This window comes from Neorhizobium sp. LMR1-1-1.1, from assembly GCF_040675795.1.
GTDB lineage: Bacteria > Pseudomonadota > Alphaproteobacteria > Rhizobiales > Rhizobiaceae > Neorhizobium > Neorhizobium cellulosilyticum.
In genome coordinates, this window is the sequence record NZ_JBEGHE010000025.1 from 393,366 (window position 1) to 449,513 (window position 56,148).

At 59.7% G+C, this 56,148-nt stretch carries 52 protein-coding genes, 2 tRNA genes and 1 riboswitch (1 of these 55 cut by a window edge); of the genes, 28 read left to right on the forward strand and 26 right to left on the reverse strand.

The features are described 5' to 3' along the window. Positions 1-19 precede the first annotated feature (19 nt). Positions 20-973: a D-2-hydroxyacid dehydrogenase gene (locus tag MRBLMR1_RS15095; RefSeq protein ID WP_148148325.1), complete on the reverse strand. Its 954-nt coding sequence runs from the start codon at positions 971-973 to the stop codon at positions 20-22. Positions 974-1,205: 232 nt separating this feature from the next. Here MRBLMR1_RS15095 and MRBLMR1_RS15100 point away from each other — a divergent pair, with 232 nt between their 5' ends. The 3 genes from MRBLMR1_RS15100 (at position 1,206) to MRBLMR1_RS15110 (ending at position 5,548) form a co-directional block, all read left to right on the forward strand. After that, positions 1,206-2,321 (forward strand): NAD(P)/FAD-dependent oxidoreductase, encoded by a 1,116-nt coding sequence (locus MRBLMR1_RS15100; RefSeq protein ID WP_148148324.1) that lies wholly within the window; start codon positions 1,206-1,208, stop codon positions 2,319-2,321. A gap of 157 nt (positions 2,322-2,478) precedes the next feature. Further along, positions 2,479-3,630: a ceramide glucosyltransferase gene (locus tag MRBLMR1_RS15105; RefSeq protein WP_148148323.1), complete on the forward strand. Its 1,152-nt coding sequence runs from the start codon at positions 2,479-2,481 to the stop codon at positions 3,628-3,630. Between the two features lie 97 nt (positions 3,631-3,727). Then, complete coding sequence (locus tag MRBLMR1_RS15110; protein ID WP_148148322.1) at positions 3,728-5,548, forward strand: capsular polysaccharide export protein, LipB/KpsS family; 1,821 nt, start codon at positions 3,728-3,730, stop codon at positions 5,546-5,548. Between the two features lie 77 nt (positions 5,549-5,625). Here MRBLMR1_RS15110 and MRBLMR1_RS15115 read toward each other — a convergent pair. Next, positions 5,626-5,701 (reverse strand) — tRNA-Thr (locus MRBLMR1_RS15115). Positions 5,702-5,816: 115 nt separating this feature from the next. Next, positions 5,817-6,773 carry an NAD(P)H-dependent flavin oxidoreductase gene (locus MRBLMR1_RS15120; protein WP_148148321.1) on the reverse strand — a complete coding sequence of 319 codons (957 nt, stop codon included), beginning with the start codon at positions 6,771-6,773 and terminating at the stop codon, positions 5,817-5,819. 247 nt (positions 6,774-7,020) lie between these two features. On the opposite strand from MRBLMR1_RS15120, the gene MRBLMR1_RS15125 reads away from it, so the two are divergent. Next, positions 7,021-8,256, forward strand: coding sequence for a hypothetical protein (locus tag MRBLMR1_RS15125; RefSeq protein ID WP_148148320.1), 1,236 nt, complete (start codon positions 7,021-7,023; stop codon positions 8,254-8,256). Positions 8,257-8,283: 27 nt separating this feature from the next. Here MRBLMR1_RS15125 and ppk2 read toward each other — a convergent pair whose 3' ends face one another. After that, complete coding sequence (gene ppk2 / locus MRBLMR1_RS15130) at positions 8,284-9,162, reverse strand: polyphosphate kinase 2 (protein ID WP_148148319.1); 879 nt, start codon at positions 9,160-9,162, stop codon at positions 8,284-8,286. Between the two features lie 229 nt (positions 9,163-9,391). Between ppk2 and phoR the strand changes: the two genes are divergently transcribed. The 7 genes from phoR to phoB all read left to right on the forward strand — a co-directional run bounded on the left by phoR (position 9,392) and on the right by phoB (position 17,100). Continuing rightward, the gene (phoR, locus tag MRBLMR1_RS15135) at positions 9,392-10,609 is read left to right on the forward strand and encodes a phosphate regulon sensor histidine kinase PhoR (protein ID WP_148148356.1); all 1,218 of its coding nucleotides are present in this window, start codon (positions 9,392-9,394) and stop codon (positions 10,607-10,609) included. 192 nt (positions 10,610-10,801) lie between these two features. Then, positions 10,802-11,836 (forward strand): substrate-binding domain-containing protein, encoded by a 1,035-nt coding sequence (locus tag MRBLMR1_RS15140; RefSeq protein WP_148148318.1) that lies wholly within the window; start codon positions 10,802-10,804, stop codon positions 11,834-11,836. Between the two features lie 164 nt (positions 11,837-12,000). Next, positions 12,001-13,485, forward strand: coding sequence for a phosphate ABC transporter permease subunit PstC (pstC, locus tag MRBLMR1_RS15145; protein ID WP_148148317.1), 1,485 nt, complete (start codon positions 12,001-12,003; stop codon positions 13,483-13,485). After that, entirely contained in the window at positions 13,482-14,798 is a 1,317-nt protein-coding gene (pstA, locus tag MRBLMR1_RS15150) for a phosphate ABC transporter permease PstA (protein ID WP_148148316.1), read from the forward strand. Before pstC ends, pstA begins: the two co-directional genes overlap by 4 nt. A 12-nt stretch (positions 14,799-14,810) precedes the next feature. Next, the gene (gene pstB, locus MRBLMR1_RS15155) at positions 14,811-15,626 is read left to right on the forward strand and encodes a phosphate ABC transporter ATP-binding protein PstB (RefSeq protein ID WP_148148315.1); all 816 of its coding nucleotides are present in this window, start codon (positions 14,811-14,813) and stop codon (positions 15,624-15,626) included. 47 nt (positions 15,627-15,673) lie between these two features. Further along, positions 15,674-16,387 carry a phosphate signaling complex protein PhoU gene (gene phoU / locus MRBLMR1_RS15160; RefSeq protein ID WP_148148314.1) on the forward strand — a complete coding sequence of 238 codons (714 nt, stop codon included), beginning with the start codon at positions 15,674-15,676 and terminating at the stop codon, positions 16,385-16,387. A 29-nt stretch (positions 16,388-16,416) separates the two neighbouring features. Beyond that, on the forward strand, positions 16,417-17,100 hold the full coding sequence (phoB, locus tag MRBLMR1_RS15165) for a phosphate regulon transcriptional regulator PhoB (protein ID WP_112458346.1): 684 nt from the start codon (positions 16,417-16,419) through the stop codon (positions 17,098-17,100). A gap of 71 nt (positions 17,101-17,171) precedes the next feature. On the opposite strand, the gene MRBLMR1_RS15170 is transcribed toward phoB, so the two are convergent. Continuing rightward, positions 17,172-17,606, reverse strand: a complete 435-nt coding sequence (locus MRBLMR1_RS15170) for a PACE efflux transporter (protein WP_148148313.1) — start codon at positions 17,604-17,606, stop codon at positions 17,172-17,174. A 199-nt stretch (positions 17,607-17,805) separates the two neighbouring features. Then, entirely contained in the window at positions 17,806-18,345 is a 540-nt protein-coding gene (locus tag MRBLMR1_RS15175; protein ID WP_148148312.1) for a GcrA family cell cycle regulator, read from the reverse strand. A 404-nt stretch (positions 18,346-18,749) separates the two neighbouring features. Here MRBLMR1_RS15175 and MRBLMR1_RS15180 point away from each other — a divergent pair, with 404 nt between their 5' ends. The 3 genes from MRBLMR1_RS15180 (at position 18,750) to MRBLMR1_RS15190 (ending at position 22,092) form a co-directional block, all read left to right on the forward strand. Then, positions 18,750-19,946, forward strand: a complete 1,197-nt coding sequence (locus tag MRBLMR1_RS15180; protein ID WP_148148311.1) for an aspartate aminotransferase family protein — start codon at positions 18,750-18,752, stop codon at positions 19,944-19,946. 50 nt (positions 19,947-19,996) lie between these two features. After that, positions 19,997-20,914, forward strand: coding sequence for an ornithine carbamoyltransferase (gene argF / locus MRBLMR1_RS15185; RefSeq protein WP_148148310.1), 918 nt, complete (start codon positions 19,997-19,999; stop codon positions 20,912-20,914). Between the two features lie 191 nt (positions 20,915-21,105). Next, a complete protein-coding gene (locus MRBLMR1_RS15190) occupies positions 21,106-22,092 on the forward strand; it encodes an Hsp33 family molecular chaperone (protein ID WP_148148309.1) in 987 nt (328 codons plus the stop codon). 10 nt (positions 22,093-22,102) lie between these two features. Here the strand turns inward: MRBLMR1_RS15190 and apaG are convergent, their stop codons facing one another. Together apaG and MRBLMR1_RS15200 are read right to left on the reverse strand one after the other, a co-directional pair. Then, on the reverse strand, positions 22,103-22,495 hold the full coding sequence (gene apaG, locus MRBLMR1_RS15195; protein ID WP_112458352.1) for a Co2+/Mg2+ efflux facilitator ApaG/CorD: 393 nt from the start codon (positions 22,493-22,495) through the stop codon (positions 22,103-22,105). A gap of 219 nt (positions 22,496-22,714) precedes the next feature. Beyond that, positions 22,715-23,893 carry an O-succinylhomoserine sulfhydrylase gene (locus MRBLMR1_RS15200; RefSeq protein ID WP_148148308.1) on the reverse strand — a complete coding sequence of 393 codons (1,179 nt, stop codon included), beginning with the start codon at positions 23,891-23,893 and terminating at the stop codon, positions 22,715-22,717. Positions 23,894-23,940: 47 nt separating this feature from the next. Continuing rightward, positions 23,941-24,018, reverse strand: a riboswitch (SAM riboswitch). A gap of 77 nt (positions 24,019-24,095) precedes the next feature. Between MRBLMR1_RS15200 and MRBLMR1_RS15205 the strand changes: the two genes are divergently transcribed. Together MRBLMR1_RS15205 and MRBLMR1_RS15210 are read left to right on the forward strand one after the other, a co-directional pair. Beyond that, a complete protein-coding gene (locus MRBLMR1_RS15205; RefSeq protein WP_148148307.1) occupies positions 24,096-25,187 on the forward strand; it encodes a 2'-deoxycytidine 5'-triphosphate deaminase in 1,092 nt (363 codons plus the stop codon). A 119-nt stretch (positions 25,188-25,306) separates the two neighbouring features. Then, positions 25,307-25,380 (forward strand) — tRNA-Gly (locus tag MRBLMR1_RS15210). A gap of 126 nt (positions 25,381-25,506) precedes the next feature. Here the strand turns inward: MRBLMR1_RS15210 and MRBLMR1_RS15215 are convergent. Continuing rightward, complete coding sequence (locus MRBLMR1_RS15215; RefSeq protein WP_183684937.1) at positions 25,507-25,659, reverse strand: hypothetical protein; 153 nt, start codon at positions 25,657-25,659, stop codon at positions 25,507-25,509. A 171-nt stretch (positions 25,660-25,830) separates the two neighbouring features. On the opposite strand from MRBLMR1_RS15215, the gene MRBLMR1_RS15220 reads away from it, so the two are divergent. After that, entirely contained in the window at positions 25,831-26,562 is a 732-nt protein-coding gene (locus MRBLMR1_RS15220; RefSeq protein ID WP_148148306.1) for a Crp/Fnr family transcriptional regulator, read from the forward strand. A gap of 83 nt (positions 26,563-26,645) precedes the next feature. Here MRBLMR1_RS15220 and MRBLMR1_RS15225 read toward each other — a convergent pair whose 3' ends face one another. Then, complete coding sequence (locus MRBLMR1_RS15225; protein ID WP_148148305.1) at positions 26,646-26,897, reverse strand: KTSC domain-containing protein; 252 nt, start codon at positions 26,895-26,897, stop codon at positions 26,646-26,648. Positions 26,898-27,200: 303 nt separating this feature from the next. Here MRBLMR1_RS15225 and MRBLMR1_RS15230 point away from each other — a divergent pair, with 303 nt between their 5' ends. Then, on the forward strand, positions 27,201-28,253 hold the full coding sequence (locus tag MRBLMR1_RS15230; protein ID WP_183684939.1) for a glycoside hydrolase family 5 protein: 1,053 nt from the start codon (positions 27,201-27,203) through the stop codon (positions 28,251-28,253). A gap of 50 nt (positions 28,254-28,303) precedes the next feature. Here the strand turns inward: MRBLMR1_RS15230 and MRBLMR1_RS15235 are convergent, their stop codons facing one another. Further along, complete coding sequence (locus MRBLMR1_RS15235) at positions 28,304-30,253, reverse strand: glycosyltransferase family 2 protein (protein WP_148148303.1); 1,950 nt, start codon at positions 30,251-30,253, stop codon at positions 28,304-28,306. Between the two features lie 68 nt (positions 30,254-30,321). On the opposite strand from MRBLMR1_RS15235, the gene MRBLMR1_RS15240 reads away from it, so the two are divergent. Continuing rightward, positions 30,322-31,209, forward strand: a complete 888-nt coding sequence (locus MRBLMR1_RS15240) for a transporter substrate-binding domain-containing protein (protein WP_394353664.1) — start codon at positions 30,322-30,324, stop codon at positions 31,207-31,209. A 45-nt stretch (positions 31,210-31,254) separates the two neighbouring features. On the opposite strand, the gene MRBLMR1_RS15245 is transcribed toward MRBLMR1_RS15240, so the two are convergent. From MRBLMR1_RS15245 to MRBLMR1_RS15255, 3 genes are all read right to left on the reverse strand, one after another. Next, the gene (locus MRBLMR1_RS15245) at positions 31,255-31,917 is read right to left on the reverse strand and encodes a S24 family peptidase (RefSeq protein ID WP_148148301.1); all 663 of its coding nucleotides are present in this window, start codon (positions 31,915-31,917) and stop codon (positions 31,255-31,257) included. A gap of 200 nt (positions 31,918-32,117) precedes the next feature. Further along, a complete protein-coding gene (locus tag MRBLMR1_RS15250) occupies positions 32,118-32,765 on the reverse strand; it encodes a response regulator transcription factor (protein ID WP_148148300.1) in 648 nt (215 codons plus the stop codon). Positions 32,766-32,949: 184 nt separating this feature from the next. Continuing rightward, on the reverse strand, positions 32,950-33,360 hold the full coding sequence (locus MRBLMR1_RS15255; RefSeq protein ID WP_148148299.1) for a hypothetical protein: 411 nt from the start codon (positions 33,358-33,360) through the stop codon (positions 32,950-32,952). Between the two features lie 131 nt (positions 33,361-33,491). Between MRBLMR1_RS15255 and MRBLMR1_RS15260 the strand changes: the two genes are divergently transcribed. Further along, the gene (locus MRBLMR1_RS15260; RefSeq protein WP_148148298.1) at positions 33,492-33,839 is read left to right on the forward strand and encodes a DUF952 domain-containing protein; all 348 of its coding nucleotides are present in this window, start codon (positions 33,492-33,494) and stop codon (positions 33,837-33,839) included. Beyond that, complete coding sequence (locus tag MRBLMR1_RS15265) at positions 33,836-34,927, forward strand: quinone-dependent dihydroorotate dehydrogenase (protein WP_148148297.1); 1,092 nt, start codon at positions 33,836-33,838, stop codon at positions 34,925-34,927. Before MRBLMR1_RS15260 ends, MRBLMR1_RS15265 begins: the two co-directional genes overlap by 4 nt. Here the strand turns inward: MRBLMR1_RS15265 and MRBLMR1_RS15270 are convergent, their stop codons facing one another. Together MRBLMR1_RS15270 and MRBLMR1_RS15275 are read right to left on the reverse strand one after the other, a co-directional pair. Further along, complete coding sequence (locus tag MRBLMR1_RS15270; protein ID WP_148148296.1) at positions 34,928-35,428, reverse strand: CAP domain-containing protein; 501 nt, start codon at positions 35,426-35,428, stop codon at positions 34,928-34,930. Between the two features lies 1 nt (position 35,429). Beyond that, positions 35,430-35,696: a DUF6460 domain-containing protein gene (locus MRBLMR1_RS15275; RefSeq protein WP_148148295.1), complete on the reverse strand. Its 267-nt coding sequence runs from the start codon at positions 35,694-35,696 to the stop codon at positions 35,430-35,432. Positions 35,697-35,837: 141 nt separating this feature from the next. On the opposite strand from MRBLMR1_RS15275, the gene MRBLMR1_RS15280 reads away from it, so the two are divergent. From MRBLMR1_RS15280 to MRBLMR1_RS15290, 3 genes are all read left to right on the forward strand, one after another. Beyond that, complete coding sequence (locus MRBLMR1_RS15280; RefSeq protein ID WP_148148355.1) at positions 35,838-36,767, forward strand: methyltransferase; 930 nt, start codon at positions 35,838-35,840, stop codon at positions 36,765-36,767. Positions 36,768-36,894: 127 nt separating this feature from the next. Next, on the forward strand, positions 36,895-37,545 hold the full coding sequence (locus tag MRBLMR1_RS15285; protein ID WP_500065194.1) for a YitT family protein: 651 nt from the start codon (positions 36,895-36,897) through the stop codon (positions 37,543-37,545). Between the two features lies 1 nt (position 37,546). Further along, on the forward strand, positions 37,547-38,191 hold the full coding sequence (locus MRBLMR1_RS15290; RefSeq protein WP_148148294.1) for a YitT family protein: 645 nt from the start codon (positions 37,547-37,549) through the stop codon (positions 38,189-38,191). Positions 38,192-38,201: 10 nt separating this feature from the next. On the opposite strand, the gene MRBLMR1_RS15295 is transcribed toward MRBLMR1_RS15290, so the two are convergent. Together MRBLMR1_RS15295 and MRBLMR1_RS15300 are read right to left on the reverse strand one after the other, a co-directional pair. Next, the gene (locus MRBLMR1_RS15295) at positions 38,202-38,663 is read right to left on the reverse strand and encodes a carboxymuconolactone decarboxylase family protein (protein WP_148148293.1); all 462 of its coding nucleotides are present in this window, start codon (positions 38,661-38,663) and stop codon (positions 38,202-38,204) included. A gap of 36 nt (positions 38,664-38,699) precedes the next feature. After that, positions 38,700-39,203, reverse strand: a complete 504-nt coding sequence (locus MRBLMR1_RS15300; protein ID WP_148148292.1) for an RrF2 family transcriptional regulator — start codon at positions 39,201-39,203, stop codon at positions 38,700-38,702. Positions 39,204-39,291: 88 nt separating this feature from the next. Between MRBLMR1_RS15300 and MRBLMR1_RS15305 the strand changes: the two genes are divergently transcribed. Both MRBLMR1_RS15305 and pdeM read left to right on the forward strand, forming a co-directional pair. Continuing rightward, a complete protein-coding gene (locus MRBLMR1_RS15305; protein WP_210297749.1) occupies positions 39,292-41,853 on the forward strand; it encodes a ligase-associated DNA damage response DEXH box helicase in 2,562 nt (853 codons plus the stop codon). Positions 41,854-42,017: 164 nt separating this feature from the next. Continuing rightward, a complete protein-coding gene (gene pdeM, locus MRBLMR1_RS15310) occupies positions 42,018-42,749 on the forward strand; it encodes a ligase-associated DNA damage response endonuclease PdeM (protein ID WP_500065198.1) in 732 nt (243 codons plus the stop codon). Between the two features lie 375 nt (positions 42,750-43,124). Here pdeM and MRBLMR1_RS15315 read toward each other — a convergent pair whose 3' ends face one another. From MRBLMR1_RS15315 to MRBLMR1_RS15330, 4 genes are all read right to left on the reverse strand, one after another. Further along, positions 43,125-43,562 (reverse strand): universal stress protein, encoded by a 438-nt coding sequence (locus MRBLMR1_RS15315; protein WP_148148291.1) that lies wholly within the window; start codon positions 43,560-43,562, stop codon positions 43,125-43,127. 75 nt (positions 43,563-43,637) lie between these two features. Continuing rightward, positions 43,638-44,555: an alpha/beta fold hydrolase gene (locus MRBLMR1_RS15320; protein WP_148148351.1), complete on the reverse strand. Its 918-nt coding sequence runs from the start codon at positions 44,553-44,555 to the stop codon at positions 43,638-43,640. 102 nt (positions 44,556-44,657) lie between these two features. Then, the gene (locus MRBLMR1_RS15325; RefSeq protein ID WP_148148290.1) at positions 44,658-45,383 is read right to left on the reverse strand and encodes an anti-sigma factor domain-containing protein; all 726 of its coding nucleotides are present in this window, start codon (positions 45,381-45,383) and stop codon (positions 44,658-44,660) included. After that, positions 45,380-45,931 carry a sigma-70 family RNA polymerase sigma factor gene (locus MRBLMR1_RS15330; protein WP_500065509.1) on the reverse strand — a complete coding sequence of 184 codons (552 nt, stop codon included), beginning with the start codon at positions 45,929-45,931 and terminating at the stop codon, positions 45,380-45,382. The genes MRBLMR1_RS15325 and MRBLMR1_RS15330 overlap by 4 nt, the downstream gene beginning before the upstream one ends. A gap of 287 nt (positions 45,932-46,218) precedes the next feature. Between MRBLMR1_RS15330 and MRBLMR1_RS15335 the strand changes: the two genes are divergently transcribed. Continuing rightward, positions 46,219-47,007 carry a DUF4394 domain-containing protein gene (locus tag MRBLMR1_RS15335; RefSeq protein WP_148148289.1) on the forward strand — a complete coding sequence of 263 codons (789 nt, stop codon included), beginning with the start codon at positions 46,219-46,221 and terminating at the stop codon, positions 47,005-47,007. Positions 47,008-47,055: 48 nt separating this feature from the next. Here the strand turns inward: MRBLMR1_RS15335 and MRBLMR1_RS15340 are convergent, their stop codons facing one another. The 4 genes from MRBLMR1_RS15340 to MRBLMR1_RS15355 all read right to left on the reverse strand — a co-directional run bounded on the left by MRBLMR1_RS15340 (position 47,056) and on the right by MRBLMR1_RS15355 (position 54,886). Then, a complete protein-coding gene (locus MRBLMR1_RS15340) occupies positions 47,056-48,858 on the reverse strand; it encodes a chloride channel protein (protein WP_148148288.1) in 1,803 nt (600 codons plus the stop codon). Between the two features lie 85 nt (positions 48,859-48,943). Further along, entirely contained in the window at positions 48,944-49,744 is an 801-nt protein-coding gene (locus tag MRBLMR1_RS15345) for a TIGR02186 family protein (protein ID WP_148148287.1), read from the reverse strand. After that, entirely contained in the window at positions 49,744-50,670 is a 927-nt protein-coding gene (locus tag MRBLMR1_RS15350; protein ID WP_148148286.1) for a TSUP family transporter, read from the reverse strand. The genes MRBLMR1_RS15345 and MRBLMR1_RS15350 overlap by 1 nt, the downstream gene beginning before the upstream one ends. 331 nt (positions 50,671-51,001) lie before the next feature. Beyond that, the gene (locus MRBLMR1_RS15355) at positions 51,002-54,886 is read right to left on the reverse strand and encodes a peptidoglycan-binding protein (protein ID WP_148148285.1); all 3,885 of its coding nucleotides are present in this window, start codon (positions 54,884-54,886) and stop codon (positions 51,002-51,004) included. A 460-nt stretch (positions 54,887-55,346) separates the two neighbouring features. Between MRBLMR1_RS15355 and MRBLMR1_RS15360 the strand changes: the two genes are divergently transcribed. Further along, a protein-coding gene (locus MRBLMR1_RS15360; RefSeq protein ID WP_148148284.1) for an acyl-CoA dehydrogenase C-terminal domain-containing protein crosses the window boundary here: on the forward strand, positions 55,347-56,148 show its beginning. The gene runs 992 nt beyond the window's last position; only the first 802 of its 1,794 coding nucleotides appear in the window; its start codon is at positions 55,347-55,349; its stop codon lies off the right edge, out of view.

Sequence of the window (56,148 nt, forward strand, 5' to 3'; positions counted from 1 at the left end):
AAATGTTCAGGTGGATAGTCTAAAGAACGTTGGACGGCGTGCCCTTTTCGAAATTCTCGACATGCCCGATCACCTGTGCCCAGAGCGCTTGCATCGCCTCATCGCTCGCCCAGGCGACATGAGGGGTGAGGATTACATTCGGCCGGTCAAGAACGGTCAGAAGCGGATTGTCGGCTGCCGGCGGTTCTTTGGTCAGCACATCGAAGCCGGCGCCGGCAATCAGCCCTTTATTCAACGCCGTCACAAGGTCTGCCTCGTTCACCAGCCCGCCCCGTGCGGTATTGATGATCAGCGGATGTTTTTTCATTTTGCGGAACTCTTCGATCCCGATCAGGTCACGCGTCTCCGGCTTGAGCGGCATATGCAGCGTGATGATGTCGGCCTCCTCAAGCACCGTTTCGAACGGCGTATAGCCCTCCGCCACCTTGGCTGCGCCCTTGCGGCCGGCAAACATCACCTTCATGCCCAGCGCCTCGGCGATCCGTGCCACCGATTGGCCCAGCGTGCCGCCACCGAAAATGCCGATCGTGGAATTGGCCAGATCGCGAATCGGATGGTTGAAGAAGCAGAACTGGTTGGCGCGCTGCCACTCGCCCGAGATCACGTCCTCGCGAAAACCGACGATCGAGCGACGCAGCGCAAAGATCAGCGCAAACGTATGCTCCGGCACGGTATTGACCGCATAACCGCGCACATTCGAAACCACGATGCCGCGCTCCTTGGCGAAGGCGAGATCGATTACGTCGTAGCCGGTCGCCGCGACCGTGATCATTTTCAGCTTCGGCGCAGCCTTGATCGACGCTTCGCGCACCGGTGCCTTGTTTGTGATGACGATATCCGCCTCGCGGATTCGTCCCGCCACCTCTGTCTCCGGCGTCTTGCCGTATTCGACCCATTCATGGGGAAAGCTCGGCCGGGTAATCGTCACCGCAGGACCAATCGTGTCGCGATCGAGGAAAACAATCTTCGTCATTGGAGCCTCCCAAAAAAGTAAAGCATGTCGCGCAAAAGTGTGCAGCGGTTTTGCGCTGAAGACATGCGACAAATCAAGAATCTAAAGCGTGTGAGCGAATCCGAAGGATCGCGACACGCTTTAGTTCCGGCTTGCATTCGGCGCGCGCCTGTTTGAGGAATGTAGTCCTACAACATTCGGCCTTTCGTGAAAGCCCGAAGAACGGCCAAGTTGACCTGTATGGGGGAGTTGCATGGGGGAAGTTCTCGACCTCGATTGCGTGGTCGTCGGTGGTGGTGTCGTCGGTCTGGCTATTGCCCGCCGGCTGGCGATGGCGGGGCGTGAGGTCGTCGTTCTCGAAAGCGAGCCGTTGACTGGCAGCATCACCTCCTCGCGCAACAGCGAGGTCATCCATGCCGGGCTCTATTATGCAAGCGGCAGCCGCAAGGCGGAACTCTGCGTCAAGGGCAGGGATGCGCTTTATGCCTATTGCCGCGCGCGCCATGTCCCGCACCGCCAATGCGGCAAGCTTGTCGTCGCTTCCGATCCCGATGAGGTCGCCTATCTGGAAAAGCTGCTGAAACAGGCTGCAGCCAACGGCGTCGACGATTGCTACCTCATCGATGCCGCGGAACTGCATGCACTCGAGCCGCAGATTACCGGCCATGCGGCGCTCGTTTCGCCGTCGACCGGCATCATCGACAGCCACGGCCTGATGGATGCCTATATTACCGATATCGAGGCTCATGGCGGCACGATTGTCGTAAACTCTCCGCTTCTCTCCGGCGAATTGACAGCCAATGGGCTAAATCTCTCCGTTGGCGGCAATGACCCTTTCACCGCGAACGCACGGCTGGTTGTTAATTCGGCGGGGCTTGAGGCATGGTCGGTCTCTGAAAACTTGGCAGGGCTTGATCCTGCAACAATTCCGCATCGCTCCTACGCCAAGGGCAATTATTTCGCTCTGTCCGGCAAGGCACCGGCCAGTCGGCTGATCTATCCGGTACCGGAACCGGGTGGCCTCGGCACGCATCTGACACTCGATCTCGCCGGACAGGCGCGGTTCGGGCCTGATGTCGAATGGGTGGAAGCCCCAAACTACGATGTCGATCCGGCCCGCTCGGAAAAATTCTATGCCGCGATCCGTAAATACTGGCCGCATCTGAAGGATGCCTCGCTGCAGCCGGCCTATGCCGGCGTGCGGCCAAAGACGGTAGGCCCCGAAGGCGGTGGCGGCGGCGACTTCATCATCCAGGGACCGCAGGTTGCGGGACATCAGGGTTACGTGGCGTTATACGGTATCGAATCTCCTGGCCTCACCTCGTCGCTTGCCATTGCCGATGAGGTCTGGAGGCTGATTTCCGAATAAAAGTCGTGGGTATGGACCGGTCAGCCTCGGCATCCGCCCTCGTGTCATGTCCCTGACATCCGTCCGTGCTTGGCTCCTTCGCCAAGCCCGATGAGCCGCGCCCCATGAAGGCAGAACCCGACGCTGATATATCGAGGCCCAACGGAGATCGCTTGTGATGTCGCTTATTCTAGGCCTTGTTTCCGGTGCACTGATCGCTGCCAACGGCATCAGTATCGGCATTGCGATGGGTCGCCTGTCGCGCAGAGGCAGCCCGGCAACTGCGCTCACCGAAAAGCCGCCTGTCTCCGTCGTCATCCCTGCCTGCGGCATCGAGAATTTCACCCCCCTGACGCTAGAGCGCGCCTTCGATCTGGATTGGCCGGACTACGAGCTGATCTTCTGTGTTGCCGATGCGCGTGACACGGTCATTCCGGCGGTCAAGGAGGTCATGGCAAGACATCCCGAAATCAAGGCAAGCCTGCTGATTGGCGACGACCGCGTCAGCGCCAATCCGAAGCTCAACAATTGCGTCAAGGGTTGGCGTGCTGCGGTGAACGACTGGGTTGTTCTGGCCGATTCCAACGTTCTAATGCCGCGCGATTATATTGGCCATCTCATGGCGGCGCGTCGACCGAACACCGGTCTTGTTTGCTCCACTCCGCTCGGCTCTCGCCCGGAAGGTTTCTGGGCAGAAATCGAATGCGCTTTCCTGAACTCCCAGCAGGCACGCTGGCAATATGCCGGCGAAGCAGTTGGCCTCGGATTTGCCCAGGGCAAGAGCATGTTGTGGTTCAAGCCGATGCTCGATGCGGAAGGCGGCATCGCCGCACTCGGTGCCGAAATTGCTGAGGACGCTGCCGCGACCAAGCTGGTGCGTCGTCTCGGCCGCAAGGTCCATCTTGTCGCCTCGCCATTCGAACAGCCGCTCGGCAGGCGCGAACTCACTCAGATATGGTCCCGACAAGCCCGTTGGGCGCGCCTGCGCCGGGTCACCTTTCCGGCCTTCTTCGTGCCGGAAATCCTGCTCGGTTGCCTGCCGCCGCTTCTACTGGCGCTTGCTGCGGCAGCCTTGTCGACAGGCTCCCCCTCATTCTCGATGATCACCCTTGCCGTCCTCACCGCCGTCTATCTTCCCGAGCTCGCTCTGATTGTGGCAAAGAACTGGCACCTCTCGGTTTGGACGCTTCCTGCTATGCTTGCGCGCGACGTGTTGTCACCCGCAATCTGGATGAGAAGCTGGCTGAGCGGTTCATTCGACTGGCGCGGCAACACGATGACGATCGGCACCGAGACAAGCGAGCTGAGTTCTGCGTCCTCGCCTCATTGAATCCGGAACTAAGGTCAACATCTCCGCGAGCTTCCCATTTGGTTGCGAACCGCTCTATACCGTCTGCTCAGGCAGTTGACGGCTCAGGGCAGGCGCGATGATCGGGGATATCGAGAGGAGAGTGCGGGCAGGCAGAAACCTGCGGATGATGCGCATCCTGCTTGGCGCTGCCGCGTTTTTCATGCCTCCGCTTGTGTCATTGAGAAAGCTGTCGGCTCTTCTCTTCGAGGGCCGGATGCTGATCGAATACCATGCCGACCGACCCGAAGCGGCGGAAAATCTATTCATCCGCCGTGTAAGGAAGAAGCAGCTCACCTTTTGGAGCATATCGACTTACATCACCAGAGTGGTGGAGCCCGGTCACGCTCGGCGGCTGGCCGAAATCCTTGGCGATCCGCGCCTCTCCCCGGGGGCGGCGGTACTTCTGCGCGCAGCTTCGCAGCGTCTGGTGAAGAGCGGAAGCGAGCCTGCCGGAGTGAACGATTCCGATCAGCAACGTTATCACGAACGACTTGCCGAAGACGGACTGGCCTTCATGCAGGCGGAGCCGGGCTATCTCGACCTGACACTGGCCATATCGACGGCCCTTTCCGCAGAAGCCTGTGATCGAGAGGACATTTTCGCCGGTGCCATCAGGCATCTGACCACGCAGCTGGTCCATATCGAAAATGATCGAACTCTAGCCCGGTGGCATATGGGCGATGTGGTGACCGCAAGGCTTAGCCTTTTCGATCTTGATGGCGCCCTGCATTTCGTCTCCTCGTCCCATCTGTCAGGAATGACAAAGACACAAAAACTCTCTGCGGAGCTGCAATCTATCGTGGATGAGACCGTGGGTTTTCGTCATGTGATCCGCAAAGCCCATGAGGATATCCTGGCCCGTGCCGGCGGTAGCCGGCCGGCTGTTGTTGCTGACCTGCCCGTCATCTTTTTGCCGGCCGCCGCTTTTCGAAGAAACAAGATCGATTATCCCGGCTTTCGCTCGGACATCCGCTTTGCCCTTTCCGGCATCGTCAAGGCACTCGACAAGCATGGAATACCCTATGCGGTCAGAAGCAGATTGCGGACCCATGGCGTGCTGAATATGTCAGCCCCGTTCTTCGCCTATCACACCATATCCGACACGGATTTCGGCATGCATTTCAAGGAAACCGATCGGCCGTCCCTGTTCTGCTTCGATCGACGGGGGTATGCAGGCTGGTCAAAATTTTCGGCCATGACGCTATCCGAACTGCGCGCTGCAGATGTCTCTCCGCAGGCCGCGGGTGACTTCTTCGATCGTGAAAAACAGCGCGTCATCGGCGGCAATTTGTCGAAATACCAGCAGGCGGCTGTTTCGAATGTAGAGGAATTGCCGGAAAAGTTCATTTTCGTCGCGCTGCAGCTGATCGGCGATGCCGTCAGCCAGCTGGCCTATCTCGATCTGTTCGCCATGGTGGATGAAGTTATCCAGGCAGCGCAAACTCAGGGCATGGCCGTCGTCGTCAAGCGGCATCCCCTGTGCACGACGCCGGAGGTGTCGCATTATCTCGGCGAACTGGTCGCCAAGGGCACGATCCGCCAGGTCTATTCGAGTATCCACGCCATCATCCCGAAGACTGAAGCCGTCTGCGTCATCAATTCGGGTGTCGGCGCAGAAGCGCTGCTGCACGAAAGGCCGGTCTATGTTTTCGGCCGATCGGATTACATGGCCGGATGTTTCGTCTGCAAAAGCCGCGGCGATTTTGCCGATCAGTTCGTCCCTGGCCGATCAAGGCTGTCGCCTGATGAGCTGCGGAAATTCTGGTATCTCTTGAGAAATACCTATGCGGTGGACCTGCGCGACCGCGATCGCGCGACAGCCGAAATCGAAACGCGAGTGATTGACCATTTGAAAACGTATCAGGTAGGCAGCCGTTTCGCAGGCGAAGACCATTGACCCGGTCTTGGTCGCGTAAATAAAGATTCGCGCTTCAATGAAACGAGAACAAAATCACTCTATTGACATAGGAAGAATGGTGCCGCTTGCAGGACTCGAACCTGCGACCCCATCATTACGAATGATGTGCTCTACCACCTGAGCTAAAGCGGCCCGGCAGTGGCGACTGGCGCCAATCTGCGAGTGATGCGCTGATACAGGCAACCAATTCCGATTTCAAGCCGGTTTTCGCGATCCTGTCGTTTTTCCTCAAACAGGTCTGGTGGGGCTAAAGTCCGAGCCGTTCACGGGCCTGCAAATATTCTCCCTCCAGCCGGTCGACGAGCTTTGCCACCGGTTCGATTGCCTTGATCGCGCCCACACCTTGGCCAGCCCCCCAGATTTCCTTCCAGGCTTTCGCGCCGGTGGTCGCCTTGTCGAAATCCATCTTCGACGGATCGGCCTCAGGCAGTGCATTCGGGTCCATGCCCATCGCTGTGATCGACCCCTTCAGGTAATTGCCGTGAATGCCGGTGAAATAGTTGGAATAGATGATATCGGCTGCGGTCGAATCCACGATCATCTGCTTGTAGCCCTCTGAAGCGCGTGCCTCATCCGTAGCGATGAAGGGCGAGCCGATATAGGCCATGTCGGCGCCCATGGCCTGGGCCGCCAGAATGCCGCCGCCGGTAGCGATCGCCCCGGCTAGGAGAAGCGGTCCGTCGAACCATTCTCGGATTTCCTGTACCAGTGCGAAGGGTGACAGCGTGCCCGCATGGCCGCCGGCACCAGTCGCAACTGCGATCAAACCGTCGGCACCCTTGCGGATGGCAGATTTCGCATGCCGGTTGTTGATGATGTCATGCAGCACGATGCCGCCATAAGAATGCACGGCGGCATTCACCTCCGGCACGGCGCCAAGCGAGGAGATCACGATCGGCACCTTGTACTTCACGCACATCATCAGATCGTGTTCCAGCCTCCTGTTCGACGTATGGACGATCTGGTTGACGGCAAATGGTGCCGATGGCTTGTCGGGATTGGCGGCATCATACGCTGCAAGTTCTTCCGTTATCTGTGCCAGCCATTCGTCGAGCTGGTTTTCGGGCCGCGCATTGAGCGCCGGAAAAGCCCCAACGACACCCGCCTTGCATTGCGCCAGCGTCAGTTGCGGATGCGATATGATGAAGAGCGGCGATGCCACGACCGGCAGCCGCAGCCTGTCCTTGAGGACCGCTGGAAGCATGAAAGTAACCTCCCGAATTACCTTTACGTAAGATGGTGTATCAGATGAATTTCACGTGGGGAAGTCGCCTCGGTTTAGCGGATCGAACTTACCCGCCATGGATTTGCCACCATGTTTCGGCCGTCTCACCACGGGATGAGTTGGGTCGCCTTCTTGCAGTTCGGCGCCTGAGACGTTACCGAGAGGTTAAAAATAGGAGCGTGACACGATTACGCTCGCCAGTTGGAATGAACCGGAAGGACCGGCAGTGAGCGGCCTGGAAACAGCCATAAGAAATGCCCTGGATCGCGCCGAACGTGGTGATGGCCAGGTGCGCGCCCGGATCTATCAGTCCGCCCGCCAGGCACTTGATGCCGGCCTGCGCAAGCAGGGCGTCACCGATAACCTTGTCATCATGCAGCAGCGCAAGCGGCTGGAAGACAAGATCAGCGAGATCGAGAACGAGGAGATCGACCGCCTGGCGCAGTCGGCCCAGCCTGTTCCGGCTCCCGATGTCGATCCCTTTTTCGAAATCGATGCGCCTGTCCGCCGGACCACATCACACGTTGTCCCCGACGTCTCCGTATCTGTCGACGCACCGCGTGCGCCCGCTCCCCCCGTGGTTGAGGCAGGTGCACTTGGTGGTGTAACCCGATCAGGGGCGACCGCAGACCATCACTCCGACATACCCTCGATGGCCCCGGATATCGCGCCGGCAGGGTATGGATCCGAACCGGTGCCCGGCACGCTGCCGGAAGCCTCCCCCGTCGGCGAGGTTGCAGAGCCCACGGTTAAGAAGGGGCGCAAAGGTCGCAAGGTGAAGGCTTCCGCCGAAATTCCGGCTGGACGCCGCCGCCGGAAGAAACGTGGCTTTCTGTCTCATCTGCTCACCTGGATCATAACGCTTGGCGTGGTCGCAGTCGGCTGCTTCGTCTTCTATCAGTCGGGCATGGTGCAATCGATCATCGAGGATGCGGTGCGCAGCGCCAATCGACCGTCGGCGCTTCAGTCCTCGGGGCAGGGGCCGTCCGTGCTTTCCTCGCGTGGAGGCTTCTCGGAAGAATGGGCCTCGATCTTCCAGCCACAGCAGGGCGCCGCCTTTACCGCGGGTTCTCAGGCAAGGGCGGAGATCGCGACTGGCACCGAAGCTCAGGCACTCAAGGTTACCTCTGCCACGTCGAATGCCGCCGGAGATGTCGCAATCGAGGTGCCGGTGGAAATCCTGCGCGAGCTTGCCGGCAAGAGTTCCACGCTGGCGCTGACCATCCAGTCGGCAGCAAACCAGCACTCGCAGATTTCGGTCCGCTGCGATTTCGGCAGCCTCGGCAGCTGTTCGCGCCACCGTTTCACGGCAACGCAGGAAAAGCTCGACGCGCTGTTCAAGGTCAGCTTCGACCGCACCATGGCGCCAAATGCCCCCGGCCGTATCATCGTCAACACCGGCATTCAGGGCGCAGATCGCCCGGTCTTCATATATTCCGTGCGAGCCCTGCCGGGTCAGTGACCCGGCAGCTTCGCCTGCCGATCGTTTTTACTTGAGATACTTTGGTCCGAACCCGAGGATCTTGTCGTCGATCTCGCCGATGGCATCCTTGTCCTTGCCTTCGTAATCGAGAGATAGAAGGATGTGGCGGATCGCGTTCAGCCGTGAGCGCCGCTTGTCATTGGCCCGCAGGATCGCCCAGGGCGCCTCCTTGGTGTGTGTCTCTTCCAGCATTTTGTTGCGTTTTTCGGTATACTGATCCCACTTCGTCAGCGCGGCGATATCCATCGGCGAGAGCTTCCAGATCTTCAGCGGATCATGGCGTCGGTCGTGAAAGCGCTTCAGCTGCATTTCCTGGCCGATATCGAGCCAGAACTTGAAGAAATGCACGCCATCTTCCACCAGCAGCTTTTCAAACCGCGGCGTCGCCCGCATAAAGCTGTCATATTGCGCCGGCGTGCAGAACCCCATGACCGGCTCGACCACGGCGCGGTTATACCAGGAACGGTCATAAAGAACGATCTCGCCCTTGGTCGGGAAATGCGTTGCATAGCGCTGGTAATACCATTGCCCCGCCTCGGTCTCCGTCGGTTTGGTCAGAGCGACGACCCTCGCCGAACGTGGATTGAGATAAGTGCGGATCGAAAAGATTGTGCCGCCCTTGCCGGCCGCGTCCCGGCCTTCGAACAGCGCCACCATCCGCTTGCCCGTCGCCTGCATCCAGAACTGCATCTTGACCAGTTCGATTTGCAGCTTCTCAAGCTGCTTTTCGTATTTGTCCCGGTTAAGCTTGTCGTCATAGGGATAATCGCCCGAAGAAAGCGCTTGGTCGTCGATCCAGTCCGGCAGGGTCGGGTTGTCTATGTCAAATCGCCGTTTCTTTCCCCCGATTGTCAGATCGACCGTCCTGCTTTCACCCGTTGACATGCCTGCTCTCCTCTTTGTCCTCGGTATCTATTACGACGACGCGCTGCGCCATGGCGACACGCTATCCGAAAGGTGGCATTCCGGCATAGGTTTTCCATAGGCCCTGATGCACAAGTGTCATGGAAGGCTTATATGACCACGTGTTTAGCAAGCAAAATGCCGGGATGTGGCCCGGGATCCAGTTGGGGTTGTCATGGCGTCGAGTGCAGAGCAGGCAGGCGGAGGTCTTATCGCCGTGATGAGAAGAGAATGGCGTCTCTTCTTGTTGCTGACGGTGTCTGCATTGGCCGCGATTGCCGCAGGTCTGCCCTGGTATTGGGTTGCTCTGGTCTGGCTGATTCTTGTTCTGGCGGTTTCGGCCCGGCCTCCGGTCATCATGCCCATCGCGGAACCGGAGAAGTTTGAGGAAGAAGAGCAGGCGTCCGATCCACTGCCCGGTATCGCAGCGACACTTTCCGCTCTCGATATCCCGGTCCTGCTGTTGAATGCCGAGGCGATCGTTTTGTGGGAAAACAAGGCGGCGGAAAAGGCGCTTGGCCTGCTGCCGATCGGCTCGCATCTCTCGGCGCGCCTGCGCTCGCCGGGTATTCTCGACATGGTCAAGGAGACGATCGCAACCGGCGAGCCGAACCAGATCGAGCATTCTGAAAGGCTCCCCTCCGAGCGCGTCTACCTCCTGCGCATCGCGGCAATGGAGCCGCTGGACGCTTTCGGTGCGGAAAAACTCTTCCTCCTGTCGTTCAAGGATATCTCCGAACTTCGCCGGCTCGATCGCATGCGGTCCGATTTCGTCGCCAATGCCAGCCATGAATTGCGCACCCCGCTTGCCTCGCTGCGCGGGTTCATCGAGACCATGCAGGGGCCGGCGCGTTCTGATGATGCCGCCAAGGAACGGTTTCTCGGCATCATGCTGGATCAATCGACCCGCATGAGCCGCCTTGTCGACGATCTCCTGTCGCTTTCGAGGCTCGAACTGAAATCCCATATCGCGCCGGACCAGTCCGTCGATCTTCGTCCGGTTATCGGTCATGTCCGTGATGCGCTGCTGCCGCTGGCAGAGGAGCTTGGCGTCGAAATCCGCCTTCATCTGCCGGAAGAAAAGGTCGAGGTCCTGGGGGACCGCGACGAACTGGTGGAAGTCGTCGAGAACCTGATCGAGAATGCCTGCAAATATGGTCAGGAGGGCAAGTTCGTTGACGTCTTCCTGCGCAACGAGCCATCCCAGCCGGTGGAAGTCAGTGTCGTCGACCGCGGTCCTGGCATCCCTGCTGAACATGTTCCGCGACTTACCGAGCGTTTTTATCGGGTTAGCGTTGCCGACAGTCGGTCGAAAAAGGGCACCGGCCTGGGACTCGCCATCGTCAAGCATATCCTCACCAGACACCGCGCCCGCCTCATCGTGAAGTCAGAACTGGGCAAGGGATCCGAGTTTACCGTCAGATTCTGACATAAAACATACGCACTGCACAGGCGTGCAACAGTATTATGTAGTGAAATCATATATTTAATTTGTCACAAATGTTTCATCGAAGTGACATAAAAGCTGAGGTCAACGGCCGCTAATAGGAGCGGGCAAGAAGCCGGCAGGTGCGAAAGCCGGCGATCAAAGCTTTCACAAACCCCATCATGGGAGAGATCGATGAACATGTTGAAACTTTCTGCAGCCGCCCTCGTGGCCTCTGTCGCATTCGCCGGTGCTGCCGCTGCGCGCGACCAGGTCCAGGTTGCCGGCTCCTCCACCGTTCTGCCGTACGCAAAGATCGTTGCTGAAACTTTCGCGGAAACCTTCCCGAACTTCAAGGCTCCGGTTGTTGAATCCGGCGGCACCGGCGGCGGTCTGAAGGCTTTCTGCTCGGGCGTTGGTGAAGGCACGATCGACGTTGCCAATGCTTCGCGCAAGATCAACAAGAGCGAAGCCGAAGCCTGCAAGGCAGCTGGCGTTACCGACGTTCAGGAAATCCGCATCGGTTACGACGGCATCGTATTTGCCGCTGATAGCTCGAACGGTGACATGAAGATCGAGCCGAAGGATCTCTACAAGGCTCTCGCCGCTGAAGTTGTTGTTGACGGCAAGCTCGTCGCCAACCCCTACAAGAACTGGTCGGACATCAACGCTACTCTGCCGAAGGGCCCGATCGCTGCCTATATCCCGGGCTCCAAGCACGGCACCCGCGAAGTCTTCGAAGAGAAGATCATGGCTGAAGGCTGCAAGGAAGCCGGCGCCACCGACGTCATCAAGGCTGCCATCACCGATGCCAAGCAGGCTGCTGCCAAGTGCGTTGCAGTCCGTAAGGACGGCGTTGCTGTCGACATCGACGGCGACTACACCGAAACGCTCGCTCGTATCGCTGCCAACAAGACCGGCCTCGGCGTTTTCGGCCTGGCTTTCTACGAAAACAACAAGGACAAGCTGAAGGTTGCAACTGTTTCGGACGTCGTCGCTTCGACCGAGACGATCTCCTCCGGCAAGTACCCGGTTTCCCGTCCGCTGTACTTCTACGTCAAGAAGGCTCACCTGGGCGTTATCCCGGGCCTGAAGGAATACGTAGAGTTCTTCATCTCTGACGACATGGTTGGCCCGGAAGGCCCGCTCGCCGAATACGGCCTGGTTGCCGCTCCGGACGATCAGCGCGAACAGGTCCGCAAGGACTTCGAAGCCGGCAAGACCATGTAATGCTTGATCCGGCGCCGCTTCGGCGGCGCCGGTCTCTTATCCGGCATTCGGCCGGCGCCTTCGCAGGGCGACCTTTTAACTGGGTATTTGCGACCAATTCGGTTCCGGTGATGGGAATTGTGCGGTAGTGGCTGCCGCCGATGGCGGTAGGCCGGGGGATTCTGATGAGCACACCACTGATCTTGTTGATTTTGGCGATCATTGCGATCGTCTGTTATGTCGTTGGGACCCGACATGCGCTGGCGATCGCTGGCGGACTGTCCTCCAAACTCCATTCTCGTCCCGGCTATTATGGCTCGTTCGTCGCGATCTGCGCCGTCCTGCCGGCCGCGATCGTTCTGGCTGCCTGGCTGATTGCCAGCCCGCTCTACATCAATTCCACCATTCGCGGCGGTTTCCCCGAGGATGTGAAGGCCAGGTCAGAAGCTGAGCAGGGTCTCGCTTTCGGCATGGTCAACTCGCTTGCCCGCGGCATGGATATCCTGACGCTGGACGAGATCGACAGGGTCGGCAGCAACCCTGCCGAACTTCGAAGCGCGCTCGGCGCCAAGGGCGTTGCGCTTGCCGGTGATCCGGAACCGTACATGGTCGAATCCGCCGGCGACCTCAATGCGATGAACAAGATCAGCAACCGTGTCATGACGGCTGTTGTGCTGATCGTTGCGCTGATTGGCGCAGGTCTTTCCTATACCCGCATCTCGCATCGCTTCCGCGCCCGCAACAGGGTCGAACGTGTCATCCTTGGCGCGCTTGTCGTCGCTTCGTCGATCGCGATCATCACGACGATCGGTATCGTCATGTCGATGCTGACGGAAGCCGGCCACTTCTTCGGCCGCGTTCCTGCCTGGGAGTTCTTCTTCGGCACCGTCTGGGATCCGCGTTTCGCTGCAGCCGGTGCGAGCGCCTCTGAGGGCCAGTTCGGTCTGATCCCGCTGTTGCTCGGCACGCTTTATATCGGCTTCGTCGCAATGCTCGTTGCCGTACCGGTCGGCCTGTTCTCGGCAATCTACATGTCGGAATATGCCTCACCGAAGCTTCGTTCGATCGCCAAGCCGCTGCTCGAAGTTCTCGCCGGTATCCCGACCATCGTCTATGGCTTCTTCGCGCTGACCACGGTCGGTCCGTTCCTGCGGGATCTTTCGTCCAGCATCAACGGCATCGCCACCGGTGATTTCGCCAACTTCATCCAGGCTCAGAGCGTTCTGACAGCCGGTTTCGTAATGGGCATCATGCTGATCCCTTACGTCTCCTCGCTGTCGGACGACATCATCACCGCAGTGCCCCGTGCCCTTCGTGACGGTTCGCTCGGTCTCGGCGCAACCAAATCGGAAACCATCAAGAAGGTCGTCATGCCGGCTGCTCTGCCGGGTGTTGTCGGCGCTCTCCTGATGACCGCCTCTCGTGCCATCGGTGAAACCATGATCGTGGTTCTCGCTGCCGGTGTGGCGGCCCGCATGCAGCTCAATCCATTCGAGCCGATGACGACGGTGACCGTCAAGATCGTCAGCCAGCTGACGGGCGACCTTGAATTCACCTCGCCGCAGACGCTCGTCGCCTTCGCACTGGGTATCACGCTCTTCGTGATCACGCTTTGCCTCAATATCTACGCGCTCTTCATCGTGCGCAAATACCGGGAGCAGTACGAATGACCGACGTGGTTTCTTCCCCCGCCGGCGTCCTGGCGAAGCCCGCCCGTCGCGATATCGGCATCAAGCGCCGCTACGCTGCAGAACGTCGCTTCCGCGCCTATGGCATCGCCGCCCTGTCCTTCGGGCTTCTGTTTCTCGCGCTGCTTCTGTGGTCGGTTGTTTCCAAGGGATACACCGCCTTCCAGCAGACGATGATCACCGTTCCGGTCGAATTCTCCGAACAGATCATCGACAAGGATAACGAGCGCGCCACCGATCCGCAGAAGCTGGTGACGGCCAATTACCCGCTCATCGCCCGTAATGCCGTCGCCAAGGTGCTCGGTGTTGCTGAAACCGATCGTTCGGGTCTGCGCGCCGTCAACCAGATGATCTCGGACGGCGTTCGTGGCCAGCTGCGTGACATGGTTGTCGCCAACCCACAGATCATCGGCACGACCCAGACGGTCTCGCTGCTTGCCGCCGGCGATATCGACAGCGCATTCAAGGGCCAGATCGATCTCTCCGTGTCGGAAAACAACCGTAAGGTTTCCGACCAGCAGGTCGGCTGGATGAACCAGCTTGCGGAATCCGGCGCCCTCGGAAAGCACTTCAACACCGGCATTTTCGTTAACGGCAATTCCAGCCGTCCGGAAGCTGCCGGCGTCGGCGTGGCCTTGATCGGCTCCTTCTACATGATGCTGATCGTGCTCGTCCTGGCGCTGCCGATCGGCGTTGCCGCCTCGATCTATCTTGAGGAATTCGCGCCGAAGAACAAGTTCACCGACCTGATCGAGGTGAACATCAACAACCTCGCGGCCGTCCCCTCCATCGTTTATGGTCTCTTGGGTCTGGCGGTCTTCATCAACTTCATGGGCCTGCCGCGCTCGGCTTCGCTGGTCGGCGGCCTGGTCCTGACGCTGATGACGCTTCCGACGATCATCATCGCCACCCGCGCTGCATTGAAGGCGGTTCCGCCCTCGATCCGCGCGGCGGCTCTCGGCCTCGGCGCCTCGAAGATGCAGACCATCTTCCATCACGTCCTGCCGCTTGCCATGCCGGGCATCCTGACCGGTACGATCATCGGTCTGGCGCATGCTCTCGGCGAAACCGCACCGCTGCTCCTGATCGGCATGGTCGCCTTCGTCGCCAACTATCCGACGACGCCGATGGATCCGTCGACAGCACTGCCGGTGCAGATCTACATGTGGGCAAACGAGGCGGAACGCGCCTTCGTCGAAAGAACTTCGGGAGCGATCATTATCCTGCTCCTGTTCCTCGTGGTCATGAATGTTGGTGCAATTCTGTTGCGTCGGCGCTTCGAACGCCGTTGGTAGGAGATCGACACAATGAATATGTTGTCAGAAGCAGCAGTTGAGAAGGCGCTGGACAAGAAGATGAATGAAGTCGCGTACAAGATGATTGGCAAGGACGTATCAGTCTATTACGGCGAGAAGCGCGCGCTTTTCGACGTGAACCTGAATGTCCGCGAAAACACGGTGACGGCGCTGATCGGCCCCTCGGGTTGCGGCAAGTCGACCTTCCTGCGCACGCTCAACCGCATGAACGACACGATCGAGGGCTGCCGCGTCACCGGCAAGATCACCCTTGATGAAGATGATATCTACGACAAGGAAATCGACGTCGTGGAACTTCGCGCCCGCGTCGGCATGGTGTTCCAGAAGCCGAACCCGTTCCCCAAGTCGATCTACGAAAACATCGCCTATGGCCCGCGCATCCACGGTCTTGCCCGCAACAAGGCGGATATGGACCAGATCGTCGAGGCAAGCCTTCAGCGCGCCGGCCTCTGGGCGGAAGTCAAGGATCGCCTGCATGAAGGCGGCACCGGCCTGTCCGGTGGTCAGCAGCAGCGTCTCTGCATCGCCCGTGCGGTTGCAGTTTCGCCGGAAGTCATCTTGATGGACGAACCCTGCTCGGCGCTCGACCCGATCGCCACCGCAAAGGTCGAGGAACTGATCCACGAACTGCGCGCCAACTATACGATCGTTATCGTCACCCACTCGATGCAGCAGGCCGCCCGCGTATCCCAGCGTACCGCCATGTTCCACCTCGGCCAGCTGGTCGAAGAGAATGACACGGACAAGATGTTCACCAATCCGGATGACCAGCGCACCCAGGATTACATCATGGGCCGCTTCGGCTGATTGGCCGTTGCCTGTTGCCCGCTGCTACGGATTTTGAGGACAAAGAGATGGTATCAAGTCATATCCTGTCGGCCTACGACGAAGAACTGAAGTATCTGCGCCGCCGCATCTCGGAAATGGGTGGCCTTGCAGAACAGATGTGCGGCGATGCCGTGCGCGCTCTGGTCAATGGTGACTCTGCCCTGGCCCAGAAAGTTATCTCCGACGACGTGATCCTGGATCACGCCGAGCGCGAGATCCAGGACAAGGCGATCGTCACCATCGCCAAGCGTCAGCCGATGGCTGCCGACCTGCGCGAAATCATCGGGACGCTGCGCATCGCAGCCGACCTGGAACGCGTCGGCGATCTCGGCAAGAACACCGCCAAGCGCGTCATTGCGGTTCAGGGCCATGGCGTTCCCCGCAAACTCGCCCGCGGTCTGGAACACCTCTCCGATCTCGCTGCCGTTCAATTGAAGGAAGTGCTGGACGTCTATGCCAGCCGTTCTGCCGAAAAGGCCGAAGCGATCCGCCTGCGCGATGAAGAAATCGACGCCATGTACACATCGCTCTTCCGCGAACTCTTGACCTACATGATGGAAGATCCGCGCAACATCACCACCTGCACGCATCTTCTGTTCTGCGCCAAGAACATCGAGCGTATCGGTGACCACGCGACCAACATCGCGGAAACCATCTACTACATGACGACGGGTGCTGTGCCGGAAGGCGAGCGTCCCAAGGACGATACGGCGAACACCGTCGGCGCGATTGCTGACTGATTTTGCCTGTCTGATGGAGTGTATCTAGTATGCAGCCGAGAATTGCGGTCGTGGAAGACGAGGAGGCGCTCAGCGTCCTCCTCCGTTATAATCTCGAAGCCGAAGGCTACGAGGTCGAAACCATTCTGAGAGGTGATGAGGCCGAAATCAGGCTTCAGGAGCGTGCTCCGGATCTTCTGGTTCTCGACTGGATGCTGCCCGGCGTTTCCGGCATCGAATTGTGCCGGCGCCTGCGCATGCGGCCAGAGACTGAGCGCCTGCCGATCATCATGCTGACAGCGCGCGGCGAGGAAAGCGAACGTGTTCGCGGTCTGGCGACCGGTGCCGACGACTATGTCGTCAAGCCCTTCTCTACGCCGGAACTGATGGCGCGCGTCAAGGCGATGCTTCGCCGTGCCAAGCCGGAGGTTCTCTCCAGCGTCCTGAAATGCGGTGATATCGAACTGGATCGCGAGACCCATCGCGTTCACCGCAAGAGCCGTGAAGTGCGCCTTGGCCCGACCGAATTCCGTCTCCTGGAATTCCTCATGGTCTCGCCCGGCCGCGTCTTCTCGCGCTCCCAGCTTCTCGATGGCGTCTGGGGCCACGATATCTATGTCGACGAACGCACCGTCGACGTGCATGTCGGCCGCCTGCGCAAGGCGCTGAACTTCTCCAACATGCAGGATGTCATCCGCACCGTTCGCGGTGCCGGCTATTCGATGGAATCCTGATCTGCAGGATTAAGATCTGGAATGCAGGTTTCTAAGCCCGAGTGCGGTCATCCGCCTCGGGCTGAAGCATTTCAGGCCTTGCCTTCTTCCTGCCACTCAGGCAGCGGAAAGATCCGGTCGTAGGCCAGATTGAAGAAGAACGCATAGACTAGGTAGAACAGGGCGAACGAGATATCCATCACCAGAGCTTGCATCAGGCTCACGCCCAGATACCAAGCGATGAACGGCATGAGCACGATCAGCAGTCCGAGTTCGAACAGCACGGCATGTGCAACGCGCAGCGCCATGGTTTTCTGCGTACCGCCGCGATACGTCTGCATCAGGTGGTCGAAGCCGAGATTGTAGAGATAGTTCCAGCCGGTCGCCAGCGTTGCCGAAACGATCCCGACGACACCGATATGTTCGACCGGTATGCCGAAGACGAAAGAGGCGAGCGGTGTGAAAATCGCAAGCCCGATGATTTCGAAGCTGATTGCGTGACGAATACGGTCGCGTGTCGTGCGCATTTTATACCCCATTGGGTTATCCGGGTCGTCCCGGCATCAATGCCCATTCTGGGGGAGGTCGTCCTCACGCCTTTTCAGATAGGTGTTTGTGGCGCAGGAGGCAAGGCGCAGGCGGGCAAGGCTGCCTTGCAGAACCCGCAGCACGGCAAACAAAAAAGCGGGCCGAAGCCCGCTTGATCGTTGTTTATGGTGCCGAACTTTACGCCCGTGCAGCGCTCGGACGGCGGCGCTCGTTGACCGGCTGGTAGGCGAGCTTCGCATGGTAGGTGCAGTAAGGCGAATTATCCGGGGACTCACAGCCACAGAAGTGGAAATCGTCCGTCAGCGGATCGCCGACGGGCCACTTGCAGGTGCGTTCGGTCAATTCGGTCAGCGCCAGCTTGCGGGAAATCGGCAGGACAACGTTGGAAGCGGGACGGTAGACCAGTTCCTGCGAAGCCTCGAACTCGACCTCTTCCTTGAGCGCGGTTGCGCCGACCGGACGGGCGACCGGGCGTGCTGCCGGACGGGTGGCGAATGTCTGCTGGGGACGGGAAGTAGTTGCTGCTGGGCGCTTTGCCGTACGGTTCGTCGCGATTGTGCCGCCCGCCTTTGCGCGGCCCGGCAGGTTGAGGCGATGGACCTTGCCGATCACGGCATTGCGGCTTACGCCTCCAAGTTGTGCGGCGATCTGGCTGGCGCTCAAGCCTTCCGACCACAACCTTTTCAGTTTTTCAACGCGCTCGTCCGTCCAGTTCATGCCCGTTCTCCGCCTTTGAACGTTGGTGGCATGCAGAATCCCTCACCAATGTCGCGCGATACATCTCGCAACAGGCACTATATCTATGCTTTTGGTGACTAGTTCCGCCGCATGCAGTCTAGTAATTGATCTTTAACCTAGAGGTCCGCAGACTCCGTGACAAGAGTCCCCGGAATCGCCACGAATCGATTTCCCGGTTTTCCCCAACTTGCTTTCCGGGAGAGTCATTTTTGTCACAGCTGTCGGCAGGGTTGCGTCCTTGCAGCAAAATGCCTTGAAACCCCAGATTTCCGTGAGTTTTGTTGACATCACATGGATGAGTGGCGATAGTGCCGCGGCCGCCCCGAGGGCGGCATTTTGATTTTTTGAATATCCGCAATCGGATGCATTAGGAGTGAGCCGCCATGGCTGAATCTGCGCTTTTCGACACCTTTGCCCGGGCCCCGCTGCGCTTTGAGCGTGGCGAAGGCGTTTGGCTTGTGACGGAAAGCGGCGAGCGATATCTCGACTTCGGTGCGGGTGTCGCTGTCACGTCCTGCGGCCATGCCAATCCGCATCTGGTCGAAGCGCTGAAATCGCAGGCCGAGAAGGTCTGGCATCTGTCCAATCTTTATGAAATCCCGGAGCAGGAGCGCTTGGCGCGCCGTCTGGTCGACGCAACCTTTGCGGACAAGGCCTTCTTCACCAATTCGGGTGCGGAAGCGCTGGAATGCGCAATCAAGACGGCCCGCCGTTATCACTATTCCAAGGGGCACCCGGAAAAGTTCCATATCATCACCTTTGAAGGTGCCTTCCACGGCCGGACGATCGCAACGATCGCAGCCGGCGGCCAGGAAAAATATATGGAAGGCTTCGGCCCCAAGGCTCAGGGTTTTGATCAGGTGCCCTTCGGTGATCTCGATGCGCTGAACGCTGCGATCAACGAGAACACCGGCGCTCTGTTGATCGAGCCGATCCAGGGCGAGGGCGGTGTGCGTCCGGTTCCGAAGGAATTCATGCGCGAGCTGCGCCGCATCTGCGACGAAAAGGGTCTTCTTTTGATCCTCGACGAAGTTCAGACCGGCGTCGGCCGTACCGGCAAGCTCTTTGCCCATGAATGGGCCGGCATCACCCCGGACATCATGGCGATCGCCAAGGGTATTGGCGGCGGCTTCCCGTTCGGCGCATGCCTTGCAACGGCAGAAGCCGCATCCGGCATGAAGCCCGGCATCCACGGCACCACCTATGGCGGCAACCCGCTAGCTATGGCCTGTGGCAATGCGGTGCTTGATATCGTGCTCGCCGACGGTTTCCTGGAAAACGTTCGCGATGTTGCACTCGTCTTCCGTCAGGGCCTTGCAGCGCTCAAGGATCGTTTCCCGACCGTGATCGAGGATATTCGCGGCGAGGGCCTGTTGCTCGGTATCAAGGCAAAGGTGCCGGCCGGCGACCTGATCTCCGGAATGCGCGATCAGCATATGCTGGCCGTCATGGCAGGCGATAACGTCGTCCGCATTCTGCCTCCGCTTGTCGTCACCGCCGAGGAAGCGCGCGAAGGTCTTCGCCGTATCGAGCGTGCTGCCGAAACGCTGTCGGCTGAACAGCTGAAGAAATCCGCTTAAGAATACGTAGAGAGGGCGCCTTCCGGTTCCCTCCGTTAGGGAACAAGGTAATGGCATCTCCCAAGCATTTTCTCGATCTTTCCGCTGTGTCGGCGGGTGACCTGCGCTCCATCCTCGATGATGCAAAGGTGCGAAAGCAGGCAACCAAGGCTGGCACAGCTGACAAGCCGCTGGCCGGCAAGATGCTGGCCATGATTTTCGAGAAGCCGTCGACCCGCACTCGCGTTTCCTTCGATGTCGGCATGCGTCAGCTTGGCGGTGAGACGCTGTTCCTGTCGGGTACCGAGATGCAGCTCGGCCGCGCCGAGACGATCGGCGACACCGCCAAGGTTCTGTCGCGTTATGTCGACGCGATCATGATCCGCACCACCGATCACAAGCGCCTTCTGGAGCTGGCCGAACATGCCACCGTGCCGGTCATCAACGCGCTGACAGACGACACCCATCCCTGCCAGATCATGGCCGACCTGATGACCTTCGAAGAACATCGCGGTCCCGTCGCCGGCAAGACGATTGCCTGGACCGGCGACGGCAATAACGTGCTGCATTCGCTGGTCGAAGGTTCGGCCCGTTTCGGTTACCGCATGAATATGGCAGTCCCTATGGGTTCCGAGCCGCATGACAAGTTCTTGAACTGGGCGCGCAACAACGGCGGCGAGATCATGCTCACCCACGATGTCGAGCGCGCGGTTGCCGGCGCCGATGTCGTGGTCACCGATACCTGGGTTTCGATGAACCAGGAACACAAGGCGCGCGGCCACAACATCTTCCAGCCCTACCAGGTCAATGAAGCGCTGATGAAGCAGGCCAAGGCCGATGCGCTGTTCATGCACTGCCTGCCGGCCCATCGTGGCGAGGAAGTCACCGACGCCGTGATCGATGGCCCGCAGTCGGTTGTCTTCGACGAGGCGGAAAACCGCCTCCACGCCCAGAAGTCCATTCTGGCCTGGTGCTTCGGCGCGATCTGAGCCTGTCTTCTGGCTCTTGAATTGGCTTGAAGCCGGCACCATTTGTCGGCTTTCAAACGCGCCGTGCCTAGTGCCGGCGCTTCAACAGACATCCCCGACATTTTCGAGCGGCCCAGCGGTTCCGCTTGCCGGCCTGTTTGTGTAAATGTCGGGGACAAGGCCCGAGACGATCGGTGTGAAGGAGTAAGATGATGGCGGAAGCAACCGTGGAACTGAAGGACCTCCACTTTGCCGGAGACGACAGGGTTGTTCCCTTCCAGGTCGAGGGCCTGGATGTTCGTGGCCGTGCGGTGCAGCTTGGGCCGCTTCTCAACACCATTCTGGGTCGCCATGATTATCCGGCGCCGGTTGCAAGGCTGCTTGCCGAAGCACTAGTGCTGACGGCATTGCTCGGTACTTCGCTGAAATTTGATGGCAAGTTCACAGTTCAGACCAAGGGGGACGGACCCGTCGATCTTCTCGTGGCTGATTTCTCCACGCCGGATGCGCTTCGCGCCTATGCCCGTTACGACGAGGATGCACTGGCTGCTGCCGTCAAGGATGGCAAGACCTCGCCGCCGGAGCTTCTTGGTCAGGGCGTACTCGCCTTCACCATCGATCAGGGCAAGGGCATGCAGCCCTATCAGGGCATCGTGCCGATGGACGGCTCGTCTCTGGAAGAGATTGCCGGCGTCTATTTCCGTCAGTCGGAACAGATACCGACCCGTGTCCGTCTTGCCGTGGCCGAGCTTTTCGACCGCGATGAGGACGGCAAGCCGCGTCATAATTGGCGGGCAGGCGGTCTGGTCGCCCAGTTCCTACCCCAGGCGCCGGAGCGCATGCGTCATCCGGATCTCCACGGCGGTGATGGCGACGAACGCGATACCAGCGTCACCGATGATGCCTGGGATGAAGCCCGTTCGCTGGTCGAGACGATCGACACTGACGAGCTGACCGATCCGCAGGTCGCGATCGAACGGCTTCTCTATCGCCTGTTCCACGAGCGTGGCGTGCGGGTTTATGAACCGCAGACGGTCTTCGATCGTTGCAGCTGTTCGCGCGAGAAGATCAAGGGCGTGCTCGCCGGCTTCACGGCGGAGGAAATCGAGGCAAGCCAGGAAGACGGCCAGATCGCCGTCACCTGCGAATTCTGCTCGACGACCTATCGTTACGAATTGGCGGAATTCGCTCCGGCCTGAGCCGCAGGGCTCAATTCAGCACCCGGTTCAGCCCGGGTGAATCCAGCGAGAAGGCGGGGATGTCGACCTTGAAGACCTCGCCTTCTTCCGTCTGCATGTCGTAATAGCCGAACATCATGCCGGATGGCGTGTCCAGTGGGCAGCCCGATGAATATTCATAGCTGTCGCCCGGCTGCAGGCGCGGCTGTTCTCCGACGACGCCAAGCCCGTCCACTTCGTCGACCAGACCGTTCTGGTCGGTAATATGCCAGTAGCGGTGAACCAGCTTTACCGTATGGATCGAGTGGTTCTCGATAACAATGCGATAGCCCCAGACATAGCGGCTCTCTTCCGGACTGGACTGCTCCTCCAGATAGAACGGCTCGACGGCAACTTCTATGTCTCTTGTCCGGGCGCGATACATGGACAAATACCTCAAAACTACAGCGCCGGATATCGTTTCTTGCACGTCAACCACGCCGTAGAACATGGAATCTACATCCCCGCATATCGTACACACGGCATCGAACGTCAAGAAAACTCGCGGTTTACGCGAGAAACTGTGATCTGTTCTTGGAATTAGGGATAACTGATATGGTGAATCCGAAAACCGGATTCACCATATCGACGGGCCGAAAAGACCTCAGATAGAAGTCAGAGCCTTGGCAAAATCTTCAAGCAGATCTTCGCCGTCCTCGATGCCGGCCGAGAAGCGCACGGTGCCGGGCGAAATGCCAAGCTCTGCACGCGCCTCGTCGGTGAGGTTCTTGTGCGTCGTTGTTGCTGGATGCGTGATCAGGCTGCGGGTGTCGCCGAGATTGTTGGAGATGGTCACCACGTCCAGCGCGTTCTGCAGCTTGAAGGCAGCTTCCTTGCCGCCCTTCAGCTCGAAGCAGACCAGCGTCGATCCGCCGCTCATCTGCTTGGCGATGATGTCGGCCTGCGGATGGTCCTTGCGGCCCGGATAGATGACTTTGGCGACATGCTTGTGCTCTGCCAGGAAGTCGGCGATCTTCGAGGCGTTGTCCGTCTGCGCCTTGACGCGGATCGGTAGTGTCTCAAGTCCCTTGATCAGCGTCCAGGCGGTAAACGGCGACATGGCCGGGCCTGTGTGGCGATAATAATCCTGCAGATGCTCGTCCACCCATTCCTTGTCTGAGAGGATCACACCGGCAAGGCTGCGGCCCTGGCCGTCGATATGCTTGGTGGCCGAATAGACGACGATGTGGGCGCCGAGTTCCAGCGGCTTCTGGAAAAGCGGGGTCGCAAACACGTTGTCGACCACCACCTTTGCGCCGATCTGGTTGGCAAGCTTTGCTACGCCGGCAATGTCGACGATCTCGAGCGTCGGGTTGGTCGGGCTTTCGAGGAAGAACACCTTGGTATTCTTCTGGATCGCTTTCTCCCAATTGGCGAGATCGCGGCCGTCGATGAGCGTGCATTCGATGCCGTAGCGCGGTGCGAGCGTCTCGACCACCCAGCGGCACGAGCCGAACAGCGCGCGGGCTGCAACGATATGATCGCCGGCCTTCAGCTGGCAGAGCAGGGCGGCGGAAACGGCGGCCATGCCGGATGCCGTGGCGCGGGCTTCTTCCGCACCTTCCAGCGCACACATGCGCTTTTCAAACATGTCATTGGTCGGGCTGCCGTAGCGGGCGTAAATGTAACCTTCGGTCTCGCCCTTGAAGCGCGCTTCCGCGGCTTCCGAACTGTCGTAGGCAAAGCCCTGGGTGAGATAGATCGCTTCAGACATTTCGCCATATTGCGAACGCAGCGTACCGCCGTGGACGAGTGTAGTTGCCGGGCGCCATTTGTTTGTCATGCTAGTCCTCAATCCAAAACAAAAAAAACCGGCCGCGAAAGCAGACCGGTTTTAGCAACCCGGTCTTTTTAGCCACTTGTTTAACGTGGCTGCAAGCCGACCGGCAAATCACCACGGGATAAAGCTGGCTTACGCCTCGCATTCGCTTGCGTCAATGCCCTGCATTTGGTTTTGTCACCGCCAAATTTTGAAAGAAACGATCATGGCTCGCGACACGGGAATTCTGGCGGACCGCGCAATTGCGGCGCTCTTCGAAACGGGACGGCTGGTCTCCGAACGGGATCTCGACCGCGATCAGATTCAGCCGGCCAGCTTGGACCTTCGTCTGGGTGCCAAGGCATTTCGCGTGCGCGCCTCCTTCATGCCAGGTCCAAACAGCCTCGTTTCCGATAAGCTCGACCGGTTGAAGCTGCATGTTGTCGATCTGTCGGAGGGCGCGGTTCTGGAAACCGGCTGCGTCTATATCGTGCCGCTGATGGAAAGCCTCGATCTGCCGGCAAATATGTCGGCGTCGGCAAATCCGAAATCCTCGACCGGCCGTCTCGATATCTTCACCCGCGTCATCACTGATCATGCGCAGGAATTCGACAAGATCCCGGTCGGTTACCGCGGCCCGCTCTATCTCGAAATCTCGCCGCGCACTTTCCCGATCGTAGCCCGACAGGGTTCGCGCCTGTCGCAAATCCGCTTCCGCATCGGCAATGCCCTCCTGTCAGAACCTGAACTCTTGCATCTGCACGAGACCGAAACGCTGGTCGCATCCTCGACGCCGAACGTGTCCGGCGGCGGTATCGCGCTGTCGATCGATCTCAAGGGTGATGCGAATGGCCTGATCGGTTATCGTGGCAAGCATCACACGGCCGTAGTCGATGTCGACAAGAAGGCCCAGCACGATGTTTTCGATTTCTGGGAGCCGCTCTACAGCCGCGGCCGCAACGAGCTGATCCTCGATCCGGATGAGTTCTACATCCTCGTCTCCCGCGAGGCCGTGCATGTGCCGCCGCTTTATGCCGCCGAAATGACCCCTTTCGATCCGCTGGTCGGCGAATTCCGTGTCCATTATGCCGGCTTCTTCGATCCGGGCTTCGGACACGAAGCCGCAGGCGGACGAGGCAGCCGCGCCGTCCTGGAGGTCCGCAGCCACGAGGTGCCCTTCATCCTCGAAGACAGCCAGATCGTCGGACGCCTCGTCTACGAGCATATGCTGGAAGCTCCGCAAGGTCTCTATGGATCTGGTCTCGGCTCGAACTATCAGGCGCAGGGTCTGAAACTGTCGAAACATTTCCGCGGCTGAGCATCACGCTCGATCCCGGTTGGGCGTTTCGAACCGTATCTGCCCGACCAATCCCGATGCCGCAGGCAGCCCACCGCCCTTGACAGCCGCGATCCGTTGTTGGAAACCTGCAGGCGAAAGCGGGTGTAGCTCAATGGTAGAGCAGCAGCTTCCCAAGCTGAATACGAGGGTTCGATTCCCTTCACCCGCTCCAGCGACTTTTCCATCAGTGTTTATTAAAATGACAAAGTGCCTAGGAAGATAAGGTTAGGCACGCGCGTGCGTGTAGCTACGTGCAACGATGCGCGGTGACCGCCACTTTCGGTAAAGGCGGTGCGGTTTATTTGTCGCGGCCGGACCCCTTGCTGATCAGCTTATGCTCTTCTTCTTGGATGAGGTTTAAAAGCGTTTGCCGCTCCAGAGCGGTCCAGCTCCGTTCCTCCAGCAGCTTTTTATAGCGCTCGATATTCTTGCGCGCGATGAAATCCTCCAAGCATGGCTCCCTGCAATGGTTATCGCACTGCGTAAAATTCCATCCGCTTGTTCCTAATCAAAGAATCTGCCGATGGAGCGGGTCATAACTTGCAGCGATAGAGGTGCGACGCACTGACAAAAGTCAGTTTGAGAGCGACTTTTGTGCGACCACCTAGACTGTTAGGTTAAAATGAAATTCCGTGCCGCGCGAACCGATCAGCCGAGTTTGGCTCTTCGGGCTGAACATCCATGGCAGTCGAGTGACCAAAATGGATCGACTATCGAACTGCTACCTAGCGAGAGGACTGAGCTTCTGCTGCTTGGTGAACTTCTCACAGTAAAGGCTCACTCAGCTCCGATTTTCATGCAGGGCGAACGAGCAAAACATCTGTATTATCTGGATGAGGGAGTTGTTCAGGGAAGGCATACGATCCGTAACGGGGTTCGACAAAGCGTGGCGTTGTTTTGGCCCGGTGACTTCTTCGGTTTGCCTCGTGATGGCTGTTTTTTCAACTCGGCGGAAGCCGTAACCAATTGCACAGCGTATAAATTTCCCATCAAGGATTTGGAGAAGTATCTTCCACGCCGCCCTCGTATCCAGCAGAAATTGCTTTTAAAGGCCAGTCATGACATTCGGCTGGCTCAACGGCGGCTTGTTGTTATGGGAGCACTCGACGTTACACGACGGCTCGCGGTTTTTCTCGTCGACTGCTGCGGCCATGCTCAACATTTCGACGATGAAAATCAGGTGCTTACGGTACCAATATCCAGGCATGATATCGCTGACCACATCGGAACTTCAGCGGAGACCGTAACACGAGCGATGAAAACGTTGGAGAAGAAGGGCTTGGTGCGGCGAATTACACCGTGGCAGCTGGAACTCAGAATGTCCGAGCTGTTCGCTTTTTCTGGGCTAGACTGAAGGCTGTGGTCTCAGCGTTCCAGCACCGCAGCCGGATAAGGCCATCAACGACCACCCGTCTCGGTTGGTATGCCGGCTTGGTTTCAGGGCGCGGGATATCGATTACGAATCGCGCGCATGTAATAGTTGCCAGGCGAGCTTGCTTCACACAGATCGGCGATGACAACGGCGGGAACCTCGCAAAACTCGCGAACCTGCCCGTTGGACATGAATACCGTCATGCGGAACGACATTTCGTCATACTCGACGGAATCGATAAGCTTTGATCTGAGATGGATACGCATGAGTTCCCATCCTGTTTCGCCGGCCTCCCTGCATTGAAAATAGTCGGGCATGCCATCGAGTCAATAATGATGAATCCATCTACCAAGATGTTTGGCAGTTCTTGCATGTGTAGGCCTGCGATTGGGAAATGAAATTCAAGTAAAATAAAATGATTGTTGTGTTGCGGGTCTGGAAGATCATGATGACAATACGCGAGGCCGTTTCCATTGGTGTAGTGTATATATCGGAAATGTGAGCGGAAGTTTGGTTCGACTTTGATTTTTGAGAATGCGTGCGGCATCTTTCCCATATTGATGTGATGGATGACGCCAGACAATTCTGACGACGCACGTTATTTCGGGAAAAGGATTTCCATGCCGAAGTTTGCCGCATTCCTTGGTCTCCTCATCGCATTTTTGAGCTTCCCGGCATCCGCTTCTTCGACGAACCTCCTATTCGGGCGTGGCGTCAATCTCGTCGGGAATAACGGTTATTATACCCAGTCCACTACCTGGGCGACCGATGAGGGAATGAAATATTACCTGGGCAAGGGCATGCGTGTTTTCCGTCTGGTTTTCGCCTGGGAATGGATTCAGCCAAGGCTCGGCGGAGATCTCGATCCAACCGTGCTTGCGGCCCTTGAACGGGAGGTTGATTTTCTGACGGGTGCTGGGGCCACGGTCATCGTCGATGTGCATAACTTCATGCGCCGAGACCTCAATTTCGAAAGGCAACCGAAGAACGAGGTCATCATAGGCGAGGCTCAGGAAGTCTCGGCGGCCCATTTCTCTGATCTCTGGGTCAGGCTCGCTATGAAATTCAAGACAAATCCCCGCGTCATGTTCGGCATCATGAATGAGCCGCACGATGTGGACGGCATCAAGCTTGCTGCGACCTACAATACGGTGCTGAAGGATATTCGCGCAACCGGCGCGACCAACACGATCCTATTGGATGGATACGGTTTCGCCCATGACCTGTCCTGGACGGGGCAACCGCTTGGAAAACCGCTCGGGCCGCTCGTCCGTGATCCCGGCAACAATCTGGTCATCGACGTTCACCGTTATCTTGACGACTACAGTGCCGGACAGAAACAGACCTGCAATCCTGGATCAGGTGCCACAGTTCTGGTGGAGTCGACGGAATGGGCGCGCGCCAACAGGATGCGGTTGTTTCTCGGCGAATTCGCGGTGGCCAGGAATGAGGCCTGCTATAAGGAACTGCGAGACCTTCTGGCATATTTTGCCGCCAACTCCGATGTCTGGACCGGCTACACCTGGTTTGGTGTCTATGCCGGACAGAAAGGCTACCATACGCCTGATCAGGGCTTCTGGTATTCGATTGACCCGGGCGGTCCCGATGCGCAGGACTTTTCCGGCGCAACGCCGGATGATCCGCGCATGAATATCCTGCTTGAAGGTCCGTGAGGCCGGTAAAACGTCTGGATGCATTCGACGGAAATTGTCGTCATGCGGTTTCAGTCTGTTGATGTCGGCGCATGCGGTGTTTTGTTCCAATGGAACGGATTGGTCTTGAGTTCGATCACCGCCCGCCAAGCTGCAGCCGAGATCATCAGCCAGTAGAATGGCACCATCACCCATCGCCAGCCGATCTGGCGCTTTTCATGGTCGATCATCGAACCGACCCCCAGTCCCAGGAAGATCAGGTAGCTTCCGAGGATGTTGACGAAATCCATGACGAACAGTGAGACGACACCGAGTGGCAGATCGTTTTTGGGCGCGTCGAGCATCGCCGATGCCCCGAGCCAGAGGAAAACGAAGATCAACGGGTGAAGCAATGCCGAGATCAGCATCCCGCCCACCATCAGCTGGAAAGTCACAAAAGCGGGCAGGCCCATCTCCCGCATCAACCTCGCCGGATCGCGCATCAGCACCAGCCATGTCTGCAGCCAGCCTTTATACCAGCGGGCGCGTTGCGCCATCCAGACGGAAACCTGCACCGGCGCGTCCTCCAGTGTCTGGCAGGTCAACACGTCCGAACGGTAGCCGAGCCGATAGAGGCGCAGCCCCATATCTGCGTCCTCGGTCACATTATATGGATCCCAGCCGCCGACTTTCTTCAATATTTCGGTTTTGAAATGGTTGGACGTTCCTCCGAGCGGCAGGGGCATTCGTCGTCTGGCGAGCATTGGTAGAAGGCCCCTGAACAGTGCGGAATATTCAAGCGAGAACAGTGCGCTGAGCGGTGATTTCCGGGCATTGGCAATGATCAGCGGCGCCTGCAGGCAGGCCAGGTTGGGCGGCCCGTTTACAAAGGTCGCGTGCGCTTCGCGCAGTTGCAGCGGGTGCGGCCGGTCTTCCGCGTCATATATGGCCAGAAATTCACCCCGTGCCGAAGAGAGCGCATAGGTAAGTGCCTTTGGCTTGGTTCGCGGACCGATTGGCGGCACAGTGACGATTTCGAACTGTGGTCCAAGTTCAAGCGCGGTCAGCGCGGCAATCGTCTCGGCGTCGTCGTCTTCGCAGACGAGCTTGATATCGATGAGTGTATGGGGCCAGTCGAGCCGTTCGAGGCAGGCTATGAGTTGGCCGACGACGGGGGCTTCTCGGTAAAGCGCCACCATGACAGTGTAGCGCGGTAACGGGCCGGCTTTCAGGTTGAACCTGGTAGCAGGGCTCGGCAGATGCATCTTCAAAGCAAGCGCCGTCAGCCGCAGCAATAGCGAAGCAAGATAGGTCAGCGACAGAATGATATGCAGGCTGAGAAGCGTCACGACCGGTATGATGAGGAAGGCCGCAATCGTTCCGGCGACGAGCGCGCCTGCGAAAAATCCCTGCTTACCCGAAAGCACCGTCCGGGCGGAAAAAGCCGGTTGCCGCTCGAAAAGCCCGTTGGTCGTTTCCTGCCCGCGCCGTCCGGCTCCCGCAGCCCACACCGCCTTGCGAATGGCGCCTGGTGTCGTGATGGCAAGGTTCCGGCCGAGCATGGGCATGGTGGTCAGGGCTGCGGCAAGTTCTGCCAGTCGCGCCGCCTCCGGCACGATGACGGTTTCCGGCGCCCGACTGCGATGAGCAAGCCGGATCATGGTCGGACGTATAAGCTGGCTGTCCAGCGTCATTGCGTCCTGCACAAGGCGAGGATCGATCGTGTCGATGAAAGGCAACCGCAGCAACCGCGCGATCGCGCCGTAATAAGCCTCTTCGCGCACCTCGCCGGAGCGCAGCAGCTCGGCCTCGATCGACGTGCCGTGACGCAGCGCCCGCTCGCGCATTCGGGCAATCATCGGCTTGGAGAAACCGAGAGCAGCAAGAACCGCGGCCTCAGCTTCCGGAGGATCCGGATCGGCGTCGCCGCGAAACTCTTGGTCATTGGCCTGCCGGTCCTCTGAACCGCCGTTCGGCAAGCTCGTGGCAGGCTCATCGTCACAGACCGCCGATCCCTGCGGCGGATATTCCCCGAAGCGCATGGTTCTGTTACACCGTCCCCAAGGAGCACCCGATAGGGGCGCTCCTGCCTGACCCGCAGACGATCATAATGAGGCACCGGATGATTACATCCCTAGTTTGGCGGGGGGCGCGCGATCTCTTTGCAGCTTTCGTGATGTTGGTGGCCGCTTTCGCATCACCCGGGACGAGCCTTGCATCCGAAAGCGGAAATCGCCTGCCGCTGATGTTCGACAGCCGCGAACGCGTGGCTCGCCCGGATCTGTCGACGATCGTTCGCCTGCGCATTCTGACAACCGTTGATTTTCCGCCCTTCAACTTCACCGACCAGACGGGGCGCCTATCCGGTTTCAACGTCGATCTTGCCCGCGAAATCTGTGCTGAACTAAAGCTTGAGGCCAAATGCCAGATCCAGTCCATACCGTTCGACGAACTGGAAAGGACGTTGGAGGCCAATGGCGGTGAGGCGGTGATGGCGGGCATCGCGGTCAATCAGGACCGGCGGGAGCGTTTTTTGTTCTCCCGCTCCTATATCGGCATCCCGGCGCGTTTTGCCAAAAGCCGCTCGGCCGACATACCGGGCGACACTGCTGCAGCACTCGCCGGGCGTCGTGTCGGCGTAGTCAAGGAAACCGCACATGAGGCGATGCTCAAGGCATTTTTTCCAGGCATCATCGCCGTGCCGTTCGAAACCGGTGAGGCAATGACTACGGCCTTGAAGGAAAAAAAGATCGACGCCGTTTTTTCCGATGGATTGAGATTGCCCTTCTGGGTCGCCAGCGACGCTTCTGAAAAATGCTGCATGCTTTTCGACGGCCCTTATCTTTCGGAAAAATTCCTGGGCGAGGGCCTGTCCGTCATGGTGCGTCGCACCGACCCGCTTCTGGTCTCGGCCTTCGATCAGGCGCTCGCCGAGCTGTCCCGTAACGGCAGGCTGCAGGATCTTTATCTGCGCTATTTTCCAAACGGGTTATATTGAGCTGGGAATTTGTTCCTGTCTCCCGTAACCGAGAAAGCAAGGGCCTCACTGGCTCGCCCAGATTATGCGGGCCATCCACTCCACATCGGCAAGATCAAAGGTCCGGTTGGGATGCTCCGGGTTGAGCGACATCACTTCGACGCTTTTCGGGCTCTGGCGTGCCAGCACCTTGGCCATCACTTCACCCTCCTTGGTTTTCAACACGACGCGGTCGCCGCGTCTCACCTGCGCCCCCGGCTCGACAATCAGCACGTCACCGTCGCGATAGAGCGGCATCATCGATTCCCCCTGAACTTCGAGCGCATAGACGCCCACCTTGCGTGACGGATCGACGGGAAACTCGACGACATCCCAGCCCTGTCCGGCCGGAAATCCACCATCGTCGAAAAAGCCGCCTGCTCCCGCCTGGGCAAAGCCTAGCAGCGGAATATTCCCGGCCTGCGGCGGAAAATTACCCTCGGGTATCTGGTTGCGGCCGCCAGCGGGCAGATAGCTCATGAATTGGTCGATCGTGGCCCCGGTGGCATCGAGTACTTTCGAGATCGATTCCGTCGAGGGCCAGCGCAGCCGCCCGTCAGGCCCCAGACGCTTTGAACGATTGAACGAGGTAGGATCCAGTCCAGCCCGCCTCGCAAGCCCGGATGGCGTCAGTTGATGACGTTCGGCAAGCCTGTCGATCGCGTTCCATATGGCGTCATGTGACAGCATTTTCGCCCGTGCCCCGGCCTTTACAAGGCTCCAGTCCGCGACCGCTTGAAGAGGGGCGCCATGCAGCCTTCAATCAGAGGTGACGCGCTCACCGATCCCGGCATTCTGCGTCAATGCCAAAGAGCGTCTCCGGCACGCCTGATTTTAGCCGAAGGTCACGTGAACGTAAAGCTCGAAGAGGAATAAAATCCTTTTTCTACTTACGCCACCATGGCCATGTTGATCTTTCCGAGCTTGATCACAGCCTGAGTCCGGCTGTCGACATTGAGCTTCAGAAGGATTGCCGAGACATGTGCCTTGATCGTCGCTTCCGAGACGCCAAGCTCGTAGGCGATCTGCTTGTTGAGCAGGCCTTCGGCAAGCATGGTCAGCACCCTGTTCTGCTGCGGTGTCAGCGTCTTCAGCCGGTCGAGAATTTCGATCAGCATCGGATCGTCCTCCGGCTGGCTGGCGTCGCTGCCGGGTGAGAATATCCCGCCGTCGAGCACGGTCTTGACCGCCATGCGGATGTCGTCGAGGCCGGATGATTTCGGAATGAAGCCGGATGCCCCCAGTTCGATCGACCGGCGCACCGTGCCGCTGTCGTCGGTCGCCGATACGATGACAATCGGAAGCGCTGAAAACTGTGCCCTCAATGTCATCAGCCCGGAAAACCCGCTGACCCCGGGCATGGCGAGATCGAGCAGCATCAGGTCGGCATCCGCATGCTCGTCTGCTGCCTTGAGCGCGGCGGAAAACTCGCCGCATTCGATGATGGTGACATCCTCCGCCATGGCCTGAAGCGTCTGCACGAGCGCGCCGCGAAACAGGGGATGATCGTCTGCGATGATGATTTTGAGTGTCTGCATTCCCACGCCTCCTCCCAAAGGCATAGTTGTGCTGGGATGAAGATCCCGGGCCCTCCTCAAGGCCTGCGTCAATTTGTAACGCCGTTGACGAACCGAAACAAGGGTGACGTTCGGCTGCTGCACATCTTCTGCGAGTGGAGCCTTCCGTGATCTGTATCGATTCTGCGACAGGTCGCTTGGCGCGTCAGGTTCTGTCCGGTTGCGGCGCGGGGTTCGGCTCTCCGGTAAATTCGCGCACGATACCCATGAAAGTCCGCATGAAACGCTCCATGATCGATAGCGACCGGTCAACCTCCGCGTCGCTCGGCAAGCGCCCCGGCGGTGTCTGGCTGATCCGTTCCTCCAGCGCCGTTACGCGTTTTTCCAGGAGGTCGAGTTCCTTCTCATACGCCGCGCGCTCGTCCGGTGCCATCCGGCAGGTCAACTCGTTGTTTTCTTGGCCGCAGGTGGTGATCGCCCCGGTCTCCGTGTCCAGCCGCACGATGCCCTGGTCCGTCTGCTCAAGCTGGAACCTCTGCTGTGCCTCTGTCCCCGTTGAAAAGAGCAAGGCACCGGTCAGAGAGGCGGCAGCAATGCTGATTGCCGAAATGCGCATTTTCTCTCCTCCGATAGTAATGGACTTTTAGCCGCCTTTGCGGCAAACGATCCGCAACGCCGCTTATCTGCTCTAACGGGTTCGCAGGCCTCAAAGTTCTCACAGGCCCTAAATCTCAATGGAGATGTGTGATGACGGATACCGTTTACAAGATCGTGCCCGAAACCATCTGGAGGGAAGCCAAGGCGAGGGGCGTCTTCGAAGGGGCCGAGATCGATCACCGTGACGGTTATATCCATTTTTCCACCGGCACCCAGGCACGCGAAACGGCAAGACTGCATTTCGCCGGCATGACCGGACTGATGCTGGTCGCGGTGGATTCGCGTCCTCTTGGCGAAGACCTGAAATTCGAGCCGTCCCGTGGCGGCGATCTTTTCCCTCACCTTTATGGCAGCCTGCCGCTTTCGGCGGTGATCTGGGAGATGCCACTCCTGATCGGCGTTGACGGCCAGCATGCCTTTCCGGAGAAAATGCCATGATTGGCCGCCTTGCGGGAATTGCCTCCCGTAGCCTTTTCGTTTTCGATCCCGAAATCGCCCATAACCTGTCGATTATCGCCCTGAAAACCGGGATCTCGCCTGTCTGTCCGCCAAGGCCCGATCCACGTCTGGCACAGACAGTTGCCGGCATCCGGTTCGAAAACCCGGTCGGTCTCGCCGCGGGTTACGACAAGAATGCCGAAGTGCCGGATACGCTTCTGAAGCTCGGCTTCGGCCATGTCGAAGTCGGCACGCTGACGCCGAAACCGCAGGTGGGCAATGACAAGCCGCGGCTTTTCCGCCTGGTCGAGGATCGCGCCGTCATCAACCGCTTCGGCTTCAACAATCAGGGTCATGACGCGGTTTTCGCGCGCCTCAGCGCCCGTGGCAACGCAAAGGGCATCGTTGGGGTCAATATCGGCGCCAACAAGGACAGCGCCGATCGCATCGCCGATTACGTTCTGGGCATCCGGCGTTTCTATTCGCTGGCGACCTACTTCACCGTCAACATTTCCTCGCCCAACACACCCGGCCTGCGTGACCTGCAGGCGCGTGAAAGCCTGGCGGCGCTTCTTTCGGCCGTGCTTGCTGCCCGCAATGAAGAGGCGGACCGTGGCGGAAAGCGCCTGCCGGTCTTCCTGAAGATCGCGCCGGACCTGACGGAAGAAGGCTTCGACGATGTGGCTGCAGAGGCGCTGACCCATGATCTCGACGGCCTGATCGTCTCCAACACCACGCTCTCGCGCGAAGGCCTTAAGGATCAGGTTCAGGCAAAACAGGCCGGCGGCATGTCCGGTGCTCCGCTATTCGCCAAGTCTACGGCGGTGCTCGCCCGCATGCGCAAGCGTGTCGGGTCGGACCTCCCGATCATCGGTGTCGGTGGCGTGGGAAGCGCCGAGAACGCATTGGAAAAGATCCGCGCAGGTGCCGATCTCGTTCAGGTCTATTCCTGCATGGTCTATGAAGGGCCAGCCCTGCCAGGCGATATCAATCGCGGTCTGTCGAAACTGCTCGACCGTGACGGCATCGCTTCGATCCGCGATCTGCGCGATAGCCGCGTCGATCACTGGGCCTCGCAGCCGATCTGATCAGCCCGAAAGCACCATGGCCCAATAGGGCCTGCCGTCCTTGGCCGGCGCCATGGCGACGCCCAGCCCGCGATAGTTCCCGAGCATGTTTTCCAGATGCTTGGGACTGTCGATCCAGGCCTGCACTGCGGCTTCCACCGATTTCTGCCCGGCTGCGATGTTTTCCGCTGCCGGCAGCGCCACATCGCTCTTCTTCATCCGTGCGCCGAAATCGTCACCGAAGCCGATCAGGTGCTTCATCTCCTGCGCCTTCGCCATTCGGATCGCTTGGATACCTGCCGCCTTGCGCGCCGACGTATCGAGCGAAAGCGCGGTGAGCCCCTTGGACGCGCGTAGCGTGTTGACCATCGGCAGTGCAGCTACCGTATCGTCCTCGGAACCCGGCGTCGGCGTCATGACGGCAGTCGTGGAACAGCCGGCAAGCAAAAGGCCGGTACCGCCAAGCGTCAGGCCGGAAAGAACGAGAAAACCCCGTCGCGAAGGAATGGAAAACTCGGTCATGTCAGCGACGATAGCTTATCAGTCGTAGAACCACGAAGACCGGGATGACCACGATCGCACCGAGAAGCAGGTAATTGCCGATATCGCCCAGCGCATCGAAGCCGTTATGCAGGATATCGTAGAAATGGTAGCGAAGGCTGCCGACGATATTGTTCGGCGTGTAGCCGAAAAAGGCGAGCACGAAACCGACGATCAGGCAGACCACGATCAGCTTGATGATCGTCCGGCCGATCGAGTCGCCGAGAAACTTGTTCACACCATCCGCCATTCTTGACCGTCTCCGTTGCTTCAAATGCCATAGCCGCGGCGACGAGCGCCTGCAACCGTCAGATAGGCATTGACGTTCGCCTCTCAAATAGAACTTGAGTTTTTTTGTGGCTTCGGCGATGAGCGGCATGATTTCAGGACAATATCGATGAGCCAGTTCTCTTCCGGCGATGTGATCGCCGACCGTCGTGCCGATTACGCTCGCATGTTGGCGGAAGGTCGCGACTTCGCCGCTGCCGCCGAACTGATGGAACAGGCGCTGGAACTCGCGCCCGGTTGGGCCGCAGGCTGGTTTCGTCTTGGAGAATATCGTGAGAAGGCAGAGCTGGAGACGGCGGAAGACGCCTATCGCTGCGCGCTGGAACTCGAACCCGAAGACGTGTTCGGCGCAAGGCTGAAACTTGCCGTCATCGGCGCGGAGGCCGCGCCGGACCAGCCGCCGAGCCGCTATGTCGAAAGTCTGTTCGATGAATATGCCGAGCGCTTCGACACAGCCTTGGTCGAAAAGCTCGATTATTCCGTCCCCGGCAAGCTCGCCGCACTCGTGCTTCCTCATGCACCCTTCGACCTGACGGTCGATCTTGGCTGCGGCACAGGGCTTTTCGGTGCCGAGATAAAGGAGAGCACGGCACGTCTGGAGGGCTTTGACCTCTCCACCAACATGCTCGCCAAGGCCGAGGAAAAAGCGCTTTACGATCATCTCGGCCAGTCCGACCTCAGCCTATCCGCCGAAGAAAGCGGCCTGTTCGGTTCCGATCTCCCAAAACATCGCGCCGATCTCGTATCTGCCGCTGACGTGCTGATGTATCTCGGCTCGTTGGAAACCGTCTTCCCGCTGGTCGCAGATCTGCTTGCCCCCAAAGGCCTGTTCGCATTCTCGGTGGAGGATGCCGGCGAAGAGGAAGGCTTCGTGCTGCGAGACAGCCTTCGTTATGCCCATTCTGAAGCCCATATCCGGCTGCTGCTCGCCCATCATCGGCTGGAGCTTCTGGAGATCGAGCGCACCACCATTCGCATGGATGCCGGAAAACCGGTCAGGGGCATATTGTTTCTGTCGCGCAAAACCGCCTGAATCGGCGTTTTCTTGCGATTTTGCTTGTGGCACTCACGCGTTGTTGATGACGCTTGATGAAGCCGCTATCGCAATGCACAATCGCTGAAAACCGGTGCGAAACCCGGAACGGACTAAGGGGAACAATTTGGCCGACCAACAGAGCGCGCAGAAGCGCCGGCTGGGCTTTTACAGCCTCGATCCGGCCCGACACACCAAGCTGGAAGATGCGCAGGGCCTGTTCATCAGCGCCATGGTCGCAGCGCTCGGCCTTTATTTTCTAAGCCAAGCCGGGTTCCTCACCAGCGGCACTGCAGGCGTCGCCTTCCTGCTGCACTACGCTTTTGATATCCCCTTCGGCGTCCTGTTCTTCGTCGTCAATCTGCCCTTCTATTATCTCTCGTTCAAACGCCTCGGCATCGGCTTTTCCTTCAAGACCTTCGTCGCCATCCTGATGGTCTCCTTCATCACCGAGCTTGAGCGGAAATTCATCGTCATCCAGCATCTCGATCCGTTCTGGGCGGCACTGCTCGGCGGCATCCTGATCGGCTTCGGTCTGCTCGGTCTTTATCGCCATCGTGCCTCGCTCGGCGGCATCGGCATTCTCGCCATCTATATCCAGGATCGGTTCAAGATACCGGCCGGCCTCGTCCAGCTCGGTTTCGATCTCTGCGTCATGGCCGCCGCATTTTTCGTTGTCAGCCCCATGACGGTCCTCTGGTCGCTGCTGAGCGCCGTCGTCTTGAACCTGCTTCTCACCATCAATCACCGGTCCGACCGGTATATCGCGGTGCGCTGACATGGCGGACGCGGCGGACAAGAAAAGCCCGATCGGCTTCTGGGCCTCGTCGACAGAAAAGCACTCGATCATCGAGGATATTCAGGGCGTCGTTGCCGGCTCCATGCTAGCAGCCCTCGGCGTCACCATGCTTGCGGCAGCCCACCTGTTGATCGGCGGCACGGCCGGTCTCGGTTTCCTCTTGCGCTATTCGGTCGATGTCAGCTTCGGTACCGCCTTCTTCGTGCTGAACCTGCCCTTCTACTGGCTGGCTTATAAGCGTCTCGGCCTCGTCTTTACGGTTAAAACTTTCGCCGCTGTCGCGCTCACGTCCGTGCTCACCGGCATCCTGCCGAAACTTATTACCTTCGACAGCATAGACCCGATTACCGCAGCCCTCTTCGGCGGTCTTCTGATCGGCTGCGGCATGCTGGTCCTTTTCCGTCACCGCGCTTCGCTCGGCGGTTTCGGCATTCTGGCGCTCTATCTGCAGGACAGGTTTGGCTGGCGCGCCGGCTTCGTACAACTGGGGCTGGATTGCGTCGTGCTCTTCCTGTCCTTCTTTGTTGCCAGCCCGTTCGTCATTGCCTGCTCCATCGTTGCGGCGGTGACGCTGAACCTGACGCTCGCCATCAACCACCGCACCGACAGATATATCGTCCGCTAATCCAGGCCGTTCAGGTGGCGTTCGCAACCTTGTCGACCGGATGCTGCGAGCGGAAGCCGACGGCCAACCGGTTCCAGATATTGATCGCGCCGATCGCAACCGTGATCTTGACCATCTCTTCTTCGGTAAAATGATCCTTGAGCGGTTCATAAGCACTGTCAGGAATGCCGGTCTCGGCAATCTTCGTGACCGAGTCGACCCAGCCGAGCAGGGCGCGTTCGCGCTCGTCATAGACGGGCGATTCCCACCACACGCTCATCAGGTTGATCCACTGTTCGGAAAGCCCGTCATGACGGCTTTCCTTCACATGCATATCGACGCAGAAGGCGCAGCCGTTGATGATCGAGGCGCGAAGCTTGATCAGGTGAATGAAGCGGCGCTCCAAGCCGGATTTCTGCACATAGTCTTCCAGCGCCATCACGGCTTTGTAGGCTTCCTGGCTGGCTTTGAAGGGATTGAAACGCGGATGCATGGTCGTCTCCTTTGACGGCGGGGGGAATTAATGGCCCTATCCACGGGCCGATTTGCGTTCGTTCAGTTCCATGAAGGCGCAGCCGCGGGCGGCGATCCCGCCGTCATCGTCTGCTGCAAGCTCCGCAAGGATCGATGCCACCGTCACCTTGGCGAGTTCGGCGCGATAGGCCTTTTCGGCCTTCAGCATCGCCGCATTGATTCCACAGGGTTTGGTAAAATACCGCCCCGGCAGCGGGTTCGGTCCGCGCTGGCGGATTTCCGCGCAGCGAAAGGCCGGTGCCGGCCCTTCCACGGCCAGCACGATGTCGAGCAGGGTTATCCGGTCCGGTGTTTGCGCCAGCCGATAGCCGCCTTTCGGGCCGGGCACGGTGGCAACGATACCGGCACCCGAAAGCGCCTGCAGGTGCTTCAGAAGATAACTCGTCGAAACGCCGTGAAACTCGGCAAGTGCCGCCGCAGACAAAACCCCGCCTTCCGAAAGGCTAGAGAGCATGCCCACACAGTGGATTGCCTGTTCGACGCCGTCACTCAGTTTCATTTCCGTCTCCTAATCACGGATAAAATTTATCCATGATTATTGGCCGCGAGTCAAGAGGCCTTCTTTTTGGCGTCGGAAGGCTTATCTTTTGAGCGTGGATCTCGTCGAAACCAACCCCTCCGGCAATCAGGCCGCCACCCTGCCCACGCCTTTCCTCAAATGGTTCGGTGAAAAGGGCTGGCAGCCGCGCGCTCACCAGCTGGAGCTGCTCGCCCGCGCTCAAGGCGGCGAGAACATGCTGTTGATCGCGCCAACCGGTGCCGGCAAGACGCTTGCCGGTTTCCTGCCTGCGCTCACCGATCTCGTCACCCGCGGAAAGATCCCGCCCGGTTCCGCCTTCACCGGCATCCACACGCTCTACATCTCGCCCTTGAAGGCGCTGACTGTCGATATCGAGCGCAACCTGATGAAGCCCGTCACCGAGATGGGCCTCGCCGTCACGGTCGAAAACCGCACCGGCGATACGCCGCAATCCAAGCGCCAGCGCCAGAAGCTCACCCCGCCCGATATCCTTCTCACCACTCCGGAACAGGTAGCGCTTCTGCTCGCCAATAAGGAAGCCGGGCGTTTCTTCAAGGATCTAAAATACGTCGTCCTCGACGAACTGCATTCGCTCGTCACATCCAAGCGCGGTCATCTCCTCTCACTCGGCCTCGCACGCCTGCGCAAGCATGCGCCAAAAATGCAGACAATCGGGCTTTCCGCCACTGTCGCCGATCCGATGGACCTGCAACGCTGGCTCGTTCCTCAAGGCGAAAACCCGGCGCCTCCGGCAGGCCTGGTTCATGTCACAGGCGGTGCTGCCCCCGACATCACCATTCTGGGCACCGAGACCCGCATCCCCTGGTCAGGCCACGTCTCCACCTATGCCATCCCGGAGGTCTACGAGGAGATCAGGCGCCATACGACCACGCTGATCTTCGTCAACACCCGCTTCCAGGCGGAACTTCTCTTCCAGTCGCTCTGGACCATCAACGAGGACAATCTGCCGATCGCCCTCCACCACGGCTCGCTCGATGCCGGCCAGCGCCGCAAGGTGGAGGCGGCGATGGCCGACAACAGATTGCGCGCCGTCGTCGCCACCTCGACGCTCGACATGGGGCTGGACTGGGGCGATATCGATCTCGTCGTCCATGTCGGCGCGCCCAAGGGCGCCTCGCGTCTTGCCCAGCGCATCGGCCGCGCCAACCACCGTATGGACGAACCGTCGAAGGCGATCCTCGTCCCCGCCAACCGGTTCGAAGTCATGGAATGCCAGGCCGCTCTCGACGCCAATTATCTCGGCGCGCAGGATACACCGCCGGTAGGCGAGGGCGCGCTCGATGTTCTCGCCCAGCATGTTCTGGGCATGGCCTGCGCCGAACCCTTCGATCCGGTCGAACTCTATGACGAGATCACCTCCGCCTTGCCCTATGCCGGCCTCTCCTGGGAAACGTTCGAACGCATCGTCGATTTCGTCGCCACCGGCGGTTATGCGCTGCGATCTTACGAACGTTACGCCAAGATCCGCAAACAGGAGGACGGCCGCTGGCGCGTTTCCAACCCGCAGATCGCCCAGCAATACCGCATGAACCTCGGCACGATCGTCGAAGCCGCCGAACTCAATGTCCGTCTCGTCAAGCGCAATGCCAAAGGCACGCTCGGCCGCGGCGGCATGTCGCTCGGCAAGGTCGAGGAATATTTTCTCGAACAGCTCGTCCAGGGCGACACCTTCCTGTTCGCCGGCAAGGTACTGCGCTTCGAAGGCATCCGCGAAAACGAATGCCTCGTCTCCAACGCTCATTCGCTGGACCCGAAAGTCCCCGCCTATGCCGGCGGCAAGTTTCCGCTCACCACCTATCTGGCAGACCAGGTCCGCGCGATGCTCGCCGAACCCGAACGCCGCGCAAACCTGCCCGATCAGGTCCGCGACTGGCTGAATATCCAGCTCGAACGCTCGATGTTGCCAAAGCAGGACGAGTTGCTGATCGAGACCTTTCCGCGCGGAAAACGCTTCTTCATGATTGCCTATTGTTTCGAAGGCCGCCTGGCGCACCAGACGCTCGGAATGCTGCTCACTCGCCGTCTCGAACGTCTCGGCGCCCGCCCGCTCGGCTTCGTCGCCACCGATTATTCGCTCGCCATCTGGGGCTTGAACGATCTCGGCGCGATGATCGCCGATGGCTCCCTGAGCCTCTCCGACCTCTTCGATGAGGACATGTTGGGAGACGATCTCGAAGCCTGGCTCGACGAAAGTTATATGCTCAAGCGCACGTTCCGCAATTGCGCCGTGATTTCCGGTTTGATCGAACGTCGTCATCCGGGCAAGGAAAAGACCGGCCGTCAGGTCACGGTCTCGACCGACCTGATCTACGATGTGCTGCGCTCCCACGAGCCGGACCACGTGCTTTTGGAGGCGACACGCCGCGATGCCGCTTCCGGGCTTCTGGATATCGGTCGTCTCGGCGATATGCTGTCCCGAATCAAGGGCCACATCACCCACCGTGACCTCGATCGCGTCTCGCCCCTGGCGGTGCCGATCATGCTGGAGATCGGCAAGGAGCAGGTACCGGGCGAGGCGCAGGATGCGGTGCTGCAGGAGGCGGCGGATGAATTGATTGCGGAGGCTGGATTGTCCACCGTTTCGGTTGGCGATCGCCCCTCACCCTAACCCTCTCCCCGCAAGCGGGGCGAGGGGACTTGCCCTGCTCGGTGTAGCGGATCGGGGCTGTACGGGTGCCACAAGTCTCATTCTCCCCGTCAGTACGGGGAGAAGGTGCCCGGCAGGGCGGGTGAGGGGCAGCCCTCGACATTGACAGGAAAGACGAAACGACCTTGATGCACCGCCTCGGGCTTAGCCCCCGCACCATCGTGACAGGCCAACCCACCGGCGCCGAGGAAATCCTTGTCCACGGCATCGCCGCCGTCTGCGATCCGCTGGGCGGCCTTTACCTGCCGGAAACGCAGACCCTCGTCGTCTCCGACCTGCATCTGGAAAAGGGCGCGGCCTTCGCCCGCCGCGGCATGATGCTGCCGCCCTATGACACGATCGCCACGCTTAATATCCTCAACGCCGTTATTGCCCGCTATGAGCCGAAACTCGTCGTCTCGCTCGGCGACAATTTCCATGATCGCAGCGGCTCCGAACACCTGCCGGCGGACCTGAGAAAAATGATCACGGACATGGCGCGCGGCCGCGACTGGATCTGGATCAACGGCAATCACGATCCCGACGGAACCACCGACCTGCCGGGCATATCGAGCGACGAACTTCTTTATGGGGGGCTGGTTTTTCGCCACGAACCCCGCCTGATTTCGGCAAAGGGCGAGATTGCCGGGCACCTCCACCCCGCTGCTACCGTCCGGCGCCGCGAAAAGTCGGTTCGTCGCCCGTGTTTCGCCAGCGACGGCCACCGCCTGCTCATGCCGGCCTTCGGCGTTCTCACCGGCGGCCTCGATCTCCGCCATCGGGCCATGCAGGGCCTGTTCAAGCAGGAAACGCTTGTCGCCCATCTCCTCGGCCGCGATCGCATCTATTCGGTGCGCTACGGCAGCCTGATGGGCTGATATGAATCAAACGGCGAAGGTAGTGGCCGTCCTCTGTGCGGTTCTAGTGTTGATCGCTGCAGTCGGATATCGGTCCAATCTGATCATCCTGCGGGTCGACCGAGAAAATTTCTTGGGTGGCCGGCTATCGGTATGGGACAGCCTCCTCCAGCTCCCACCCGGCAGCGGGCGGACATGGACTGTCATCCGCGCCGAGGATGGAGAAGCCGAGTTCAGTTTGGAATGCAACGACGGTCGGCATGTCCACGCTGGCTATCTTGAGGGAGGTGCGCTCCAATATGTGAGCGTCGCCATAACCGACTGTCGATTTGATGACAGCGGAACCTCCACTATCATTCTTTTCTTGCCGCTGGATGTAGCCGAACGTCTGTTCTCTTACCTGTAAACAAGCACCGGCAGTTTCGATCCGGCAAGCACCTTCATCGTCACGCTACCGAGCATGAATGCCTTGAAGCCTGAACGTCCGTGCGATGCCATCACGATCGCGTCGCAGCCATATTTTTCTGCTGTCTTGACGATGCAGCCGGCCGGATCGACGCTCTGGAGCTTTATCGCTTCGCAGGTCAGATCGCGCTGTGCGGCGGCCGCTTTCGCATCGGCCAGAATGCCGTCTGCCTGTTCGTTCGCGCGCTGCTCGTATTCGGCATAGGCGATATCCATGCCGACGGGATAGACGGTAAAGACCTGCAGCGGTTCTATCACCGCCAGCACCGTTACCTGAGCGCCGCTTTCGCGTGCGAAATCGAGCGCCTTTTCGAGTGCCTGCGTCGATAGCGGCGAACCATCGGTGGGGATGAGGATATGTTTGAACATTTTATTGACCTCCTTGAGTGACCTCCCTGGTCAAGATCATCTTCGCACCGGCGCATTGTCGCACATTGACCTGTCTCAAACCGAAGTGCTGCTCCCAAAGGGGTTCACTCCATCCTTCAGCCACGAGAGCGTATCCTTCCAGAAACCGCCGGCATGGCGGGAGTGGAAAAGGCTGAAATGCCCGATTGCATCGAGCCCGTAATGCAATGGCGATAGACTGGCTTCGATCCGCTCGGCATTGCAATAGTAGGAAAGCGTCCGCCGGATCGCCGCGGCCGAACCGATATCATCATCGGTCACGCAGATCGCCAGGATCGGCGCCGTGACGGCGGCAAATCGCGAAAGCACAGCCTCGCGTTCATGCTTCGGATGCGTCCGCTCCATTCGCGGCCCGCGAAAGCTCCATTCATTGGCGACACCAACCGGAAGATCTTCCAGCCAGCCAAGCTTCCTGCCGGGAAAATACCCGTAGATCGCGGTCAAGGCAGGCATCACCATGTGCCAGCGCCAGAACAACCTCGATCGATGCCCTGCCGCATAATCTCCCCACCAGGCATATTGCGCCCCCATCGTCAGCATCCGGTCTATCCGGTGCGCTTCGGTAGAAAGCCCCGGCAGGTAACCACCGATACTGTGCCCCACTACCATCAACGGAAGTTCCGGCGCTCTTTTGGTCATGAACCGCAGCGCCGCATCGAAATCCTGCTCGCCCCAGTCCCGCCAGCGATACCCGCAGCCGCGCAGGGTTTCCGGCCGCGACAGACCGATGCCGCGATAGTCATAGGTCAATACATCGAACCCTTCGCCGGCAAGGAAGTCCGCGTAATAGTGATAATAACGGGCAAGCACGCCAGTGGCGGCGTTGATGATCACGCGAGCGATGGGCCTTCCTCGCGCTGGCCAGATATGACCGTTCAGTATCACGCCGTCCCGGCAGGTCAGGCTTGTCGCAATCCCGGTTGGGCGGGATGTCGATTGCGCGATTTCGGCCATGCGATCCTCCCGGCTGACTTCCCCGCAAGGCGGAGAATAGTCGGGCAAATCGTTCACGCAATTATCCCAAGGCAGGGGTTGCGCCTTTCCGGCAGCACGGTGTCAACGCGCCAGCTTGGCAAACCCCTTGGCTAGGATCGGCCCGGTCGGCCGCCCGGTCGGTGATCCCCCGGCCTGTTCCAGCGTGATTTCGTAAAGTTGCGCATCCTGCGGTTTCGGCAGCGTCGATCCGCTCAGCCGTGCGGAATGAGCCTCTTCCAGAAGGCCGAGCGACATCGGCCCCATCTCGCGGGAAGGAAGCGTCCAAACCTGCATCGTCTTGTCCTCGGGCACACTGAAATCCGCCAGAAGCCGGATGCTTGCAGTATCGTTGCCAAAGTCCTCGACCACTGCCTGAACCTCACCGGCCTCGTTGAGAAGCACCGCCACGACCAGCGGCTCCATGGACCGAGTCACACTCCACACCAGACCCACAGCAAGGATCAGAGAGGCGGCGATCGCTGAAAGGGCCGTCGACCGCCAACCGGAGCGAACATTGTCATTACCCGCTGTTGGAACTCTCGGCGACACGGAAGCGATGGACGGCGCCTCCAACGTGGCCTGTTCTGGCAGCCGGGCCTCGATGGCTTGCCACAGAACAGGAGACACGGCAGCCGGATCGACATTGGTATCGAGTGGCAGAAATCGCTCGCGCGCTTCCGCAACGGCGGTGGCGAGCGTGATATTACGCTCGATCTCATCTTCCACCTCCGCAACGTCTGTTTCGCTCAGCAGGCCAAGCACATATTCGTCGGCGATATGGGCAACATTTTCGGTAGCGAACTTCATGCCATGCACTCCCGCAGCGTCAGGAGCCCGCGCCTTATCCAAGACTTCGCCGTGCCGAGAGGAAGTTTCAGCCGACCTGCAATTTCCCCGTGGGTATATCCGCTCACATAGGCCATCAATATGCCGCGCCGTCTCGTCTCTTCCAGGCGGCCAAGGCACTCTTTCAGCCGGCTGTTATGCTCGAGCCTGTGCCACGCCGCCATGATCTGTTCCAGTTGCTCGGCATCCTGAATGGTTTCCAGTTGATCTTCGGTGATCAGGTCTTCCCTGCTCCCGTCTCTCAGCATGTTGAGCGCCCGGTTGCGCACGATCGCGTAGATCCAGCCGCGCGCCGACCCTCGCTCTGGCCTGTACTGATGCGCATGTGTCCAGATGCGAATGAACGCTTCCTGCACGACTTCTTCGGCAAGCTCACGGCGTTTGACGATCCGCTGTGCCACCGTCACCAGCCGGCCGGCTTCTGCATCGAATATGTCGCGCAACCCGCGCCGGTCGCCCTCGGCGCAGGCGGCAAGCGCCGCCTCGAAGTCCGTCGATTGGTCTGTCACCAAGGCTAGGCTGTCCTCTCTCCCCGAATATTCGCGCAGTTGCGAATATTCCATCTTTGCAGTTTTAGCGACGGACATGCGCTCGTCCAGAGTTTCACGTTTCCCGCAGCCATCCTGAGACCGCATATGGAAGACACGCCCGATGCGGAAATGGATGCGCGGCAAATAAATATTTTCAACGGCTGCATCCAAAGGCGTCCCGCCATGTGTCTACACATCGGGAGTGCTTCAGAGGCCGTGTGCCCTACCGCTCTTCATCATGCTGGAAACACAACGGGAGAGACAAAATGAAAACCCTTCGCACCGCGCTCGTCGCGTCCACCATGCTTGCCGCGTCTGCTGCCGCTGCAATGGCGGCCCCGGTCCTCGGCCTGACCGGTGACAAGACGCTCGTCATGTTCGACACCGCAAAGCCGGAAGTGACCAAGACCATGGATGTCACCGGCGTCGACAAGCTGGTCGGCATCGATTTCCGCCCCGGCAACAAGACGGTCATCGGCGTCACGCCCGATCACGCGATCGTCTCGATCAATCTCGAAACCGGCACTGCAACCGAAGTCGCCAGGATGGACAAGATGCTGACCATGACGGAAGCCCCGGTCGTCGTCGACTTCAACCCGATGGCCGACCGTCTTCGCTTCATGACCGGCACCACCAACCACCGTGTCCACCCGGATACCGGCGCCGTCACGGTCGATGGTGTTCTGGCCTTTGAAGAGGGCGACATGCACAAGGGCGAAACCCCGAACATCGTCGCTGCGTCCTACACCAATTCGATCGGCAAACCCGAAAAGACGGCGATGTACACTATCGATGCCACCATAGGCGCATTGATCCAACAGACCAAGCCGAATGACGGCACCCTGAAGGCGATCGGCAAGCTGGGCATCAAGCAGATGCCGGCAACATACGCCTTCGACATCCACGGTGAGGAAGGCGGCAAGAACACTGCTTATCTGGCCGCAAACAAGATGCTCTATACCGTCAATCTTGAGACCGGTGCGGCCACCGAAATCGGCCCGATCACCGGCACTGAAAACGAGGTGCGCGACATCGCCATCCTCCCGGCCATGTAATCATGTGCAAAGGTTGGGGCGGAGTTCCGGCTTCGCTTCAGCCTGCCTCTAAATCTCGCCTGACATTTCGCGCCGCCGCCGGTCCAGCTCTTCCGTATAACGCCGCAGCGTGTGGCTTTCGGAAAGCTGCCCCACCACCTTGCGCTCGATCTGGTTGTTCACCACCGCCAGCGCTTCCGCCTCCGTCCGGTCGAACATTGCTGCCGCCTGTTTGGCATTCATGCCTCGAAGCAGCACGTCGTTCTTGTAGCGGATGAACGAGGAAAGCTCGGGTTTCTCCTCGCCGCCCTCGGTCGCCGCCGAATAGACTTCCGGGGTGAGAATGATCCCGACATATCTTTCGGTCTCGTCGATCACGATCACGCGCTGGGTTGAACCGATCGGAAAATCCTTGCGGAACTCGTCGAGCGTCATTCCCGCCTGCGCCGTCTTCACATCGGAGCGCATCAGCTTGTCCACCGTCAGGTTGCGGATCCAGCCGATATCATGCGCGCTTCTGATCCCTTCGCCACGCAGGTGAAAACGCCACGTCGCGAACGAATAGCCGAAGCTGGTGCGCACAACGACCGATGACGTGATGACCGCCGCAAGCGCCAGTGCCGTGATCGGAAAGTCGCCGGTCACTTCCAGCGCCAGAAACGTCATCGTCAGCGGTCCGCCGATCACCGCCACCGCCATCGCGCTCATGCCGACCACCGCATAGATGACCGGCGTCAGCGTTGCATGGGCAAACAGGAACGGCGTCGAATAGGCAAACAGTTTTCCGATAAGCGCGCCTAAAAACAGCGAGGCGAAGAACAGGCCGCCACGGAAGCCGGCGCCGATGGTGATTGCCGATGCAACGGACTTGAGCAGCAGAAGTCCGATCACCGCCCCGATCGCCATGTGCTGGTTGAGGCTTTCGTGCAGCGCGCCGTGTCCGGCCGAAAGCACCTGCGTATCGATCAGCGCCAGCAGCCCAACGATCAGTCCTCCGAGCGCGGGACGGAAGACGGGGGAGATCGAGCTTTTGCGCGCCTGCTCCTCGACCTTCGAGACACCTTTCATCAGCAGGATGCCGCAGCCCGCACACACAATCCCGAGCATGACGGCTGGAAGATAGTCTGCCGGAACGACCGTGCCGATCTCGCCGATATCGATCATGAATTCGTCGCCGACGAAAAGCCGCGTCACGAAGGTCGCGGCCAGTGCCGCGACGACCACCGGCGCAAGGCTGACAATCGTATAGGTGCCGATGATCAGCTCGAAAGCGTAGAAAGAGCCCGTCAGTGGTGCGTTGAACGCCGAAGCGATTGCGCCTGCCGCCCCGCAGCCAACGAGAATGCGCATGTCCGAGCGGCGCAATTGCAAAATGAGACCGATCTTCGAGGCGATACCGGACGAAAGCTGCGTATAGCCTGCCTCCAGTCCTATCGAGGCGCCAAAACCGTTGGAGATCAGGTTCTGTACCGCAACCACGATACTGTCCGTCAGCGACAACCGGCCGCCATGCAGTGCATTGGCCTCGATCGGGTCGACCATCGGCTTTTTACGCCACTTCTTCAGGATCAGGAACACGATCCCCATCACCACGCCGCCTGCGGCCGGTGCCCAGAGCACCACCATCGGATCGAGCGAGGTTGCCGCGCTAAGCCTCTCGTCGGGACCGATCCCGAAGATCAGCACCTGGACCTCGTGGGCGATGAAACTCATCGCCGCCACGGCAAGCCCGGCAAGCACGCCGACCACAGCCGCCATCGCGATCAGGCCGAATTCGCTGCGCCTGATTAATATGCGCAATTGGGTCGGATGCAGCAGGTGGCGCCAATCGGGCAATCGATCTGGCAGGCGGTCGAGGAGGCGTTTCAACATCTTGGGCAGTCTGGGTTTGCGATATCGATCGCTAACTAGTGTAGGTTTCGCCGAAGCAAAGACGGCGGCAACAGGTCGGAGGTGATCAATCCTTGCGGAAGACGATGCTGGCACCCCAGCCGGTTACCAGCGCAATCAGCACGCAGAGCAGGCCATAGGCAAACGGCTGGTTATGAGCGGTGTCGGTGATCGCCTGTTCGAGGCCGGTCTTGACCACACGGAGCGGAATTTCGCGCTGGGTCAGCAGCGTACCGCTCTTGAACAGATAGGCGCGCACGATATGCACCCCGTCCGGAACATTGGCCGGCAGCCTAAGCGAGGCGCGGAACAGACTGGATGAGACGAAACGAACGCCGCTCGCTTCCTTCTGGTAAAGGCCTCCAGCCAGCTTCAGCCGTCGATAGGCCTCGCGGAAATCGGAAAGCTCACCGACATCACGGATATAGCCGATCGGGTTGAGCGCCAGATGTTCGATGCCGACACCCGCCGTATTGATCGGCGGCAATTGTGTGGGGTCGTCGAGCTGGCGGGTGCTGGCGATCGAATAGCTTTCCGGCACCTGCTCGAAGATCATCGAATCCGTGTTCACCCAGACGCCGAAGATGCGCTCCTTCTTGCGCACGGTGGCATAGTCGCGCGGGCCTTCGAGCGTGACGATGATGTCATAGCTGCCGATCGCGAGCAGTAGTTCGTCCGGATTTGTCATCGCCCCGAACACGGTTAGGTCGGCCCCGCGAAAATCCGAGGCGATCGCGATCTCGTTGGTCGAAACCCCGATATCGAGCCCTTCCTTTGCGCTCGAGGCCTCGCCCATCGGGATTTGCGCAAATCCGTTGGTCGCAGGGATCAGCAGCAGCGAGAAGAGGAGGGCGAGACGGCAAAACATCAGTAACCGATCCCCCCGACTGCAACCGAATAGAGATCCTGCGGGCGGATGAACAGGCCGACGGCAAGTCGGATGCCGACCGCCAGAACCAGCAGCGCCAGAAGAGCGCGCAGCTGTTCGCCGCGCAGCTTCTGCCCTACGCGTACGCCATACTGTGCGCCGATAACGCCCGCCACCATCAGGATGAAGGCAAGCACGATATCGACGGAATAGTTGGTCGCCGCCTGCACCATGGTCGTATAGGCGGTGACGAAGATGATCTGAAACAGCGACGTCCCGACAACGACATTGGTCGGGATGCGCAACAGATAGATCATCGCCGGCACCATGATGAAGCCACCGCCGACACCCATGATCGAGGTGAGGATGCCGATCAGGAAACCGAGCGTCACCACCGGAATGGCCGAAAGATAGATCCTCGACTTCTTGAAACGCATCTTCAGCGGCAGCCGGTGCACCCAGTTATGCTGGCCGGGACGCTTCAAGGGAAGCGGCTGGTTTAGCTTCGCCTTTCGCATGGCGCGCAGGCTTTCCTGCAGCATCAAAAGGCCGATCGTCGTCAGAAGCACGACGTAGAGAAGCGAGATGAACAGGTCGAGCTGGCCGATGCTGCGCAGCCACGAGAAGATCCACACGCCGACCGTCGCCCCGACAAGACCGCCGACAAGCAGCACCGTGCCGAGCTTCATGTCCAGCGTGCCGCGCCGGAAATGCGTGATCGCGCCGGAAACCGAGGACGCGACCACCTGGTTCGCCCCGGTCGCGACCGCAACGACGGGCGGAATATTGTAGAAGATCAGGAGCGGCGTGATCAGAAACCCGCCGCCGACGCCGAACATGCCGGACAGGAAACCGACGGCCGCACCCATGCCGAGGATGATGAAAATATTCACCGAAAGCTCTGCTATGGGCAGGTAGATCGTCACGGTTGACCCCGACAAGGCGAAACAGAACAACCTCGTCCAGCAGGCGATTTCTCGCTTGTCTGATGAGGTGGTGGGAAAGTGTCTCACATGCCGGGTGAACAAGGCATGAAGATGTCTGCTCCACATGCCTGCGCAGGCGTCAGGCTGTCAAACCCGCATGGGCGCGTCAGGGTATCGCAAGCCTTTGATTCGGCCGTTTTCTCAGCGGCGTGGCGAATATGCCGCGTCACCGCAAACCCGGTCGTTTTAGTCGTGATTGGAGATATGCGTGGGCGCACCAAAAAAGCCGGACCGAAAACGGACATGCCGTCTCCGGTCCGGCGACTGGAGCTTATCCATTCCGCTTGAGAAGTTCACGCACCATCGCGTCGTCCACCTTGCCGGTCGGCTCCTGGCCGATCGAACTCTGGAACGCCTTGATCGCCGCAACCGTCTTGGCGCCCATTTTGCCGTCCGGCGTGCCGGCATCGAAACCGTTCTTGTTGAGAATGGCCTGGATGTTGCGGATCGCCTTGGTCATGTCGATCGATGCAGTGGTCAGTTTCTTGCCGGAAACCCATTCGTCCGGAATGTTAACGGCATTGGCATTCGGGTCGAGCGGCTTGGCGGTCCAGGCATTCAGCTTGGCGCGAGCGCTTTCCAGCTGCTCCTTGCGCATCGCCTTGCCCACCTCTTCCTGCTTGGCGGCAGCATCCGTATCGCCACCCCTGGCAGCTACGCCGAACCACTTGTAGCTCTCTTCGAGATCTTGGCGCACGCCGTTGCCGCGGGCATAGAGGATCGCGAGGTTGAACTGGCTATCGGCAACGCCGTGCTCGCTTGCCTTGCGGAACCAGTCGACGGCCGCCGCATAGTCCGGCTGGCCGGCAGCCCCCGAAGCGTAAAGAACCGCGAGATTGTGCATCGCGCTGGCATTACCCGCCTGCGCCGCCTGACGATAATAGGAAATCGCCTCGCCGAGATTGCGCTCGACGCCGGTTCCCTTCTCCAGAAGGTTGCCCATCCGATACTGCGCCGGCGCAAGACCGCGATCGGCCGCAAGCTTGTACCACTTGGCGGCTTCGCCGAGATCGGTCGTAACTCCGCGGCCGTCGCTGAAGCGTGCACCGATTTCAAACAGCGCATTGGCGTCACCGGCCGCTGCCGCATCGGCCATCGACTGTGGTTCGATACCGGCAGGCACGGCGATCGAGGCGTGTTCGACCGGCGCGATCGGAGCCGCCGGCAGGTCTTCCGCCGGAGCTTCCGCAACCACATCCGAATCGCTTGCCTGCGGCGCTGCAGCCTCGGGTGTATTTGCCATTTGCTCCGCCGGCGGAGCAGTTATCTCTGGCGCAGCGCTCTGCGGTAAGACCGGAGTCTCGGAAGCCGCCGGCGTCTGCGGAACCAGAGCGGCAGGCGTCGGCGCGCTTGCCTCGGGAGCGGCCGCAATCACCGGCTGCTCGACCGAAGCCACCTGCGGTGCCGGGCTGCCGCTCGTCACGGTCTTGATCAGCGGCATTGCCATCAGCGCCAGAAGCACGGCGCCGACTGCCATCAGGATCGGCCGGCGATGGCGCGAAAAGGCCGATGCGCCCTTTTCCTTCTCTGCCTTGCCGATAGCAGGCTTCGCCTTGGCGGGTTTGGCCTTTGCAAGCGAGCCCATCTGGGAAGGATCGGCCTCCTGCGCGGCGGCCTTTGCGGCCCGGCGGGCAGCAGCAATATAGTCGGCGCGGTCGCCTGTGCGATCGCCACCCCGCTCGCTGCCGAATTCTCCGGCTGCCTGGCTGGCTCTCACCCGCTCAAGGATCTTGCGAACGTCCGGCGCACCTGAACCCGGTTCCAGAAGGTCGTTTTCGCCTTCGCTCTCCAGCATGTCGCCGGCAACCACGGCATCGTCTGCCGAAGGATCGATCGATGGCGTCGGGTCGACGAAGGTGCGTGCCTTGGCAGGCTTGTCCTGCTTCGAGCCGGGGAGAAGGCGCTTGGCCAGCCCGCCGAGCAGGCTCTTCTTCGCAGGCTTTTCTTCGTCCTCAATGTCCGTCTCGGCATCGACCGGCAAGAGCATCGCCGGAACATGATCGGCCATGGTGGAACCGATCGCGCTGGTCTCTCTCAACCGGGCTTCCGTGCGCGGCATGTCGAGGTTGGCCAGTTCACGATCCGCTTCGGCTGAAACGGGCGGCATCGCAACGGGTGCCGCCTCGCGCGCCACCGGCATGTCGCGCTGGATCGGCGCAGCCGCAAAGGCCGGCTGGCGAACAGGCTCTTCGTTTCGATAGGACACGGCAGGCGCAGTCGCAAACTGGCCTTCCAGCTGGTCCAGCCGTTCGGCGATCTGCACCAGCGTGCCGTGCAGTGCCTCGAACGTCTGGTGTGTCCGGCTTTCGGAACCGCGCGTCAGCTCTTCGAGATGCTTCAGGTCGTCGGCAAGGGCTGCAAGTGCCGCCATGTCTCCGCTTGTGCCGGGCGCGCCGGCACTCAGATTACGTGAATAGGCCTCGACCACCGCTTCGGCCGCCTGCCGGGCGGCCTCGACGATATATTCGTCATTGGTCGCCATATAGCCTTCGATCGCCGCCATGCGGCTGTCGAATTCCGGCGGCCATGCGGCGGGCGTACTGCTCGGCTGCGAAATCAGCGTCGAAAGATTGGCAATCTGGGCTTCCAGCCCGCGCAGCGCCTCGTCGTCATTGCGTGGAGCGGATGTTGCCTCGTCCAGTTGCGCTGCAATCGCGCTAAGCCTGTCCTCGATCCGCACGAAAGCGCCGTCATCGGCATGCAGGGGCCGCGGCTGCTGTTCCATCTCCTCAATCCGGCGCGACAGATAATCGAGCCGCTCGCCAAGCCCCTCGGCGCCAAAACTCGTGTCCAGCGCATCGATCTTGCGCGAAATGTCGGAAAGGTAGTTGGTGACGTCTTCCTGCTGGCCGGGAACATGCATCTGCTGCACCAGCACCGAAAGCTGTTCGATACGCTCCTGCAGCTGTGCCGTTGCCTGCTCCTCGGCCATGTCTTCGATTTTGCCGGCGAGCAGCTCGATCCGCATGGAAAGACCGTCGGTGGCGCTCTGGTCGGCAGTGTAGCGGCCGATCGTTTCCACCTGTTCCATCAGCCCGGCCAGCCGGTCTTCAAGCCGGTCTTGCAGCCGCTGCATCGCAAGCTCGTCCTGCGCATTGGCAGCGCTGGCTCGGGAATTGGCGGCAATTGCGCGGCTGATCTCGTCCAGCCTGTGGTCCAACTGGCTGAACTGTTCGGTGATCGCCGCGTCATTCGGCTTCATGCGAGAGCCGAGCTGTTCCATCATGCCGGCAAGCGCCAGCAGCTTCTGTTCCAGCGCGCGAATGGTCGGGCTGTCCGCCATCACGCCGAGCTGGTTGCGAATTTCGTCGACCCGGTAGGCAAGCGCCACCAGTTCTTCGCGCAGCGCACTCGTGTCGGCGTCCTGAAGGCGTTCTTCCAGCCCTACCCACTGGTCCTGCATCTGCCGCAGCGATTCCTGCCGGGCAAGCCCGTCCATGACGGTCCGCAAATCCTCGAATTCGGAACGCAAGCCCGAAGCGCCTGGAGCGGATTGCATCGCAAGCTGGTCGATGCCCTGGGCCAGCCGTGCAAGGTCCGCCTGCACATCCTGCGTGAAACGCGAGTCCTCCGCCTGGGCGCGGATCGCACGCACTTCATCCTTCAGCGCCAGCATCTCGTGCGATACGCCTTCGGAAATGTCGCGCTTGAGATCCTGTCTCAGGCCGGAAAGCGTCTCGGTAAATTCACGAATGTCGGCACGGCGCTGGTTGGCCTCGGCCACGCGCGTGGCAACCGCCGGCTGGCGAATGTCTTCGCGGCGGGTGCCGGTGCGCTGTTCGGTGCGAGCGGGTGCTGCAGGTATCGCTGCACTGTATTCAAAACGGCGGCTGCTCTGGCCTGCCTGTTCGAGCATGCGTTGCCGCTCGCGGATTTCCGCCAGCGGGTCGCGCGCACGCTCCGCGTAGCCCGCATCGACGGGGCTCGCCTTCGCGCGCGGATCAGGCCCGGCCGGCATACGCGGCTGTCGATTGTCGTCAATGGCTCTTTGCGGTGCGGCTACCTGTGCTTGGATCGGCGCCTGTGCCGGCGCGCGTCCGCCTGCCATCAGGCCCTGAATGCGTGCTTCCAGTCCCTCGATTGTGCGGCTCAGCGCATCCAGCGACGAGCGGTCTCGGTCGCCGTGACGGGGATGTGCCGATCGTGATCCGTTCATGTGCTCGCTCGTTTCGACGTTGATCCTGCCGGTCCGACTCTGAACGTTTCCCCCGGAGGTATTCCTCCATGAGTAAAACAGAATATTAGAGAAACCTTACGCAAGACTTGCCATTGTGACGGTTTGAACGCTTTTCGAAGCAAACGCACCGAACCGTCAGATCGCCTACTATCTCTGCAAACATGGTAAACAACCCGTTAAAGCTGCTTCAGATTTTAACTATTTCACAACATTCTAATATTTATGCCGCGGCTGACTTCGCACCTGCCCGCCCTATCTCCGCGCCTGTGGCCTCATAAATTGCGTGTGAGTACCAATTGACGTTTACGCGCACGTCAATTAAATGACGAATGCAAGAATTGGCAGTGTCAGCGCAGCGGCCCTTGATCGGGACGCTTTCGGAAACGAAGCGCAGAAGGAGTGGTGCTGCCGATGAAGATGACAGGGAGGATGCTCATCGATGCCAATCTATAAGGCCCCGACCACTGATACGCTCTTCATTCTCAACGATGTTCTGGGCCTTGAGCGCTATGGCAACCTGCCCGGTTTCGCCGATGCCTCGCCGGACATGATCGAGGCGATCGTCGGTGAAGCGGCAAAGGTGGCTGAGGAAGCACTGTTTCCGCTCAATCTGTCAGGCGATCAGGAAGGCTGCAGCCGAAGGGATGATGGCTCAGTCACTGTACCGAAGGGTTTCAAAGAGGCCTATGATCAGTATTGCCAGGGTGGCTGGATCGGTCTTGCTGTGCCGGAAGAGTTTGGTGGGCAGGGGCTTCCCTATACTCTGCATGCCGCCGTCGGCGAATACATGTCGTCAGCCAACATGTCGCTGATGATGTATCCGGGCCTGACGCAGGGCGCGATCGCCGCCATCCTCGTCCACGGTTCTGATGAGCAGAAGGCCACCTATCTGCCGAAAATGGTCGAAGGCACATGGTCCGGCACCATGAACCTCACCGAGCCCCATTGCGGCACCGATCTCGGCCTGCTGCGCACCAAGGCCGTGCCGCAGGGCGATGGCTCCTACAGGATCTCCGGCCAGAAGATTTTCATCTCCGCCGGCGAACACGGTATGACGGACAACATCATCCATCTGGTTCTCGCCCGCATCGAAGGCGCGCCGGAAGGCACCAAGGGCATATCGCTCTTCATCGTCCCCAAATTCATCGTCGGTGAAGATGGTTCGCTCGGCGAGCGCAATGGCGCGACCTGCGGAGCGATCGAGGAAAAGATGGGCATCCACGGCAATTCCACCTGCGTCA

Bases quoted from the DNA above. Each gene is read 5' to 3' on its own strand.
- MRBLMR1_RS15095 (WP_148148325.1), bottom strand. From the start codon at position 973: ATGACGAAGATTGTTTTCCTCGATCGCGACACGATTGGTCCTGCGGTG.
- MRBLMR1_RS15100 (WP_148148324.1), top strand. From the start codon at position 1,206: ATGGGGGAAGTTCTCGACCTCGATTGCGTGGTCGTCGGTGGTGGTGTC.
- MRBLMR1_RS15105 (WP_148148323.1), top strand. From the start codon at position 2,479: ATGTCGCTTATTCTAGGCCTTGTTTCCGGTGCACTGATCGCTGCCAAC.
- MRBLMR1_RS15110 (WP_148148322.1), top strand. From the start codon at position 3,728: ATGATCGGGGATATCGAGAGGAGAGTGCGGGCAGGCAGAAACCTGCGG.
- MRBLMR1_RS15120 (WP_148148321.1), bottom strand. From the start codon at position 6,773: ATGCTTCCAGCGGTCCTCAAGGACAGGCTGCGGCTGCCGGTCGTGGCA.
- ppk2 (WP_148148319.1), bottom strand. From the start codon at position 9,162: ATGTCAACGGGTGAAAGCAGGACGGTCGATCTGACAATCGGGGGAAAG.
- MRBLMR1_RS15140 (WP_148148318.1), top strand. From the start codon at position 10,802: ATGAACATGTTGAAACTTTCTGCAGCCGCCCTCGTGGCCTCTGTCGCA.
- pstC (WP_148148317.1), top strand. From the start codon at position 12,001: ATGAGCACACCACTGATCTTGTTGATTTTGGCGATCATTGCGATCGTC.
- pstA (WP_148148316.1), top strand. From the start codon at position 13,482: ATGACCGACGTGGTTTCTTCCCCCGCCGGCGTCCTGGCGAAGCCCGCC.
- pstB (WP_148148315.1), top strand. From the start codon at position 14,811: ATGAATATGTTGTCAGAAGCAGCAGTTGAGAAGGCGCTGGACAAGAAG.
- phoU (WP_148148314.1), top strand. From the start codon at position 15,674: ATGGTATCAAGTCATATCCTGTCGGCCTACGACGAAGAACTGAAGTAT.
- phoB (WP_112458346.1), top strand. From the start codon at position 16,417: ATGCAGCCGAGAATTGCGGTCGTGGAAGACGAGGAGGCGCTCAGCGTC.
- MRBLMR1_RS15170 (WP_148148313.1), bottom strand. From the start codon at position 17,606: ATGCGCACGACACGCGACCGTATTCGTCACGCAATCAGCTTCGAAATC.
- MRBLMR1_RS15175 (WP_148148312.1), bottom strand. From the start codon at position 18,345: ATGAACTGGACGGACGAGCGCGTTGAAAAACTGAAAAGGTTGTGGTCG.
- MRBLMR1_RS15180 (WP_148148311.1), top strand. From the start codon at position 18,750: ATGGCTGAATCTGCGCTTTTCGACACCTTTGCCCGGGCCCCGCTGCGC.
- argF (WP_148148310.1), top strand. From the start codon at position 19,997: ATGGCATCTCCCAAGCATTTTCTCGATCTTTCCGCTGTGTCGGCGGGT.
- MRBLMR1_RS15190 (WP_148148309.1), top strand. From the start codon at position 21,106: ATGGCGGAAGCAACCGTGGAACTGAAGGACCTCCACTTTGCCGGAGAC.
- apaG (WP_112458352.1), bottom strand. From the start codon at position 22,495: ATGTATCGCGCCCGGACAAGAGACATAGAAGTTGCCGTCGAGCCGTTC.
- MRBLMR1_RS15200 (WP_148148308.1), bottom strand. From the start codon at position 23,893: ATGACAAACAAATGGCGCCCGGCAACTACACTCGTCCACGGCGGTACG.
- MRBLMR1_RS15205 (WP_148148307.1), top strand. From the start codon at position 24,096: ATGGCTCGCGACACGGGAATTCTGGCGGACCGCGCAATTGCGGCGCTC.
- MRBLMR1_RS15220 (WP_148148306.1), top strand. From the start codon at position 25,831: ATGAAATTCCGTGCCGCGCGAACCGATCAGCCGAGTTTGGCTCTTCGG.
- MRBLMR1_RS15225 (WP_148148305.1), bottom strand. From the start codon at position 26,897: ATGCCCGACTATTTTCAATGCAGGGAGGCCGGCGAAACAGGATGGGAA.
- MRBLMR1_RS15230 (WP_183684939.1), top strand. From the start codon at position 27,201: ATGCCGAAGTTTGCCGCATTCCTTGGTCTCCTCATCGCATTTTTGAGC.
- MRBLMR1_RS15235 (WP_148148303.1), bottom strand. From the start codon at position 30,253: ATGCGCTTCGGGGAATATCCGCCGCAGGGATCGGCGGTCTGTGACGAT.
- MRBLMR1_RS15240 (WP_394353664.1), top strand. From the start codon at position 30,322: ATGAGGCACCGGATGATTACATCCCTAGTTTGGCGGGGGGCGCGCGAT.
- MRBLMR1_RS15245 (WP_148148301.1), bottom strand. From the start codon at position 31,917: ATGCTGTCACATGACGCCATATGGAACGCGATCGACAGGCTTGCCGAA.
- MRBLMR1_RS15250 (WP_148148300.1), bottom strand. From the start codon at position 32,765: ATGCAGACACTCAAAATCATCATCGCAGACGATCATCCCCTGTTTCGC.
- MRBLMR1_RS15255 (WP_148148299.1), bottom strand. From the start codon at position 33,360: ATGCGCATTTCGGCAATCAGCATTGCTGCCGCCTCTCTGACCGGTGCC.
- MRBLMR1_RS15260 (WP_148148298.1), top strand. From the start codon at position 33,492: ATGACGGATACCGTTTACAAGATCGTGCCCGAAACCATCTGGAGGGAA.
- MRBLMR1_RS15265 (WP_148148297.1), top strand. From the start codon at position 33,836: ATGATTGGCCGCCTTGCGGGAATTGCCTCCCGTAGCCTTTTCGTTTTC.
- MRBLMR1_RS15270 (WP_148148296.1), bottom strand. From the start codon at position 35,428: ATGACCGAGTTTTCCATTCCTTCGCGACGGGGTTTTCTCGTTCTTTCC.
- MRBLMR1_RS15275 (WP_148148295.1), bottom strand. From the start codon at position 35,696: ATGGCGGATGGTGTGAACAAGTTTCTCGGCGACTCGATCGGCCGGACG.
- MRBLMR1_RS15290 (WP_148148294.1), top strand. From the start codon at position 37,547: ATGGCGGACGCGGCGGACAAGAAAAGCCCGATCGGCTTCTGGGCCTCG.
- MRBLMR1_RS15295 (WP_148148293.1), bottom strand. From the start codon at position 38,663: ATGCATCCGCGTTTCAATCCCTTCAAAGCCAGCCAGGAAGCCTACAAA.
- MRBLMR1_RS15300 (WP_148148292.1), bottom strand. From the start codon at position 39,203: ATGAAACTGAGTGACGGCGTCGAACAGGCAATCCACTGTGTGGGCATG.
- MRBLMR1_RS15315 (WP_148148291.1), bottom strand. From the start codon at position 43,562: ATGTTCAAACATATCCTCATCCCCACCGATGGTTCGCCGCTATCGACG.
- MRBLMR1_RS15320 (WP_148148351.1), bottom strand. From the start codon at position 44,555: ATGGCCGAAATCGCGCAATCGACATCCCGCCCAACCGGGATTGCGACA.
- MRBLMR1_RS15325 (WP_148148290.1), bottom strand. From the start codon at position 45,383: ATGAAGTTCGCTACCGAAAATGTTGCCCATATCGCCGACGAATATGTG.
- MRBLMR1_RS15335 (WP_148148289.1), top strand. From the start codon at position 46,219: ATGAAAACCCTTCGCACCGCGCTCGTCGCGTCCACCATGCTTGCCGCG.
- MRBLMR1_RS15340 (WP_148148288.1), bottom strand. From the start codon at position 48,858: ATGTTGAAACGCCTCCTCGACCGCCTGCCAGATCGATTGCCCGATTGG.
- MRBLMR1_RS15345 (WP_148148287.1), bottom strand. From the start codon at position 49,744: ATGTTTTGCCGTCTCGCCCTCCTCTTCTCGCTGCTGCTGATCCCTGCG.
- MRBLMR1_RS15355 (WP_148148285.1), bottom strand. From the start codon at position 54,886: ATGAACGGATCACGATCGGCACATCCCCGTCACGGCGACCGAGACCGC.